General features: G+C 69.3%; 54 protein-coding genes (1 of these 54 only partly in view). 26 read left to right on the plus strand and 28 right to left on the minus strand.

Annotated elements, in window-relative coordinates; all coding sequences use genetic code 11:
- Positions 1–198 precede the first annotated feature (198 nt).
- The 7 genes from C882_RS23525 to hemA all read right to left on the minus strand — a co-directional run bounded on the left by C882_RS23525 (position 199) and on the right by hemA (position 8426).
- Positions 199–2961: a hybrid sensor histidine kinase/response regulator gene (locus tag C882_RS23525; RefSeq protein WP_009542092.1), complete on the minus strand. Its 2763-nt coding sequence runs from the start codon at positions 2959–2961 to the stop codon at positions 199–201.
- Positions 2958–4304, minus strand: a complete 1347-nt coding sequence (locus tag C882_RS17995) for an urea ABC transporter substrate-binding protein (RefSeq protein ID WP_009542093.1) — start codon at positions 4302–4304, stop codon at positions 2958–2960. Before C882_RS17995 ends, C882_RS23525 begins: the two co-directional genes overlap by 4 nt.
- A 72-nt stretch (positions 4305–4376) precedes the next feature.
- Positions 4377–4880 (minus strand): hemerythrin domain-containing protein, encoded by a 504-nt coding sequence (locus tag C882_RS18000; protein WP_009542094.1) that lies wholly within the window; start codon positions 4878–4880, stop codon positions 4377–4379.
- Between the two features lie 21 nt (positions 4881–4901).
- Entirely contained in the window at positions 4902–6221 is a 1320-nt protein-coding gene (locus C882_RS18005) for a hypothetical protein (RefSeq protein ID WP_152415396.1), read from the minus strand.
- Positions 6218–6802, minus strand: a complete 585-nt coding sequence (locus C882_RS18010; protein ID WP_009542096.1) for a DUF2249 domain-containing protein — start codon at positions 6800–6802, stop codon at positions 6218–6220. The genes C882_RS18005 and C882_RS18010 overlap by 4 nt, the downstream gene beginning before the upstream one ends.
- Complete coding sequence (locus C882_RS18015; protein WP_009542097.1) at positions 6789–7181, minus strand: YbaN family protein; 393 nt, start codon at positions 7179–7181, stop codon at positions 6789–6791. The genes C882_RS18010 and C882_RS18015 overlap by 14 nt, the downstream gene beginning before the upstream one ends.
- Positions 7182–7214: 33 nt before the next feature.
- Complete coding sequence (gene hemA, locus C882_RS18020) at positions 7215–8426, minus strand: 5-aminolevulinate synthase (RefSeq protein WP_009542098.1); 1212 nt, start codon at positions 8424–8426, stop codon at positions 7215–7217.
- Positions 8427–8635: 209 nt separating this feature from the next.
- On the opposite strand from hemA, the gene C882_RS18025 reads away from it, so the two are divergent.
- The 9 genes from C882_RS18025 (at position 8636) to C882_RS18065 (ending at position 18038) form a co-directional block, all read left to right on the plus strand.
- Entirely contained in the window at positions 8636–9511 is an 876-nt protein-coding gene (locus tag C882_RS18025) for a CbiX/SirB N-terminal domain-containing protein (protein WP_009542100.1), read from the plus strand.
- An 81-nt stretch (positions 9512–9592) separates the two neighbouring features.
- Positions 9593–10045 (plus strand): c-type cytochrome, encoded by a 453-nt coding sequence (locus C882_RS18030; protein ID WP_009542101.1) that lies wholly within the window; start codon positions 9593–9595, stop codon positions 10043–10045.
- Positions 10046–10056: 11 nt separating this feature from the next.
- Entirely contained in the window at positions 10057–11430 is a 1374-nt protein-coding gene (locus C882_RS18035) for a cbb3-type cytochrome c oxidase subunit I (RefSeq protein WP_009542102.1), read from the plus strand.
- Positions 11431–11456: 26 nt separating this feature from the next.
- Positions 11457–12131 (plus strand): DUF4142 domain-containing protein, encoded by a 675-nt coding sequence (locus C882_RS18040; protein WP_009542103.1) that lies wholly within the window; start codon positions 11457–11459, stop codon positions 12129–12131.
- Positions 12132–12480: 349 nt separating this feature from the next.
- On the plus strand, positions 12481–13305 hold the full coding sequence (locus tag C882_RS18045; protein ID WP_009542104.1) for a CbbQ/NirQ/NorQ/GpvN family protein: 825 nt from the start codon (positions 12481–12483) through the stop codon (positions 13303–13305).
- 86 nt (positions 13306–13391) lie between these two features.
- Positions 13392–15335, plus strand: coding sequence for a nitric oxide reductase activation protein NorD (locus C882_RS18050; protein WP_009542105.1), 1944 nt, complete (start codon positions 13392–13394; stop codon positions 15333–15335).
- 89 nt (positions 15336–15424) lie between these two features.
- Entirely contained in the window at positions 15425–15928 is a 504-nt protein-coding gene (locus C882_RS18055) for a cytochrome c oxidase subunit 3 family protein (RefSeq protein WP_009542106.1), read from the plus strand.
- Positions 15929–15945: 17 nt separating this feature from the next.
- Positions 15946–16254 carry a cytochrome C oxidase subunit IV family protein gene (locus C882_RS18060; RefSeq protein ID WP_009542107.1) on the plus strand — a complete coding sequence of 103 codons (309 nt, stop codon included), beginning with the start codon at positions 15946–15948 and terminating at the stop codon, positions 16252–16254.
- 98 nt (positions 16255–16352) lie between these two features.
- Positions 16353–18038: a sensor domain-containing diguanylate cyclase gene (locus C882_RS18065; protein WP_009542108.1), complete on the plus strand. Its 1686-nt coding sequence runs from the start codon at positions 16353–16355 to the stop codon at positions 18036–18038.
- Between the two features lie 75 nt (positions 18039–18113).
- On the opposite strand, the gene C882_RS18070 is transcribed toward C882_RS18065, so the two are convergent.
- The 15 genes from C882_RS18070 to C882_RS18140 all read right to left on the minus strand — a co-directional run bounded on the left by C882_RS18070 (position 18114) and on the right by C882_RS18140 (position 33030).
- Positions 18114–19679 (minus strand): nitrite reductase, encoded by a 1566-nt coding sequence (locus C882_RS18070; RefSeq protein WP_009542109.1) that lies wholly within the window; start codon positions 19677–19679, stop codon positions 18114–18116.
- Position 19680: 1 nt separating this feature from the next.
- The gene (gene nirJ, locus C882_RS18075) at positions 19681–20928 is read right to left on the minus strand and encodes a heme d1 biosynthesis radical SAM protein NirJ (RefSeq protein ID WP_009542110.1); all 1248 of its coding nucleotides are present in this window, start codon (positions 20926–20928) and stop codon (positions 19681–19683) included.
- 1 nt (position 20929) lies between these two features.
- Positions 20930–21445, minus strand: a complete 516-nt coding sequence (gene ahbB / locus C882_RS18080) for a siroheme decarboxylase subunit beta (protein ID WP_009542111.1) — start codon at positions 21443–21445, stop codon at positions 20930–20932.
- Positions 21442–21897, minus strand: coding sequence for an Lrp/AsnC family transcriptional regulator (locus C882_RS18085; protein WP_009542112.1), 456 nt, complete (start codon positions 21895–21897; stop codon positions 21442–21444). Before C882_RS18085 ends, ahbB (C882_RS18080) begins: the two co-directional genes overlap by 4 nt.
- Positions 21894–22409 carry a siroheme decarboxylase subunit beta gene (gene ahbB / locus C882_RS18090; protein WP_009542113.1) on the minus strand — a complete coding sequence of 172 codons (516 nt, stop codon included), beginning with the start codon at positions 22407–22409 and terminating at the stop codon, positions 21894–21896. Before ahbB (C882_RS18090) ends, C882_RS18085 begins: the two co-directional genes overlap by 4 nt.
- On the minus strand, positions 22406–22861 hold the full coding sequence (locus C882_RS18095) for an Lrp/AsnC family transcriptional regulator (protein WP_009542114.1): 456 nt from the start codon (positions 22859–22861) through the stop codon (positions 22406–22408). Before C882_RS18095 ends, ahbB (C882_RS18090) begins: the two co-directional genes overlap by 4 nt.
- Before the next feature lie 64 nt (positions 22862–22925).
- On the minus strand, positions 22926–24125 hold the full coding sequence (locus C882_RS18100; protein ID WP_009542115.1) for a cytochrome D1 domain-containing protein: 1200 nt from the start codon (positions 24123–24125) through the stop codon (positions 22926–22928).
- A 4-nt stretch (positions 24126–24129) separates the two neighbouring features.
- Complete coding sequence (locus C882_RS18105; RefSeq protein ID WP_236262714.1) at positions 24130–24363, minus strand: c-type cytochrome; 234 nt, start codon at positions 24361–24363, stop codon at positions 24130–24132.
- 94 nt (positions 24364–24457) lie between these two features.
- Positions 24458–25261 carry a uroporphyrinogen-III C-methyltransferase gene (gene cobA / locus C882_RS18110; RefSeq protein WP_009542117.1) on the minus strand — a complete coding sequence of 268 codons (804 nt, stop codon included), beginning with the start codon at positions 25259–25261 and terminating at the stop codon, positions 24458–24460.
- Positions 25262–25385: 124 nt separating this feature from the next.
- Positions 25386–27131 (minus strand): nitrite reductase, encoded by a 1746-nt coding sequence (locus C882_RS18115; protein ID WP_009542118.1) that lies wholly within the window; start codon positions 27129–27131, stop codon positions 25386–25388.
- A gap of 104 nt (positions 27132–27235) precedes the next feature.
- Positions 27236–27943: a Crp/Fnr family transcriptional regulator gene (locus tag C882_RS18120; RefSeq protein ID WP_009542119.1), complete on the minus strand. Its 708-nt coding sequence runs from the start codon at positions 27941–27943 to the stop codon at positions 27236–27238.
- Positions 27943–28656, minus strand: a complete 714-nt coding sequence (locus tag C882_RS18125) for a Crp/Fnr family transcriptional regulator (RefSeq protein ID WP_009542120.1) — start codon at positions 28654–28656, stop codon at positions 27943–27945. The genes C882_RS18120 and C882_RS18125 overlap by 1 nt, the downstream gene beginning before the upstream one ends.
- Before the next feature lie 307 nt (positions 28657–28963).
- The gene (locus tag C882_RS18130) at positions 28964–30373 is read right to left on the minus strand and encodes an amidase (protein WP_009542121.1); all 1410 of its coding nucleotides are present in this window, start codon (positions 30371–30373) and stop codon (positions 28964–28966) included.
- The gene (locus tag C882_RS18135; protein WP_009542122.1) at positions 30370–31218 is read right to left on the minus strand and encodes a 3-hydroxyacyl-CoA dehydrogenase family protein; all 849 of its coding nucleotides are present in this window, start codon (positions 31216–31218) and stop codon (positions 30370–30372) included. Before C882_RS18135 ends, C882_RS18130 begins: the two co-directional genes overlap by 4 nt.
- Before the next feature lie 18 nt (positions 31219–31236).
- Complete coding sequence (locus C882_RS18140) at positions 31237–33030, minus strand: acyl-CoA dehydrogenase (protein WP_043646310.1); 1794 nt, start codon at positions 33028–33030, stop codon at positions 31237–31239.
- 99 nt (positions 33031–33129) lie between these two features.
- On the opposite strand from C882_RS18140, the gene C882_RS18145 reads away from it, so the two are divergent.
- Positions 33130–33894, plus strand: coding sequence for an SDR family NAD(P)-dependent oxidoreductase (locus C882_RS18145; RefSeq protein ID WP_009542124.1), 765 nt, complete (start codon positions 33130–33132; stop codon positions 33892–33894).
- Positions 33895–33920: 26 nt separating this feature from the next.
- On the opposite strand, the gene C882_RS18150 is transcribed toward C882_RS18145, so the two are convergent.
- Positions 33921–34676 carry a FadR/GntR family transcriptional regulator gene (locus tag C882_RS18150; protein WP_009542125.1) on the minus strand — a complete coding sequence of 252 codons (756 nt, stop codon included), beginning with the start codon at positions 34674–34676 and terminating at the stop codon, positions 33921–33923.
- A 163-nt stretch (positions 34677–34839) separates the two neighbouring features.
- On the opposite strand from C882_RS18150, the gene C882_RS18155 reads away from it, so the two are divergent.
- On the plus strand, positions 34840–35319 hold the full coding sequence (locus C882_RS18155; protein ID WP_009542126.1) for a DoxX family protein: 480 nt from the start codon (positions 34840–34842) through the stop codon (positions 35317–35319).
- On the opposite strand, the gene C882_RS18160 is transcribed toward C882_RS18155, so the two are convergent.
- From C882_RS18160 to C882_RS18175, 4 genes are read right to left on the minus strand one after another with little or no spacing between them, the layout of a single operon-like run.
- Positions 35306–35755, minus strand: a complete 450-nt coding sequence (locus tag C882_RS18160) for a PaaI family thioesterase (protein WP_009542127.1) — start codon at positions 35753–35755, stop codon at positions 35306–35308. The two genes, C882_RS18155 and C882_RS18160, sit on opposite strands and share 14 nt — an antisense overlap.
- Positions 35752–36465, minus strand: coding sequence for an SDR family oxidoreductase (locus C882_RS18165; RefSeq protein ID WP_009542128.1), 714 nt, complete (start codon positions 36463–36465; stop codon positions 35752–35754). The genes C882_RS18160 and C882_RS18165 overlap by 4 nt, the downstream gene beginning before the upstream one ends.
- Positions 36462–37730 (minus strand): acyl-CoA dehydrogenase family protein, encoded by a 1269-nt coding sequence (locus C882_RS18170; RefSeq protein ID WP_009542129.1) that lies wholly within the window; start codon positions 37728–37730, stop codon positions 36462–36464. Before C882_RS18170 ends, C882_RS18165 begins: the two co-directional genes overlap by 4 nt.
- Before the next feature lie 35 nt (positions 37731–37765).
- The gene (locus C882_RS18175) at positions 37766–38815 is read right to left on the minus strand and encodes a phosphotransferase family protein (protein ID WP_009542130.1); all 1050 of its coding nucleotides are present in this window, start codon (positions 38813–38815) and stop codon (positions 37766–37768) included.
- 188 nt (positions 38816–39003) lie between these two features.
- On the opposite strand from C882_RS18175, the gene C882_RS18180 reads away from it, so the two are divergent.
- From C882_RS18180 to C882_RS18220, 9 genes are all read left to right on the plus strand, one after another.
- Positions 39004–40065 carry an NAD(P)H-quinone oxidoreductase gene (locus C882_RS18180; RefSeq protein WP_009542131.1) on the plus strand — a complete coding sequence of 354 codons (1062 nt, stop codon included), beginning with the start codon at positions 39004–39006 and terminating at the stop codon, positions 40063–40065.
- A 298-nt stretch (positions 40066–40363) separates the two neighbouring features.
- On the plus strand, positions 40364–41683 hold the full coding sequence (locus C882_RS18185) for an ABC transporter substrate-binding protein (protein WP_009542132.1): 1320 nt from the start codon (positions 40364–40366) through the stop codon (positions 41681–41683).
- 103 nt (positions 41684–41786) lie between these two features.
- Positions 41787–42683 carry a branched-chain amino acid ABC transporter permease gene (locus C882_RS18190; RefSeq protein WP_009542133.1) on the plus strand — a complete coding sequence of 299 codons (897 nt, stop codon included), beginning with the start codon at positions 41787–41789 and terminating at the stop codon, positions 42681–42683.
- Positions 42684–42686: 3 nt separating this feature from the next.
- Positions 42687–43751 (plus strand): branched-chain amino acid ABC transporter permease, encoded by a 1065-nt coding sequence (locus C882_RS18195; RefSeq protein WP_009542134.1) that lies wholly within the window; start codon positions 42687–42689, stop codon positions 43749–43751.
- Entirely contained in the window at positions 43748–44539 is a 792-nt protein-coding gene (locus C882_RS18200) for an ABC transporter ATP-binding protein (RefSeq protein ID WP_009542135.1), read from the plus strand. The genes C882_RS18195 and C882_RS18200 overlap by 4 nt, the downstream gene beginning before the upstream one ends.
- A 4-nt stretch (positions 44540–44543) precedes the next feature.
- A complete protein-coding gene (locus C882_RS18205) occupies positions 44544–45206 on the plus strand; it encodes an ABC transporter ATP-binding protein (RefSeq protein ID WP_009542136.1) in 663 nt (220 codons plus the stop codon).
- Positions 45206–46777, plus strand: a complete 1572-nt coding sequence (locus C882_RS18210) for a class I adenylate-forming enzyme family protein (protein ID WP_009542137.1) — start codon at positions 45206–45208, stop codon at positions 46775–46777. The genes C882_RS18205 and C882_RS18210 overlap by 1 nt, the downstream gene beginning before the upstream one ends.
- Entirely contained in the window at positions 46774–47514 is a 741-nt protein-coding gene (locus tag C882_RS18215) for a histidine phosphatase family protein (protein WP_009542138.1), read from the plus strand. The genes C882_RS18210 and C882_RS18215 overlap by 4 nt, the downstream gene beginning before the upstream one ends.
- 118 nt (positions 47515–47632) lie before the next feature.
- Entirely contained in the window at positions 47633–48589 is a 957-nt protein-coding gene (locus tag C882_RS18220; protein ID WP_009542139.1) for a cyclase family protein, read from the plus strand.
- A 271-nt stretch (positions 48590–48860) separates the two neighbouring features.
- Here the strand turns inward: C882_RS18220 and qhpG are convergent, their stop codons facing one another.
- Positions 48861–50138: a flavin-dependent monooxygenase QhpG gene (qhpG, locus tag C882_RS18225; protein ID WP_009542140.1), complete on the minus strand. Its 1278-nt coding sequence runs from the start codon at positions 50136–50138 to the stop codon at positions 48861–48863.
- Between the two features lie 220 nt (positions 50139–50358).
- Between qhpG and peaA the strand changes: the two genes are divergently transcribed.
- The 6 genes from peaA to C882_RS18255 all read left to right on the plus strand — a co-directional run.
- Entirely contained in the window at positions 50359–51921 is a 1563-nt protein-coding gene (peaA, locus tag C882_RS18230; RefSeq protein ID WP_043646415.1) for a quinohemoprotein amine dehydrogenase subunit alpha, read from the plus strand.
- Between the two features lie 29 nt (positions 51922–51950).
- Positions 51951–53384 carry a quinohemoprotein amine dehydrogenase maturation protein gene (gene peaB / locus C882_RS18235; RefSeq protein ID WP_009542142.1) on the plus strand — a complete coding sequence of 478 codons (1434 nt, stop codon included), beginning with the start codon at positions 51951–51953 and terminating at the stop codon, positions 53382–53384.
- Positions 53381–53707, plus strand: a complete 327-nt coding sequence (gene qhpC / locus C882_RS18240; RefSeq protein WP_009542143.1) for a quinohemoprotein amine dehydrogenase subunit gamma — start codon at positions 53381–53383, stop codon at positions 53705–53707. Before peaB ends, qhpC begins: the two co-directional genes overlap by 4 nt.
- Before the next feature lie 58 nt (positions 53708–53765).
- Positions 53766–54860, plus strand: coding sequence for a quinohemoprotein amine dehydrogenase subunit beta (gene peaD, locus C882_RS18245; protein ID WP_043646314.1), 1095 nt, complete (start codon positions 53766–53768; stop codon positions 54858–54860).
- Between the two features lie 59 nt (positions 54861–54919).
- Positions 54920–55576 (plus strand): subtilisin-like serine protease QhpE, encoded by a 657-nt coding sequence (qhpE, locus tag C882_RS18250; protein ID WP_043646417.1) that lies wholly within the window; start codon positions 54920–54922, stop codon positions 55574–55576.
- A gap of 193 nt (positions 55577–55769) precedes the next feature.
- Positions 55770–55829, plus strand: the 5' portion of a protein-coding gene (locus tag C882_RS18255; protein WP_009542146.1) for an ABC transporter ATP-binding protein. It continues 1692 nt past the right edge of the window; the window shows 60 of its 1752 coding nt (coding positions 1–60); it begins with the start codon at positions 55770–55772; its stop codon lies beyond the right edge, outside the window.

A 55829-nucleotide genomic window follows, 5' to 3' on the forward strand; every position in this document is an offset into this window, starting at 1 on the left:
GCGCCCCAGCGAAAGAGGCTGCCAGGAAATCGGTGGACGTCCATCGGAGGGAACGCGGCAGGGCGGTTGGTACCGTATGTGGATTCCTGCTTTCGCAGGAATGACGGGTAAACTCGTGTTCTGAAAAAAGAACCTATAGTACCCGTCACCCCTGCGAAATCAGGGGCCAACCCGCGAACGGCGAGCGTAAAGCCCCGCCTAAACCGCCCCCTCCTCCACCGCACCCGCGGTCCAGGCGTCCAGCGCCTGGATGCTGTCTTCCGTCAATGCCTCCAGGCCCACCAGCAGGGCGTCGAGGCGCTTCAGGTTGGCGTCGTGCGCCGCCCGCTCAAGCCCCTTCGCCACCGCGCGCAGGGCGGGAAGGCCGTACGAACCGGCCACCCCCGCCAGCCGGTGCGCCGCCGCGCCCGCCGCCGCGGCATCGCCGTCAGTGCGGGCTTCCAGAAGCCGCGCGGTATTACCGCGCAAGGATTCGTCCGCCATGGCGACCAGCCGCGCCACCTCCGCTTGCGGCAGGGCGGCCGCCAATTCGCGCAGGTATCCGGGGTCGAGCATGGCCGGCGCGGCCTCCTCGGCCGGAAACGGCGCCGGCGGCACCACCTCTGCCGGCGTGACGCCATCGAGCGCTGCCAGCGCCGCCCGCAACTCCGTCAGGCGGATGGGCTTCGCCACCGTGCCGCACATGCCGGCCTCGGCGCAGGCGGCGCGGTCCTCGGGCATGAGGTTGGCCGTCGCCGCCACCACGGGAACCTCCGCCATCGCGCGAATGCGGCGGGCGACCTCCGTCCCCGGCATGTCGGGCAGGCGCAGGTCGCACAGCACCACGTCGAAGGCCCCCGCCCCCGCCGCCGACAGCATCGCCAGCGCCGCACCGCCGGTAGGCGCCTCCGCCACCCGATGCCCGTCACGCTCCAGCAGCCCGCGCAGGACGCGGCGATTGACGGCTTCGTCCTCCACCACCAGCACGGACAACGGCGCGACCGGCGGCGCCTCGGCCTCCACTGCGGGGCGCGCGGGCGCGGCCACGGCTCGGGCGGGAAGGTCGACGGTGAAGCGCGCCCCCTGCCCCTCCGCACTGTCCACGCCGATGGTGCCGCCCATACCCTCCACCAGCCGTTGCGAGATGGCGAGACCCAGGCCCGCGCCGCCCTTGCTGCCGCCGTGCAACTGGCTGAAAGGCTGGAACAGGCGGGCGCGGCCGTCCTCGGGAATGCCGGGGCCGGTGTCGGAGACGGCGAAGCGCAGCCGCCCCGGCTCCGGCGCCGCCACCTCCAGCCGCACCGATCCCTCGGCGGTAAACTTGACCGCGTTGCCCAGCAGGTTCAGCAGCACCTGCCGCAGCCGGCGCGGGTCCCCCGCCACCGCCAGCGGCACGTCGTCCGCCACGTCAACCGAAAGCTCCACCCTTTTGGCCTCGGCCGAGGGGCGCAGCAGGCCCTCCAGCCCGTCCACCAGGGCGCGGACGTCGAAGGGCTCGTCGGTGAACGGCAGCTTGCCGGCCTCCACGCGCGTGATGTCGAGCACGTCGTTGACCAGTTCCGTCAGCGCCGCGCCGCTGGACTGGATGGTGTCGACGCAAGCCAGGGCCTCGGCATCGCCCTCCACGCGCGGGCGCAGAAGCTCCGCCATGCCCATCATGCCGTTCAAGGGCGTGCGCAACTCGTGGCTCATCATGGCCAGGAACTCGGTCTTGGCGCGGGTGGCGCTTTCGGCCTCGTCCTTGGCGCGCGTCAGTTCCGCCGTGCGCTCGTCCACCAGCCGCCGCAGGCCGGTCTGGTAGACGTGGATGCGCCGCGCCATGTCGTTGAAGGCGTGCGAGAGCGACGTCAGCTCCCAGGCGCCGGTGTGGGGCTCGACCTCCTCCACCACGCCCTGGGACAGCCGCCGCGTCGCCGTTTCCAGCTCGCGCACCGGCGCGGTGATGGCGCGCGCCATGAGGACGGAGACCGTGCCGATCAGCACCAGCACCACGGCCACCACCGTCAGGCCGGTCAGCCGCAGGCGGTCGATGGGGGCCATGCGCTCCGCCACGTCAGCCTTGACCACCAGACCCCAGCGGAAGGACGGCGCATACCGCCAGGCCGCCAAGACCGTCTCCCCCCGGTAGTCCACCGCCGAACCTACGCCCCGGTTGCCCGAGAGCGCCCGGCGAAAGGGCGCGCCGGCCGGGTCGTCCGGGTTCAGCCGGCGGGACCCGTCCAGCGCGTCGGGGAAGCGCACCGGGCCGTAGAGGTCGATGCCCTCCCCCGCCGGCGCCGGGGCGGCGACCAGCGTCTCGCCGGTCGCGCCGAGCGCGGAATAGTCGGAGACGATGCGGAAGACGTCGGCGGTGTCGATCTGCAACGCCACGACCCCGATCACCCGCCCGTCGCGCAGGACCGGCGCGGCGGTGAAGCTGGCGATATCCGAGGACGGCGGATACCATGTGAAGTCCGACACATGCGGCTCCAGCAGCGTCCGCGCCAGGTCGAAGACGTTGGCGAGCGTGGTGTCGCGATAGTCGCCGGTCACCAGGTTGGTGCCAAGGTCCGCTTCCCGGATCGCGGTGAACACCACGTCGCCCTCGCCGGTGATAAGGAACAGGTCGTAGGCGCTCAAGGATTCGCGCAGGTGGCGGAGCATGGGCTCGTAGTCCGCCGCCGCCGCGCGCCACTCCACACCCGAAAGCCCGCCGGCGCGGAAGCCCTGCGCGAAGGCGGTCATGGCGTCGGCGATGGCGGGCATGCTGGCGAGCGCGACAGCCTCGCGCATCCGATCGTTGGCGTAGGCCTCCAGCCGGCCCACCTTGCCGTCGGCGACGGCGGACAGGGACTGGCTGATCTCTGCCCGCAACTGCCGCTCGGCGGACATGAAGTAGCTCCAGCCGATCAGGATCAGCGGCATCAGGCCCAGCAGCACGAACATGGCGCCGATCTCGGCAGCCAGGGAAAAGCGCCAGCGGCCGCGCGGCAGCAGGCTCATGGCCGCGCCTCCCCGCCATCACGGAGCGCCGCCACGTCCGGCCCCGGCGCCGCCCACCGCCCGCCCCAGCCGTCGCGCAGGCTGTCGAGGAACGCGCCCCACTCGGGGCGGGAGCGCAAGCCGGGGAACGGGATGGGGCGGACCGGCCGGCCGCTCGACCACACGATGTCGAAGTCCCCGTCCGCCCGCGCCCTGCCGATCAGCACCGGCCGCCAGGTATGGCGCGTGATGGGGTCGAGGTAGATGATGCCGCTGGGTGCCTTCAACGACTGGCCCAGCAGCCGGGCGCGGTAGTCGTGCCAGGCCTCCGACCGCGCTTCCGTCACCGCCTGCGCCCACAGGTGGACGCCGAAGTACGCCGCCTCCATGGGCGCGGTGGTGGCCTGACCGGCGCCGTAGCGGGCCCGGAAGCCGGCCTTGAAGGCGGCGTTCTCGGGCGTGTCGACGGTGCGGAAGTAGTTGCGCGCGGCGTAGTCGCCTTCCACCAGCGCCGGGCCGATGGCGCGGACCTCGGTTTCCGCAAGGCTGAAGGACATGACGGGGATGGCCTCGGGCGTGACCCCGGCGGCGCGCAGGGCCTTGTAGAAGGCCAGGTTGCTGTCGCCGTTGATGGTATTGAAGATGACGTCCGGCTTCGCGGCCTTGATGGCCTCGATGACCGGACCGAAATCCGTCGCCCCCAACGGCCGGTAGGCCTCGCCCGCGATCTCTCCGTTCAGCGCCCCGACCTGGGCGCGGATGATGGCGTGGGCGGTACGCGGAAACACGTAGTCCGACCCCACCAGGAAGATGCGCCGGCCCAGGTTGTCCAGCGCCCATTTGGTGGCGGGGATGATCTGCTGGTTGGGTGCGGCACCCGTGTAGACGATGTTGGGCGACTGCTCCAGCCCCTCGTACTGGACGGGGTAGAACAGCACGTGGTCGAGGCGCTCGAACACCGGCTTGACGGTCTTGCGGCAGGCCGAGGTCCAGCAGCCGAAGATGGCCGAAACCTTCTTGTGGGAAATCAGCCGCTCCGCCTCGCGCGCGAAGGCGTCCCAATCGCTGGCGCCGTCCACCAGGATGGGCTCGATGGGCCGGCCGAGCACGCCGCCGGCCCTGTTGATCTCGGAGATGGCGAACAGCGTCGCCTCGGCCACCGGGCGCTCGCTGACCGCCATGGTGCCGGACAACGAATGCAGCACGCCGACGCGGATGGGCGTCTTGGCGCGCAGGCCCTCCAGCCCCAGGACCGCGGGCAGCGTCAGGGCGACGACGATGCCAACCAACGCCGCCAGCACCGCGCCCACATAATAGCGGTGGCGCGGTGCCAGGACCTTGCGGGCGTGCGACTCCCCGGTCATGCGGCAGGGCTCCCTGTTGTGGCGCCGCCACTCTAACAGGCAACTCGCGACCGTGCCGCAATATTGTGCAGATCACTCGGCGGTGAGGGCCGCGTGCCGGTCGGCCAGAGCCCCGTCTTCCTCGGCGTCGAGAACCTGGGAGAGCGCGGCCAGCAGTCCCATTTCCTCCTTCTGGATGTGGAAGGTCTCCCGGTCGATCAGGTCGCGGGCGTCGGCGCGGAAGGACTCCCACAGGTTCGCATCGAAGCCGCCCCCCGCAAGGGCGCGGCAGGCATCCCGCAGGCTTTCGGCCAGCGGGCGGATCTCGGCGTGTTCGCCGGTCAGCATGTCGACCATGAACCCCGCCCCCGCGTCGTGCAGGCGGGGGAACAGGTGTTCTTCCTCGAAGGCGAAATGGCGGGTGACGTCCTCGTCCAGCGCGCGGGCGATGCCCTCGAGCGTCGCGGTGGCGGCCTCGGGCGCAGGCGGGCGGCGGCTGGCGATCAGGGACTCCAGCGCATCCAGGTGCTCCATGGTTCGCATGTGCTCGGTGTGCAGGGCCTGCCCGATGCGGGTGGCGCCGAAGATGCTGTTCATGAGAGAGGCTCCGGAATGTGGTCAGGCGGCGGTCGCGGCGGTGCCGCCTGGGCGGGCCGGCTTGGGTTTCGGTCCGACCCGGCGGCGGTGGCGCAGGGCGCGCACCCCGACCGTCAGCGCATGGATGAGAAAGGCGATGGCGCCCGCCATGCCCACCACGCCGGCCATCCGCGTGAGCAGCGGGGCGTCCAGCGCGGCGGCCAGGGTCAGCAGGGCCACGGCGGCGGGATGCAGCACGGCCAGCACCTTTAGCGGCGCGTCCCACACCAGGGCGGTGGCCGAGGCCGGCCGGGCGCAGCGGCGGACCGTGTTCATGGATGCCAGGAACGGCAGGATGCGTTGAAGCATGCCGAGCAGGATGGTCAGCAGCCAGCCCGGCAGCAGCAGCACGCCGAACACCAGCGGCGGCATGATGCCCGCCAGCGCGCCCAGTCCCGCGGCGATGCTCAGCGGCAGCAGCAGCCATGAGACGCGGATCAGCACGAACGACGGTCCCAGGCGCTTGCGCATGCGGCGCGCATGGGCGCGGACCATGGTGTCCACGTGCAGCACGCTCGCCACCAGTCCGGCCACGCCGCCAAGCGCCGTCAGGAACACCGAGCCGCCCAGCAAACCGGCCGCCGCCGCAGCGACCGCGCAAACCGCCAGGACCAGCGCCGGACGGCCGGCACGGGGCTTCGGCGGCTCGGCAACCGCGAGCATGGGCACCAGGATGTGGCTGAACCCCACCACCAGAAGGCCCATGAAGCCGTAGCCGGCCAGCACCAGATGCGCTGCCGCCGCCGCGCCGTGGTCCGGCAGCCAGGCCAGGCGGTAGTCGGCGGCCAGCAGCACCGCCAGCGCCACCACGCCCGCCAGAGCCACGGCGGCCCCGAGGATGGCCGGCAGCGTGTCGGGCAGGCCGGCGGCGCGGCCCTTCCACAACAGCCGGCCGAGCAGCCCGGTAAACAGCAGCAGGCCAAGGCCGAGCGCCGTGGCTCCGGCGATCATGCCCGCGACGGAGATGGTCAGGAACGCCGCGACCAGCAGCGTGCCGCCGCCGCCGATGAGCACCAGCAGCGCCCACCCGGCCCACAGGGGCGGGGCCGTCTGCATGGTGGTGACCGGCAGGATCTGGAGCACCGCGCCCACCGCCGCCGCCGCCAGCACGCCCACCGTCAGCATATGGACGGCGGCGAGGCCGGGACCGGGACCGCCGATGACCGCCGCCCGCTCGGGCAGCCACGCCAGCAGCAGCCAGAACCCCAGGTGGGCCAGCGTCGCGAGCCCGAAGAAGGCGACCGGGACCGACGGATGCAGCAGACGCTGCTCCGCTCCGGCAAGCGGAACGGCGACCATCATGCGTCTCCCGGCATCAGGCGGAGGATCACGTGGCCCGGCGTCTCGTCGAGCAGGTCCCAGGTCCAGCCGCGCTCCTCCAGCTCGGGGATCAGGTGGACGGGGAATTGCGGCACGTGGACCATCAGCGGCTGGTCGTGGGCGCCGCCGTCGATGAACCGCAGGATCTCGATCATGGGCCCCGGCGCGCTCAGGCCGCGGGCGTCGAGGTGGAGGCCGTCGGCATCCATCCAGAACTTGCGCTTGGGCGGCTGGGCCGGCGCGGCCGGTTCGCTGGCGACGGACTCGCGGCAGCCGCCGACGCGCAGGAACGTCACACGGTAGCGCCCGTCGCCGACGGGGCGGGAGAAATTCTCAAACCCGTGGGTCGCCAGCAGGTCGCGCAGCGGCACGGGATCGAAGGGCGCCACCACCACCAGCCCCCGACCCGCCGGGACCGGCGTCGCGGCGGCCAGCACGGTTGACAGCGGATCGCCGCCCTGGGCGAGCAGGTCAGCGGCATCGACGGTGGCGACCGGGTCGGCCTCGACGTCGGCGACCCAGGACGGCGGGGTGGTAGCGGCGCTTGCGTCAACGGGAGTCATGGCGTGTTCGCTCTTGTTGTGGGACCCGGGCGGGACAGGACAGGATGAACAGGGCCCCCGCCGCCATCAGCCCGCCGGCGGCGGCAACGCCGGCCAGCGGCGCATCGGCGAAGGCGATCAGGTGGACCAGGGCGGCGGCCATCATCGCCAGCGCGATGACCTTGGCGTGCAGCGGAATGACGCGGTGCGCCCGCCAATCCCGCAGCACCGGCCCGAACCGCGGGTGCGCCTCCAGCCGTGCGGCGAGCGTCGGGCTGCCCTTGGCGAACGCCCCGGCGGCCAGAAGCACGAAGGGCGTCGTCGGCAGCACCGGCAGCACGACGCCCACGGCGCCGACGGCCATGCAGAGCACCCCGAGGCCGGTCCAGATGGCGCGCATGGCCGCTCCCTCCTCTTCCCTCGGCGCGGCCGGTCAGGCGGCGGCCTGAAGGTCCAGACGCCGCCACACGGCGGTCAGGGCCTCCACCAGCCGGCGCATCTGCAAGTCGTCGTGCACCGGGCTCGGCGTCAGGCGCAGGCGTTCGGTCCCGCGCGGCACGGTGGGATAGTTGATGGGCTGGATGTAGATGCCGAAGTCCTCCAGCAGCATGTCGGTGGCGCGCTTGCAGCGCTCGGCATCACCCACCAGCACGGGCACGATGTGGCTGGGGCTGCGCATCACCGGCAGGCGCCATTCCAGCAGCAGGTGCTTGAGCGTCGCCGCCCGCTCCTGATGGGTCTCGCGCAAGCTGGGGGTGGAGCGCACCACCTTGACGCTGGCGCAGGCCGCCGCCGCCACCGCCGGCGGCAGGGCGGAGGAAAAGATGAACCCCTGGCCGTAGGACCGGATGGTGTCGCAGATGTCCGCCCGTGCGGCCACATAGCCACCGATGACGCCGAAGGCCTTGGCGAGCGTGCCCTGGATGATGTCGACGCGGTCCATCACGCCGTCGCGTTCCGCCACGCCCGCGCCGGTGGCGCCGTAGAGGCCGACGCCGTGGACTTCGTCCAGGTACGTCAGGGCGTTGTAGCGCTCCGCCAGATCACAGATTTCGGCGATGGGGCCGAAGTCGCCGTCCATGGAATAGACGCTCTCGAAGACGATCAGCTTGGGCCGGTCGATGGGCTGGGCGGCCAGCAACTCTTCCAGGTGCGCCAGGTCGTTGTGGCGGAAGATGTGCTTCTCGGCGCGGGAATGGCGGATGCCCTCGATCATGCTGTTGTGGTTCAGGGCGTCCGACAGGATCACGCAGTCGGGCAGAAGGGTGCCGAGCGTGGACAGCGCCGTCTGGTTGGCGACGTAGCCGGAGGTGAACAGAAGCGCGGCCTCTTTCCCGTGCAGGCTGGCAAGCTCGCGCTCCAGGGCCACGTGATGGCGGTTGGTGCCCGAGATGTTGCGCGTGCCGCCCGCGCCGGCGCCGCATTCGTCGGCGGCGGCATGGAAGGCGGCCAGCACGTCGGCGTTCTGGCCCATGCCCAGGTAGTCGTTCGAACACCACACGGTGACCGGTGCGGTCTCGCCGTCGACATAGCGCGTGGCGGCGGGGAAGGCCCCGTTGCGGCGCGCCAGTTCGGCGAACACGCGATACCGGCCCTCCGACTTCAGGGCGTCGATGCGGCTTTGAAAGAAGGCGGCGTAGTCCATGGAGCGGTCTCCGAATGGTGCGGCTTGTCGATGCCTGAACCCTGCCGCAACGGGGGCGCCGGTCCCTTGAGGTTGGTCAAGACCGGACCGTGCAGCACCTTCCTCGTGCACGCCCCCTGCCTCGATTTGACCACCGTCAAGGGCAACTCGCCTTCCCCGGCGCATGGTCTGGACCATCAACGACCATGACGGGAGGGAGCCTGCCGCCCATGTCCATCATCCGACCCAGCCCACCCCGCGCCGCCGACGAGCGGCCGATCCTGGTGATCGTCGGCCACGGCTCCCCGCGTGATGCCGCCGCCGGCCTCGCCACCGTCGCCACGGCACTGACCGTCGCCCGCGGCGGACGTTACCGCGCCGTGCCGGCCCTGATGAAGGGCGAGCCCGCCCTGCCCCGCGTACTGCAAAGCCTGCCGCCGGGATCGCGGGCCTACGTACTGCCGCACTTCGGCGGCGCAGGCGTCTTCGCCACCCGGCACATTCCCGAGGTCGTCGCCGAGTCTTCCAGCCATCTGGCCGAGGCCCGCGTGCTGCCGGCCCTCGGGGAGTCGCCCCGCATCATAGAGCGCACCAACGCCCTGCTGCGGGAGGTCGGGCGCCAGGCAGACGCGCCGGCGGACCTGCTGGTGGTCGGCCACGGGTCCTCGGCCGGCGGCGACGCCGCGGCGGAAGCCCTGGCCTTCGGACTCGGCGGCGCGGACCACTGCGGCGCGGCCCATGCCGTGTTCCTGGAGCGGGCACCGCTGCTGACGGACGCGCTGAACCGACTGCCCCTCGGCCGCGAGGTGCTGGTGAGCGTGCTGCTGGCCGCGCGCGGACGCCATGCCTGCCTGGACGTGCCCGACGCGCTTGGCCTGCCGCGCAACAGTGCACTGTCGGGACCCGACGGCGAGGCCCTCGGACCCGTCGTCATGGGCGATCGGCGCCTGTGGCTGCACGCCCCGCTGACCGACGCCCGCCTGATGGCCGATGCCGCCACCGCCGCCGCCGACGCGGCCCTGGTCGAGAACGGCCCGGCACCGGTGTCCCACCCGGCCACTCGGGCTCTTGACCACAATCAAGGTGGCTTAGCCGCCACCGCATAAGGTTTGCGGACCGTCCCGCCGCCGCACCGGCGCGGGTCGCCCGGGACCCTGCCCCGTCCTCATCAACCTGGGGGATCACCAATGTCAGAACGCCTTACCAAATCGGCGGCCCGCAACATCTTCTACGGCGGCTCCGCCTTTTTCTTCCTGCTGTTCGTGGGGCTTACCGCGCACAGCCACTACTACGTCGTCACCGAAAGCTCGCCGTCGGAGACGGTCACCGAGAGCGTCGCCCGCGGCAAGCACGTGTGGGAGGAAAACTCCTGCATCAACTGCCACTCCATCATGGGCGAAGGTGCCTACTTCGCGCCGGAGCTGGCCAACGTCTGGACCCGCTATGGCGGCCGTGACGACGCCGAGGGCGCCCGCATGGCGATCATCGCCTGGATGCAGAGCCAGCCGAGCGGCATCGAGGGCCGCCGCCAGATGCCGAACTTCAACCTGAGCGATCAGGAACTGAACGACCTGGTGGACTTCCTGCGGTTCACCGACGGCATCGATGACCAGAACTGGCCGCCGAACGACGCCGGCTGAGGAGAGGGATCATGAAATACGCATCACAGAAGATCGCCTACTGGTACTTCGCCGCGGCCCTGCTGCTGTTCGTCGTGCAGGTCCTGGTGGGCGCCCTGGCCGGCACCGTCTACGTGCTCCCCAACTTCCTGGCGGAAATCACGCCGTTCAACATCCTGCGCATGATCCACACCAACGCCCTGATCGTGTGGCTGCTGCTGGGCTTCTTCGGCTGCGCCTACTACCTGATCCCGGAAGAGGCGGAGCGCGACATCATCAGTCCCAAGCTGGCCTACATCCAGCTCGGCATCCTGGTGTTCGGGGCGCTGGCCGCCGTGGTCGGCTACCTGTTCGGCATCCACCAGGGCCGCGAGTTCCTGGAACAGCCGACCTGGGTGAAGATGGGGATCGTCGTCGCCGCCCTGATCTTCCTCTACAACGTGTCCATGACCGTGCTGAAGGGCCGCAAGACCGCCGTCACCAACGTGCTGCTGCTTGGCCTGTGGGGTGTGGCGCTGTTCTTCCTGTTCGCCTTCTACAACCCCTCCAACCTGGCGCTGGACAAGATGTACTGGTGGTACGTCGTCCACATCTGGGTCGAGGGCGTGTGGGAACTGGTGATGGCCTCCATCCTCGCCTTCCTGGTCATCAAGCTGACCGGCGTCGACCGCGAGGTGGTGGAGAAGTGGCTGTACGCCATCGTCGGCCTGGCCCTGCTGTCCGGCCTGCTGGGCACCGGCCACCACTACTACTGGATCGGCACGCCGGGCTACTGGCAGTGGATCGGCTCCATCTTCTCCACCCTTGAGGTCGCGCCGTTCTTCGCCATGGTGCTGTTCGCCTTCATGATGGTGTGGAAGGGCCGCCGCGACCACCCGAACAAGGCCGCCCTGCTGTGGGCGCTGGGCACTCCGGTCATCGCCTTCTTCGGCGCCGGCGTGTGGGGCTTCATGCACACGCTCGCCCCCATCAACTACTACACCCACGGCACGCAGGTCACCGCCGCCCACGGGCACCTGGCCTTCTTCGGCGCCTACGTCATGCTGAACCTGGCCATGATCAGCTACGCCATGCCGCACTTGCGGAAAGTCGCGCCGTACAACCAGGTCCTGAACATGTGGACGTTCTGGATCATGACCTCGGCCATGTGCTTCATGACCTTCACCCTGACGTTCGCCGGCGTCGTGCAGACCCACCTGCAGCGCGTCATGGGCACCTACTACATGGAGGTCCAGGACCAGCTGGCGCTGTTCTACTGGATGCGTCTGGGCTCGGGCGTCTTCGTGGTGATCTCGGCGCTGATGTTCGTCTACGCCATCTTCGGCCCGGCCCGCGTGCAGGTGCCGCACCACATGCGGACCGCCACCGGCAAGCCCGCCGAAACCGCCACCACCCCGGCCGAATGATCTTCGGCGGCGAAAGGAGACGTCCCATGAAAAAGACCATCCTCACCGCCGCCCTGGGGCTGCTCGTCATCGGGCAGCCCGCCTGGGGCCAGGCGAACATCAAACCCGACACCGACCCCCGCATTCCGCAGGAAAGCACCGAGACCCTGCCCAGCGAGGACCGTGAGTTCCTGCGCACCGCAGTCGCCCTGAACAAGGTGGAGGACCGCCTGGGCGACCTGGCGGTGGAGCGGGCCGGCAACGCCGACCTGCAGGAACTGGCCGTCGACATCGCCTCGGAAATGATGCGCATCGACAGCCGCCTGCACCGGTTCGCCCGGGAAGCCGGCGTGGACGTGCAGGACCCCGACCTGACGGTGGACGACGCCGGCGGCTCCATCGGAGGCGCGGCGGCGGCCGTGACCTGGCCGGCCAACGTCGGCGGCGCCCAGACGAAGGCGGCGGTCGAGGACCTGTCGCAGCTTGAGGGCGAGGCCTTCGATGCCCGCTTCATCGAGGCGCAGCTGAACATCCACGACCGGCTGATCGACCTTTACCAGACGCAGGCGTCCAACAGCGCCGATCGCGAAATCGCCAGCTTCGCCATCAAGGCGCTGGTGACCATCCAGAGGAACGAGGCCGTCCTCAAGGCCCTGGCCCCGCGCTACGGCGTGGAGTTCGACGCCAACGGACAGCCTCCGCAGTACGGCCCGGCGGACTGACCCCGGACTGACGTCCGCCGTGCCCGAGACGCCGCCGATCCACCTCCCCGGGGATCGGCGGCGTTTTCTTTTTGTAGTTGAACCACCAAGACACCAAGACACCAAGGCTTTCCGGCTGCGCCGGAATGATGATGCGAGGGAGGCACGGGCTCCCTCGCGCTCCCTCGGTTACTGAAGGATCAAACCTGGGAAGCCAGGACCTCAAGAGCATGATGGCGCGCCTTCGCGCGCTGTCTTGGTGCCTTGGTGGTTTTCCTCACAAGCCCCGTTGACCAGGGTCAAGGCCCCCACCCGCCGCCAGGTCCATCCTCGGGCCATGATGACGGATACCAACGCCCCGAGGACTGCCATGCCCCACGACGTCGCCGCCCCCCGCGCGGGCGAGACCGCCGCCACGCCCGATGTGCCCTACTACCTGCCCACCGGCACGGAACGGGCGCTGTTCGAGACCGCGCACAAGAACCGCCTGCCGCTTCTGCTGAAAGGCCCGACCGGCTGCGGCAAGACGCGCTTCGTCGCCCACATGGCCGCCCGCCTGGGCCTGCCGCTGCACACCGTGTCCTGCCACGACGACCTGACCGCCGCCGACCTGACCGGCCGCTACCTGCTGAAGGGCGGCGAGACGGTATGGGTGGACGGCCCGCTGACCCGCGCGGTGCGCGAGGGCGGCATCTGCTACCTGGATGAAGTGGTGGAGGCCCGCAAGGACGTGACCGTCGTCCTCCACCCGCTCACCGACGACCGCCGCCTGCTGCCGCTGGAGCGGACCGGCGAGCTGCTGGAGGCGCCGGACAACTTCATGCTCGTGGTGTCGTACAACCCCGGCTACCAGAACGTGCTGAAAAGCCTCAAGCCCTCCACCCGCCAGCGCTTCCTGGCGCTGGACATGGGCTATCCGGCCCCCGAGCAGGAAACGCAGGTCGTCGTGTCGGAAACCGGCATCGAGACCGACCGCGCCCAGATGCTGGTGATGGTCGCCAACCGCATCCGCGGACTTCAGGGCGTCGACCTGGAGGAAGCCGTCTCCACGCGCCTGCTGGTGTACTGCGCCACCCTGCTGCAGGCCGGCCGGCCGCTGAACGAGGCCGTGCAGGCCGCCATCATCGAGCCGTTGAGCGATGAGGCGGACGTGAAACAGGGGCTGTTCGAGACCATCGACGCGCTGTTGGGGTGACACCAAAGCGGGGGCTTCCGCCCCCGGCCCCCGATTGGGAGGCGCAGCCTCCCAAACCCTCCAGTTTTTCAAAGTGGAAGGCCGACATGAGCCTCCTCGAGATTTTTGAACCGGAAGAATACGTTGGGCGCTTCTGGCACCGGCTGGTGGGCCAGGCGCAAACGTATCCCCGCCATCCCGATGGTGCCGTCAAGCTGGCCGACATACGACCCGTGCTGGGCGTCGTCTTCCGTGGCCTGGGCGGCGACCGCGCCGTGGAGCTGGCCGCCGCCGGACAGGAGGAAAGCGGCCACCGCCTCACGTTGCGCCAAAGGCTGGGCATGGCGGCGGAAAGCCTGCCCGCCGCCAGCCTGGGCGAGGCCGCCTTGCGCCTGCCCGAACGCCTCGACATCTTTCCAAGCGCCGAAGACAACCGCCGCCTCTACATCTGGCTGACGGCCTTCTTCGCCGCCGCGCCGGCCGTGCCCGCCGTCCAGGACACGGACCCTCTGCGCCGCGACCTCCGCGCCCTGCGCATCGCCCGCGCGGCCACCCATGCGGCGCTGGAGCAGTTTCCCGGCCTGCGCCGCCGCCACGCCGCCCTGGCCGAGGCTCTGCTCAGCATCCGCCCCAAGCGCCCCGCCGGCTCGCCCGAGGAAGCGCATGTGGAGGCCATCGTCCGCGCGCTGCTGGGTGACGACGCGCCACCGGCCAAGGCGTGGGAGATGTTCGACGCGGTGATCGGCGAGGACGCGGAGGCCGTCATGGCCTTCTCCGCCCCGCTGCGCTACGCGCCGTTCCTGCCGGTGCCGCTGTGGGGCGAGGTGCGCCCGCTGTCCACCGTGGCGCGGCCGGACGACGACGAGGAGGACAACGATCACGCCGCCAAGGAACCCCAGGACGAGCGCAAGAAGAAGGCCAGCCGCAAGTCCCTCGACCAGCCGGACCGCGACGACCCGCTCATCCTCAACCGCTTCGAGAAGATCCTGGCGCTGGCTGAGATGGTCAACGTCAACCGGGGCAAGGACGACGACGACGAGGAGAACGCCAAGAAGGCGGCCGAGGACCTGGACGAGATCGTCATCAGCCCCAACAAGAAGAAGACCGCCGCCCGCCTGCGCCTGGACCTGGACCTGCCGCCCGACGCGGCGACAGGAGAGGCCATCACGGGCAAGTTCACCTACCCGGAATGGGACTACCGCAAGGGCGTGATGCTGCCCAATCACTGCCGCGTGCTCACCGGCCCGGCGGCGACGGAAGGCGAGGACTGGGAGCCCGATGACACCGCCCGGCGCCTCATCCATCGGGTCCGCCGCCAGTTCGAGGCTCTGCGCCCCCGCATGGTCACCTTCCGCCGCCAGGCCGACGGCGACGACCTGGACCTGGAGGCCCTGGTGCGCTCGCGCGTGGACATGGTCGCCGACGGCACGCTGGATGATCGCGTCTACCAGAAGACACGGGCCGTGGCCCGCGACCTGTCGGTCGCCGTGCTGGTGGACGTGTCGCTGTCCACCGACGCCTGGATGGACGACCGCCGCGTGCTGGACGTGGAGAAGGAGGCGCTGTCCGTCTTCCTGTCGGGCATCAACGCCTGCGGGGACGAGAACGCCGTGTTCACCTTCACCAGCCGCAAGCGCGACAACGTGCGCGTCTCCACCGTCAAGGACTTCGACGAGCCCTTCGGCGACACCGTCCTGCGGCGCGTCGCCGCGCTCAAGCCCGGCTCCTACACCCGGATGGGGGCGGCCGTGCGGCATGTGGCGGCGCAGCTGGAGAAACGCCCGCACCGCCACCGCCTGCTGCTGGTGCTGACCGACGGCAAGCCCAACGACATGGACCACTACGAAGGCCGGTTCGGCATCGAGGACACCCGACGCGCGCTTGCCGACGCCCGCCGCAAGGGGCTGACGGTCTTCGGCGTCACCGTGGACCAGAAGGCGCAGGATTACTTTCCCGCGCTGTTCGGGCGCGGGCGCTACGCCATCGTCGGCCAGGTCGGGCGCCTGTCGCGCGCCCTGCCCCGCATCTACCATAACCTGTCGCAGCAATGAGCCGGCTTGAGGACATGCCAGGGACCCGGCCGCCCGAGGACGAGCCCGCCGATTGGGGACCCCTCTCGGACCTACCGGGCAACCCGTTCATGTGGATCCTGATCCTGTCGGAGCTGGCGGTGTTCGGCGCCTTCCTCATGGGTTTCGCCGGGGCCCGGCTGGCGGCGCCCGATCTGTTTGCCGAGGCCCAGGCCCAGTTGAGCCGGGTTTACGGCGGGCTCAACACGCTGGTGCTGGTCACCAGCGGATGGTTCGCCGCCCTCGCGGTGCGCAATCGCGCCGAGGGGGCGGTGCGCCGGGCGCGGATGTGGCTGGGGGCCGCGTCCGTGCTCGGCGCCGTGTTCCTGGCCGTGAAGGTACTGGAATACGGCGAGAAGATTTCCGCCGGCCTGGGGCTGGAAACCAACACGTTCTGGACGCTCTATTGGCTGATCACCGGCTTCCATGCCCTGCACGTGGTGGCGGGCATCGGGATTCTCGCGCTGGTGAGCTGGAAATCCAGCCTGGAGAACCTGGAGACGGGCACGGCCTTCTGGCACATGGTCGACCTGATCTGGGTGCTGATCTACCCCGTGCTCTACCTGATCCGCTGAGGCGGGAGGAGGACATCATGCAGACCGCCGCCCACGACTTCCCAAGCCGCCGCGCCCTGGCCCTGACCTGGGCGCTTCTCGCCGGCCTGACCGTCGGCAGCATGGCGACGGCCCTGGCGGACGGCGACGCGACCTCGACAGCCGCCCTGGCCGGCACGCAGGTGGCGCTGATCCTGGCGCTGACGGCCTTCAAGGCGCGTCAGATATTGCACGTCTACCTGAACCTGCGCACGTCCACCGGCGGGTGGCGCGTGCTGTTCACTGCCTTCGTCCTGGCGATCGTCGGCGTGGTGCTGGGCGGGCATCTGCTGATGGGTGTGGTGTAGCCTGCCGCGTCCCGCAACACGTCGCGCACCCTCTTGTGCCGCCGCCTGCCGATCCGCTACCTTTCTCATCCGAAGGGCGTAGGACTCAGGGAGATATCATGATCGGTCGGAACAACGGGCCCGGACGGCTGAGCCTGCGGACCCGTTTCGCCGCCGCAATCACCTTCCTGGTGGTCGGTGTGACTCTGCTTCTGGGGTGGATCGTCTCCGTCGAGGTCGGGCGACAGGTCCGTGGCGACATCGGCTACTCGCTGGCCGACGTGGCGCGGCAGATGGCCGACAAGCTGGACCGCAGCATGGCCGCCCGGGTGACCGAGGCGCAGCTGCTATCCAACATGCAGGTCCTGGCCCAGGCCGACGACCCCGACGCCATCCGCAGCCAGTTGGAAAACCTCCAGAAAAGCTATGACGTCGTGTCCTGGATCGGCTTCACGGACGCCCAGGGCACCGTCATGGCGGCCACAGGCGGCATCCTGGAGGGCGTCGACATCAGCCACCGCCCCGTCTTCATCGAGGGCCGCGAGGGCACCTGGGTCGGCGACGTGCACGAGGCGGTCATGCTGGCCAGCCTGCTGCCCAAGGAAGACGGCGAGCCCGTCAAGTTCGTGGATGTCGCCGTGCCCGTCCACGGCCCCGACGGCAGCCTGAGCGGTGTGCTGGCGGTGCACCTGAGCTGGGGCTGGGCCAAGATCATCAAGGACACCATCATCTCGCCGGCGGAAGTCCTGCGGGGCGTCGAAGTCTACGTGGTCGCCCGGGACGGCGTCGTGCTGCTGGGGCCGGACGGGACCATCGGGCAATCGCTGGCCACGCTGGACATGCCGCCGCCGGACGGCGTCCTTGATGCCAACTGGCACGTCCTGCAATGGCCCGACGGCGACGCCTATCTGACCGGCCGCGCGGCCTCCGACGGCGAGGGCGCCTTTCCGGGCCTGGGCTGGACGATCCTGGCCCGCCAGCCGGAAGCCGCCGCCTTTGCGCCGGTGCGGAGCCTGCAACTGGAGATCGCCGCCGTCGGTGCGGTGCTGGCGATCCTGTTCGCCGGCATCGGGTGGGGCGTGGCCGGCCGCCTGTCGGCGCCCCTGCTGCGCCTGGCCGCCGCCGCCGACCGCATCCGCCGCGACACGACGCACGAGTGCATCCCGTTGGAGACAGGCTCGCCGGAGCTGCTGAAGCTGTCGCGGTCTCTGCGCACCATGGTGGGGCGGCTGCTCGACCAGAGCGAGACGATCGGCCAGTTGACCGACGCCGTTCACACCGACCCGCTGACCGGCCTGAACAACCGGGCCTTCATGACCGAGCACATGGACCGCATCCTGGCCGACGCCGCCCGGGAGGACCGCGCGGTGGCGGTGCTGTTCCTCGATCTGGACGGATTCAAGCAGGTGAACGACACCCTGGGGCACGAGGCCGGCGACATTTTGCTGGTAGAGGTGGCCAACCGGCTGCGCGAGACCCTGCGCGGCGGCGACATCGCCGTGCGCCTGGGCGGGGACGAGTTCGTCCTGATCCTCAAGACCGACCCGGACAAGGTCGAATGGCTGGTGACGGCGGTGGGCAACCGGTTGATCCAGGCGGTGACGGAACCGGTCCGCCACCCCGAGTTCGGGACGGCCCGCGTCGGCTGCAGCATCGGCGCCGCCTTCTGGCCCACCCATGGCGCGACGACGACCGAGGTCATGGCGCAGGCCGACCAGGCGCTCTACGCCGCCAAGAACACCGGCAAGGGACGCATCGTCATTCACGACCCCGCCGCCGATGCCGAGCAGGCGGCCAGGGCCTGAGGCGGACTTCGCGAAGGCGGTGGTTCCGCACTTACCGGATCACCTGACCGCACACTCAACGCCACATGATCCCAATCAGTGGCTCGTCCCCTCCTCGTACCGGATCTTGTTCGCCACGTTGTACTTGCCGACCGGCCGGCGCATGGGGAGTTCCTTCACCAGCTCCAGCGTCGCCGCATCGTAGACCAGCAGGGCGCCGTCGTCCTCCATCACCGACAGCAGCACGTACCTGCCGTCGTCGGTGAATTCGGCGTGGGCGACGGTCTGGCCGGGCCTCGGGCGCAGGGTCTCCACGATCTCCAGGCTTTCCTTGTCGATGACGTGCACGGCGTCGCGGTTGGGGCCGAAGAAGACGTCGGCGAAGGCATGCGGGCTGTTGGCGTGGCTGCGCATGAAGAAGCCGGGGCCGAGGGTCTCCAGTTCCGTCACCACCTCCCACGTCTCCATGTCCAGCACCGTTATCTTGGCCTCCTTCAGGTTGGGGGAGGCCATGACGCGGCGGCCATGCCAGTCAAACGTAATGCCCGACCCCAGGTGCGGCATCCCCGACAGGGGAATGTCGGCGATCTTGCGCCCCACGATCAGGTTGACCACCTGTCCGTTGCGCCCGTTGCGGGCCGCGCCCATGAGGTTCTGGTAGTCCTGGCTGAAGAAGAAGTCGTCCAGGTAGTCGTCCAGCTTGATGCGGCGCGCCTGGAAGGCCTGATCCTTCACCCCCAGGGCCTCCACCATGCCGGGCTCATAGTTGTGGACCAAGCCGGGATAGTGCGGTTTCTTGGGCTTCACGTAAGGGATTTCCCAGACCTCCGGCAGGTCCTTCAAGGCGACGATGAAGCTGTCGCGCGGCGGCGCGGCATAGACGGCCGACACTCGGCTGGTCTCGCCGCGGTCGCCGACCACGGGAATCACGCGGTGCGGCGTCAGGTCGGCGGCGTCGAGGATCACCACGGTCCCCGGCAGCGTGTTCCCCACGGCCACCCATTTGCCGTCGCCCGAGACCGCGATGTTGCGCGTGTTGATGCCCGCCCGCACCTCCGCCACCATTTGCAGCGAGTACAGGTCGTACATGCTCACCCAGCCGTCGCGGCTGGCCATGTAGGCGAAGCGGCCGTCGGGGGAATACTTGATACCGCCGTGCAGGGCGAACCGGCTCTCGAAGCGGGCGAGACGCTCGAAGGTGTCGCCGTCCAGCACGCTGACATGATGGTCGCCACTTTCCACCACCGAGAACAGGTTCAGCGGATCGGCGTCGAACACCGGCGCCTCGGGCAGCGCGGCCAGGTCGGCGTGCCGGATGTGGCTGGCGGCGATTTCGGCCAACCCCCAGTCGGGCAGTGCTTCGGGCGGGGCGAAGATGTAGTCGGCCAGCGCCTGGGCATCCGCCTCTGAGAGCGTGTCCGAGAAGGCCGGCATCTGGCTGGCGGGGCGGCTGTGGAGGATGACATCCACGGCCTCGTCCCGCTTCAGGCGGCCCAGGTTCTGCGGCAGCAGCGCCGGGCCGATGGCGCCCAGGCGGTCCCCGCCGTGGCAGGCCGCGCAGTTCTCGGTGTAGAGCCGCGCCGCGTCGGGCTCGGCGGCCCGGGCGGCGACCGCCAGGGCCAGCACGGCGGCCGAGGCCGCCACCAGAAGACGAACGCCCATCTCAGCCTCCCACGGCCATGCGGCGACGGGTTTCTCCGAAGCCGGTCAGTGCGACACGCGGGGCGCCGCCGGTCACGCCGATCTCGTCGTCGTCCAGGTAGCAGCCGGGATCTTCCGCCCAGGCGTCGCCCGTCAGCTGCCAGGCGCGGGTGCGGGTGTTGCCGTTGCAGATGGCGCGGAAGGCGCAGTCCGCGCACCGCCCCTTCAACGGCCGGGGCGACGATTTCAGGCCGGCCATCAGCGGGTCCGACGTGTCCTCCCAGATCTCGGAGAACGGCCGCTCGCGCACGTTGCCAAGCGTATGGGTCCACCACATGGTGTCCGGGTGGACGTTGCCCAGGTTGTCGATGTTGGCGACGTTGACGCCCGAGGCGTTGCCGCCCCAGCGCTCCAGCATGGTCCGCAGCATGGGCACCTGATCGGGGAAGCGGCGCTCCGCCCATTTCAGCAGGTAGACGCCGTCGGCATCGTTGTTGCCGGTGACGTATTCGCGGGACCGGCCGGCGCGCACGTCGTCGACGCAGCGGTCGAACAGCAGGTCCATGGTGTCGCGGGTCAGCGCGTGATGGGCGTCGGAGCGGCGGTTGTGGTTGCCGCGCCCGGCGTAGTTCAGGTGCGTGACGTACAGCTTGTCGATGCCCTCAGCGTCCGCCAGGTCCAGAAGGCCCGGCAGGTCGGCGGCGGTATCCTGGGTCGGGCAGAAGCGCAGCCCCACCTTGATGCCGTGGTCACGGCACAGGCGCGCGCCGTTCAGGGCGGCGTCGAAGGCGCCCTGCTTGCGGCGGAAGCGGTCGTGGGTCTCGCGCAGGCCGTCCATGCTGATGCCGACGTAGTCGAAGCCCACCGTCTCCAGGTGATGCACGTTGTCCGCGTTGATGAGCGTGCCGTTGGTCGACAGGCCGACGTAGAAGCCCATCATCTTCGCCCGCGTCGCCACGCGCAGGATGTCCGGGCGCATGAGCGGCTCACCGCCCGAGAGGATCAGCACCGGGACGCCGAAGCCCTTCAGGTCGTCCATCACGCCGAACACCTCGTCGGTGGACAGCTCGCCCTTGAAATCGGTGTCGGCCGAGAGGCTGTAGCAGTGCTTGCAGGTCAGGTTGCAGCGGCGCACCAGATTCCAGATCACCACCGGGCCGCTCGGCATCCCCGATCCGGCGCCGGGCGCGACGGGGCGACGGGGGCGCGGCGGTTCCCGGTCCTCGGCGGCGGCGAGCACGGCGGTGATGTAGCGGGACAGTCGGAACATGTCAGCCTCCCTGACCGGCGGCGGGGGCACGCCCCAGGCGCAGGCCGGTCTTCTTGAGGATTTTCGTCGAATAGAGGATCTCGCCGGCGCGGCAGGCCTCGCCCAGAAGCGCGCGGATTTCGGCGGCCTGCGCTTCGGCTTCCGCACGGTCGTGGCCGTGCACCATGGCGAACAGGTTGTAGGGCCAGACCTCGGGGAACCGCGGCCGCAGGTAGCAATGGCTGACGAAGGGCAATGCGCCGACGGCCTCGCCCAGGGCCATGACACGGGCATCGTCCACGTCCCACACGGTCATGCCGTTGGCGCGGTAGCCCAGGCGGTAGTGGTTGGGAACGACGCCGATGCGGCGGATCACGCCCGCCGCCTGCATCCGGCTCATCCGAGCGCGCACGTCCTCCGCCGCAAGCCCCAGGTCGGCGGCAATGGCGCCATAGGGGTCGGGCACCAGCGGCAGGCCCGCCTGGGTCGCCTCGATCAGCGCGCGGTCGGTGGCGTCGAGAAGGCAGGGCGTGCTCATGCCGTCAACCTCAGGTCCAGGTGGAACTCATGCAGCTTGGGCATGGGCAGGACGGTCAGGCCCGTCAGCTCGGAAATCTCGGCGCAGACCTCGCGGCATCGGCGCGGACTGTCGGCGGCGACCACGAACCACATGTTCAGCGTGTGGTCGCGGGCGTAGTTGTGGGCGACCTCCGGCCAGGCGTTCACCTGCTCGGCCACCGCGTCGAAACGGTCGGCCGGGACGGTCATGGCGCAGAGCACGGCCTCTCCGCCCAAAGCTTCCGGCTTGAACAGAGGGCCGAAGCGGGTCAGCACGCCGCGCGCGCGAAGATCGGCGATGCGGTCGATGAGCTGTTGCTCCGTCAGCCCCAGCGGCGCGGCGGCCTCTGCGAAGGGGCGCTCGGAGACGGGAAACCCGCCCTGCAGCGCATTGATGACGGCGCGGTCGGTGGCGTCGAGGTGGTCGGTCATGCCTCCCCCCTCGCCCGGCCGTAGCGGCCGCCGGTCTGCTTGTAGCGGTGCGTGCTGAAGAGGATGTCGTGCGGCAGCCGGGCAAGGCCGAGGCGCGCCAGCATCTCGCGTACCTCCGCCGTCACCACGGCCCGGTCACGGCCGTGGACCATGGCGTAGAGGTTGTACGGCCATCGGCCGGGCGCGCGGACACGGCGATAGCACAGCGTCACCGCCTTCTCGCCGCCCAGCGTTCGGCCCACCTCCGCCACCCGCTCGTCGGGCACGTCCAGCACGACCATGGCGTTGGCGCGATAGCCGGCCTCGTGATGACGCACGATGGCGCCGAAGCGGCGGATGATGCCGGCCTCTGCCAGCGCGGACAGGCGGGAGAGCACCTCCGCCTCGCTCATGCCGACGCGGGCGCCGAGGTCCGCGTAGGGCCGGTGCGACAACGGCAGGCCGTCGCGCAGGGCGGCGACCAGGGCCATGTCGGCGTCGGGCAGCGGTGGAAATCGGTCGACGGCGGTCATCGCAGCGGGAACCCCAGATCCAGGTGGTAGGCCTCCACCATGGGAAGCCGCAACAGGGGCAGTCCGGTCTCCGCCTCCACCCGGTCCAGCACGGCGTCGCGGCCGGCGGTGTCGGGGGCGGTGACCACGAACCACAGGGTCCAGTGTGGATGGTCGCGCCGGTAGTTGTGATTGACTTCGGGAAAGGTCCCGACAAATTCCGCCGTCTTTTCCAGGGAATTTTCCGGCACCGCCAGAGCGGCCAGGCAGCTCGCCCCGACGGTGCCGGTGCGGTAGACCGCCCCGATCCGCGAGATCAGTTCATCATCCAGGGTCATCTCGCGGAACGCGGTGATCACCGCATCCTCTGCGACGCCCAGCCGGTCGGCGAGCGTCTTGTACGGGCGCGGGGTCAGCGGGAAGTCGCGCTGCGCGACCTCCAGCAGGCGGGCCTTGAGGTCGCTGGTGTCCATGATCGCCCCTTTTTTTTGCGCAAATGCGTCGTCGCGGGCCGCGCGGCCCGCTCGGGATTTGCGACTACAGCCCGATCCGATGCGCGCGGCTGGTGAAGAAGATGCCCGACGGCTTCTCCGCCGGCAGCACGGCCAGACGCTCGCGGGTGGCGGTGTCGTAGACGTGGACCTCGTCCTTGTCGCGCACGCTCAGCCACACGCGGTCGCCGCGCGGGGTGAACTCCATGTGCAGCACGCCCGGCCCCGGCTCCAGGGTGTCGACCACCTCCAGCGCCTGGGTGTCGATCACCTGGACGAACTCGTTGTCCGGCAGGGCGAAGTTGACCCACACATGCCGACCGCCCGGCCGCGCCATGACGAACACCGGCTGGCCGTGGACGGGAATTTCCGCCACCTGCTCCCACGTGTCCATGTCCACCACCAGCACGGAATGGCGGCCGATGGCGGGCAGCCAGGCATAGCCGCCGGCAACGGCCCAGCCTTCCAGGTGGGGCATCTTGTAGACCGGCAGGGCTTCCTCGCCCCGTCCGTAGCCCTCCAGCACCTGGCGCACCCCCTTGTCCGGGTTCCACAGGTCCAACATGGCGATGCCGTCCTCGCCGAACAGGCCGGCCAGATACCAGCGGCCGTCCTCGCTCACCAGCGCGTCATAGGGCTGGCGGCCGATGGCGGGATACTTGGTGATCTCGGGCGCCGTGCGGTCCTTGGAGAAATCGGCGATCCAGATTTCGTCGGTGTCATAAAGGCTGAAGACGAAGCGGTTGCCGGGCGCGTCCTCCAGCCCTACGACCTTGGATCGCTTACCCTCGCCGATGTCGGTGGCGGGGATGTCGGCGACCAGGTCCAGCGTCTCGGCGTCGAACACCTTCACGCCGCCGGGCTCGTAGTTCGCGACCGCCACCAGCGATCCGTCCTCGGAGATGGCGCCGCCGATGGAGTTGCCGGACTGCACCACCCGCGCATCAATGGTGCCCGTCAGCACGTCCACCTTGGTCAGTCCCCCGTCGCGGCCGAAGACGTAGGCATAGCGCTCGCTCGGCCCGAACACGACGGAGGCGTGCGACAGGTCGCCCAGGCCTTCGACGGTCGCGAGCCGCGCGCTCTCGAGGCGGTCGACCACGGCCACCTGGCCGGTGGCGCGTTCGATGACGACGCCCAAGTCGCCGGTTCCCCGCAGGCCTTCGCCGAAGCCGTCCGCGGCGGCGGCACCCGTCGCCAGCGCCACGGCGGCGACGGTGCCCAGCACAAAGCTACGTATACGCATGATATCAGTCTCCGTTTCGGAGCATCCGGACGATGGCGTCCACCTCGGCCTCGGTCAGCAGGGCCGACCACGGCGGCATGGGCGTGCCGGGCACGCCGTGCAGGATGGTGAGAGCCAGGTCCTCGTCGGAGCGGTCGGCGATCGCCTCGGGCGTCAGCGGGCTGCCAAGGCCGCCCTTTCGGGTCAGGCCGTGGCACGAGCCGCAGTCCTGCGTGAGAAACGCGCGCAATTCGGCCATGCGCTCCGGTGAAACATCGGCGTCGGATTGGGACGAAGACGCCGCAGCGGGCACCGCAATCGCCAGCACCACCAATGCCGCGGCCAGGGCCGCCTTACGCATGAGCCAGGGCGACGGCCGGCGGGGCGGCGTCAGGGGCGGCGGCCTCGGCCTCGGCGACCAGTTCCGGCGCGTCGGCCAGGGCGGCAACGCGGCCGATGATCAGCAGCGTCGGCGGCCGGAAGCGGGCCAGCGCCAGGCTTACGGCGGCCTCGCCCAGCGTCGTCAGCAGGCGGCGTTCGCGCGGGGTGGTGCCGTTCTGCACCGCCAGCACCGGCGTGTCGGATGGCAGGCCGTGGCCGATGAGGTGGGCGCTCAGGCGCGGCAGCGTGGCGAGGCCCATGTAGACCACCAGCGTGGTATCGGGGTCGGCGAGGCTTTTCCAGTTGAGGTCCAGCGGCGCATCGCCCTTGGCGTGGCCGGTGACGAAGCGCACGCCCGTCGCCAGTCCGCGGTGGGTCAGCGGCACGCCGGCGATGGCCCCGCAGGCGGCGGCGGAGGTGATGCCGGGCGTGACCCGGACCTCGACGCCGTGGCGCGCCAGGAACTCTGCTTCTTCGCCGCCGCGGCCGAAGACGAATGGATCGCCGCCCTTCAGCCGCACGACGGTGCCGTGGCGCCGCGCCAGTTCCAGCAGGATGGTGTTGATGCGGTCCTGCGAGCAGTGGTGACAGCCGCTCTCCTTGCCGACGAAGACCTGCTCCGCCCCGGCCGGAACCATCTCCATCACCGCGTCGGACACCAGCCGGTCATAGGCGACGGCGTCGGCGGTCTCGATCAGGCGGGCGGCCTTCAGCGTCAGCAGGTCCGGATCGCCCGGGCCGGCGCCCACCAGATGGACTGTCCCCAGCTTGCGCATGATTCTTCTCCCCGGTTGGCCGGGCATCGGGTGGCGAGCACTCGGCGCGGCCCTTGAATGGCTTGAAAGGAGCCCGTTGGAGGCGGCCGGAATAACCCCGGTCCGGCCGCCTCGCGGGTTGGGCTTAATACACGTCGTTCTGCGTGTTGTAGGTGTTGAACTTGCCGGTCGGCGTGATCAGGCGCGGGTCCTTGATGACCTTCTTCAGAGTGCGCGTCTTGTCGTCGACGACCACGATGGCCGACTTCTGTTCCTTGCCGTTCCAGACGGAGAACCAAACTTCGTCACCGGCCTTGTTGTACTCGGGCTGCACGACCCGCTTGGGACCTTCGCCCACATCGGCCCATTCGGCGATGGGCAGCACCTCGAACCCGGCGTCCAGGTTGTTGATGTCGAACACGGCGACGGACTGGTACATCTCCTCCATGGAGTTCAGCGGCGTGTCGACCCACAGGTTGGAGCTTTCGGGGTGGGTCTTGATGAACAGCGAGCCGCCGCCCTGGCCGTCGATGACGTCCACAACCTTGAAGGCTTTGTCCGGATGACCTTCCGGATCGGTGCCGATCATGGCGATGGTCGGATCGCCCAGGTGGCTGGTGGCCCACACCGGCCCGAACTCGGGATGCACGAAGTTGGCACCGCGGCCCGGGTGCGGCTTGATGCCGGTTTCGACGATGTTGACCAGCTTGCGCTCCTTGGTGTCGATGATCGCCACCTTGTCGCGGGCGTTGGCCGCCACCAGGAAGTAGCGCCCGGAACTGTCGAGGCCGCCGTCGTGCAGGAAGCGCTCGGCGTCGATCTCGGTGGTCTTCAGGGCGTCGAGGTTGGTGTAGTCGACCAGCAGGACCTTGCCGGTTTCCTTCACGTTGACGATGAATTCAGGGTTGTAGTGCGACGAGAGGATCGACGCGACGCGCGGTTCCGGGTGGAAGGTCTGCTCGTCGTAGAGCATGCCGCGGGTGGAGACGATCTTCTTGGGCTCCAGCGTCTGGCCGTCCATGATGACGTACTGCGGCGGCCAGTAGGCGCCGGCGATGGCCAGCTTGTCTTCCCAGCCCTTCATCTTGGACGTTTCGACCGAGCGGGCCTCCATGCCGATCTTCAGCGTGGCGACCTTGGTGGGCTCTTCCGGCCACAGGTCGATCATGTCAATCCGCGCGTCGCGGCCGATGACGAAAACGTAACGGCCCGACGCCGACATGCGCGAGATGTGCACGGCATAGCCGGTGGGGATGATCTTCTCGATCTCGTGCGTGTTGCCGTTGATCAAGGCGATCTCGCCGGCGTCACGCAGCGTGACGGAGAACAGGTTGTCCAGCGGCAGGTCGTTCTTCGGCTCGGTCACCCGGTTCTCGGGCTCGACGAAGACCTCCCAGGTCTCCTTCATCTTGTCCATGCCCCACTCCGGCGGCGCCGGCGGCTCGTGGAGCAGGTAGTTGGCCATGAGGTCCACTTCTTCCTGCGTCAGCTCGCCCGACGTGCCCCAGTTGGGCATGCCGGCAGGGCTGCCGTAGGTGATGAAGGCCTGCAGGTGCTCGAAGCCCAGTTCGTGGGTGCGCTCGGTTTCCAGGTTCGGCCCCGTGGCGCCCTTGCGCAGCACGCCATGGCAGCCGGCGCAGCGTTCGAAAAAGATCTTCTTGCCCGTGGCGAACTCTTCCGGGCTCAGCTCGGTCACCTCAAGCTGAGGCTGCTCGGGCTCGGTCGGGATGTTCTCCATCTGGGGTTCGTACTGCTGCGTCGTGCCGCCTTCCTTGGCGCGGTCGGGCACGTGCTCCTGCTTTTCGGCGGCCCAGGCGCCCGACGACAGCGCCATCAGCGCCACCGCCGCCACCGAACCGCTGAGGATACGGGTCATTGTTGGGTACGACATGGATGCCCCCTCCTAGGGATGCGGTCATTGACGGTCCCGACAATGATCCCCATCCGGAGGGGCGGCCTTGACCCTGGTCAAAAAAGCAGACAACACCGGTAGGGCTATGCCGTACCACCAAAGGTCGCGCAGAAGCCGCGCAGCAGGCTTTCGTCCTTCACCAGCACGTCGTCGCCCTCGCACACCACGCCCGCCTCATCCAGGCGGCGCAGGGCGCGGGACAGGCTTTCCGGCTCGATCCCGATGCGGCTGGCGATCAGCTGCTTGCGCACCGGCAGCTTACCGTGGCCGGGCCAGGTGTTGGACTCGATCAGGCTGAGCAGGTACGAGGCCAGACGCTCTGCCGGGCTGTGGGCCTTCAGGCGGCGGATTTCGTGCATCAGGAACACCTGACGGGCCAAAAGGCTGTCGAGCATGCGGAAGCCCAAGGCCTGGTTGCCGCGCAGCACCTTCAGAAAGGCGCTTCCGTCGAAGCGCGCCAGCACGGCGCCCGCCTGCACCTCGGCGTTTACGGGGAACCGCCCGGCGCCGAACAGGGCGGCTTCCGCGAAGCTCTCGCCCGGGCCGACGATGGTCACCAGGCTCTGGTCGCCGTCCTCGTTCAGCGCGAACAGGTGGACGTGGCCGTCGGCCACCGCATAGAAGGCATCGGCGGGATCGCCGGCGGAAAACAGCAGCGCGGCGTGGTCGTACCGGCGCATGGAGCCCGTGGCGGCGACGGCCGCAAGCTCCGACTCGTCCAGCCGGGCGAACAGGGGCGCCTCGCGCAGGGCCGTCAGGTCCGTCGGGCTCAGGGGTCGGATGTCGGGCATCAGGCGCTCTCCTCCTCGTCCTCGGGCCAGAACCCGGCGTACTCGGCCAGCGCCTCCATGTCGTCGACGCAAATCAGGTCGCGCCCGCAGGAAGACACGCCCACAGGCCCCAGCTTCGCCAGCGACCGCGACAGGGTTTCCGGCGTCATGCCCAGCTTTTCAGCCACCACCCGCTTGCTGTAGGGCAGCGGGATGCGGGCCGCGCCCTCCTCCTCGGGCGCAAGCTGCACCAGGAACATGGCCAGCCGCTCGGCGGTGGATTTCATCTTGAGTTCCGTCACCTGCGACAAAAGCCCGCGCAGCCCGCCCGACAGCGACCCCATGAGCGACAGCACGACGTCGTAATTGCGCGCCAGCGCCGCGTTCAGGGCGTCGCCGGGCACCACCAGCGCCGTCACCGAGTCCAGCGCCACCGCCGACACCGGATATTCGCCGACGCCGGTGGCCGAGGCTTCACCGATCACCGCGCCGGGGCCGACTATGTCGATGGCCTGTTCGTCCTTGCGCGAGCGGCCGGGAATGAAGGTCTTCACATAGCCTTCGCGCACCACGAACAGCGCATCCGCCCGCGCGCCCTGGGCGCACAACGCGTCACCCGTCTCCAGGTGCCGGACCTCCGCCATCCGCGCCAGGGTCTCGCGCTCGGCCGGCGGCAGGCGGATGAACAGGCGGCTTTGGGCGAGAAGCTCGGCGCTGGCGGCGGTGTTGGGCATGATGGTCTCCGGGCGTGGAACAAGACGAAGGTGCCACCTTCGGCACGCAAGGCCAAGGGTCGAGACGGATACGCCAGTCCTCTCGGCCTATCCGCGCAAGGGCGGAGCATGAAAAAAACGCGCCGGAAAGCGGAGCGGACTTATCCGGAATCAAGGCGCCGGGGCCGGGCCGGCGGCAGAGTGTCCCTGTCATCGGATGAAGCACGACCTCTCCGACCGATGGCTTCCCCACACACCGCCATGCGCGGATGCCTTCGCGGTCCGACCCTTCCCCGGGTTCGGGCCGCTTCTTTTTTCGGGCCCAGTATCAGGCGCCCCGCGGTGCCTCGGGAAACGCCGGCGGACAAGCGGCCTCGTAAGCGGCGCAGAGTTGCAGCACCGTGGCGTCGTCGAACCGGGCGCCCACCACGTGCAGCCCCACCGGCATCCCGTCGTCTCCGAAGCCGCAGGGGACCGAGGCCGCGGGCTGCTGCGTCAGGTTGAAGGGGTAGGTGAAGGGCGTCCAGTCCTGCCACTGCGTCATGGTGCTGTCCGGCGGCACGTTGGCGCCCAGCGGAAAGGCCGTCAGCGGCATGGTCGGCGTCACCAGCAGGTCCCAGTCGCGATGGAAGGCGGCCATGCGCTCGGCCAGGGCGGCGCGGGCCTCCATGGCGGCCAGATATTCCACGGCGGAGATTTCCGCACCCATCTCCGCGATCTCCTGCAAGCCGGGGTCGACCTGCGCCCGCTTGTCCGGCGACAGTTTGCCCAGCGCCCGGGCGGCGCCGGCGAACCACAGGGTATTGAAGGCCTCCACCGGATCATCGAAGCCGGGGTCCACCTCCTCCACATCCGCGCCCAGATCGCGCAGCACCGCCACGGCGGCGTCCACGGCGCGCGCGACGTCGGAATGTACGTGCACGTATCCGAGCGTCCGGCTGTAGGCGACGCGCAGGCCCTGGATGCCGCGCGAAAGGCCCTGCGTCCAGTCGTGCTCGAAGGGAGCGCCGGCAAGGCTGTCGCGGTCGTCGGGGCGGCCCACGATGGTGAGCATCCGCGCCACGTCCTCCACGGTCCGCGCCATGGGCCCGAGGTGCGAGAGCGTTCCCATGGCGCTCGCCGGCCACTGGGGCACGAAGCCGAAGGTGGGCTTGATGCCGGCCGTGCCCGTGAATGCGCAGGGAATGCGAATGGACCCGCCGGCGTCGGACCCCTGGTGCAGCACACCCATATTGAGCGCCGCCGCGGCCGCCGCTCCGCCGCTGGAGCCGCCGGGCGTGCGCGCGGTGTCCCACGGGTTGCGCGTGTGGCCGGTCAGCGGGCAGTCGGTCACGCCCTTCCAGCCGAATTCGGGCGTGGTGGTCTTGCCCAGCAGCACCGCGCCGGCCTCCCGCAGCCGCGCGGCGTAGGGCGAGTCGTCCTCCCACGGGCCGGCGGGATCGACGGTGCGGGAGCCCTTCAGGGTCGGCATCCCGCGCGCCAGCGCCATGTCCTTGATGGTGGCCGGCACGCCATCCAGCGCACCCACCGGGCCGCCGCCCATCCAGCGGGCCTCCGACTCCCGCGCCGCCGCCAGCGCGCCCTTTTCGTCCACATGGCAGAAGGCGTTGACGGCAGGATCGAACCGCTCGATCCGCTCCAGCGCCGCCTTGGTTGCCTCCACCGGAGACGCCTCGCGCCGGCGGTAGAGGCGCAAAAGCTGCCCGGCGGTCAGGGTGCCGAGGTCGGTGCCGCTCATGCCCGCCACCCCTTGCCGGCGCGGCGGCCATCGTGGCCGGCGGCGACCTTCTGGCGCAGCAGCGGGCGCGGCATAAAGCGGGGGCCGTAGGCGTCCTTGAGAATATCCTGCACGTCCTCGCACAGGCTGTTGCTGACCAGGTCCATCAGCTCGAACGGGCCGACGGGATGGCCGAGGCCCAGCTTGCAGGCGGTGTCCACTTCCTCGGGCGTGCAGACCTCTTCCTCCACCAGCCGCACGGCCTCGATCATGAAGGCGTGGAGGACGCGGTTGACGGCAAAGCCCGCCACGTCCTTCACGCGGATGGGCGTCTTGCCGGCCTCGCGGCACAGGTCCATCACCGTCTCCACCGTTTCCGGCGCCGTCTCGAAGGCGGGAATGACCTCCACCAGCTTCATGCGGTGGACCGGCGAGAAGAAATGCGTACCCAGGAACCGCGACCGGCGCCCCTCCCCCACCGCGCTCGCCAGGGTGGAGATGGGGATGGTCGAGGTGTTGGAGGCAAACAGGCAGGCGTCCGGGGCGATCCCGTCCAGCGCCGAGAAGGTGTCCTTCTTCACGGCCTCGTCCTCGAACACGGCCTCGACGATGAACCTGCGGTCGTCGTAGGACCCCAAGCCCTCGACAACACGCAAATTGTCGAGCGTCGTGCGATGCTGGGCCTCCGAGAACACGCCGCGCGCCACCGCCTTCGCCAGCGTCGAGTCCAGGCGCTCCATGACCGCGTCGCGGACCTCCGCCTTGGCGTCGGTAAGGATGGTGGGGTGGCCGGCCATGGCGAAGGTCAGGGCAATCTCGGCACCCATCATGCCGGCACCAACGACGCCCACGGGAATACGGTCCATCTTTCTCTGCTCCCCTGTTCAGAAGTGATCTTCGGCCATGGCGAACCAGGTGTCGTCCACGGCGGCCAAGCGGTCGAGTTGCGGGCCGGTCTTGGGCAGCTCCCACCGGAAGAAGTACCGGCACGCCGCCAGCTTGCCGGCATAGAAGGCGCGGTCGGCCTCGTGCGGGTCGGCGGCCAGAGCATCACATGCCACCACCGCCTGTTTCAGCCACAGCCAGGCGACGACCACATGCCCCAGCATCTCAAGGTACACCGAGGCATTGCCGAGGACCGTCTCGGTCATGTTGGCGCGCAGCGCGGCGGTCGTCAGCCGCGCGCGTTCCACGGTGTCCGCCAGGGCATCGGAGAACTCCACCAGCCCCGGATGGGCGCGGGCGGCGTCGGCGGTTTCCACCATCAGCGCGCAGAGCCGCTCGAACGCCGCGCCGTCGTCCATGCGCACCTTGCGGCCCAGCAGGTCGAGCGCCTGGATGCCGTGGGTGCCCTCGTGGATGGGGTTCAGGCGGTTGTCGCGATAAATCTGCTCCACCGGGTATTCGCGGGTGTAGCCGTATCCGCCGTGCACCTGGATCGCCAGGCTGTTGGCCTCCAGCCCCCACTGGCTGGGCCAGCTTTTGGCGACGGGCGTGAGCAGTTCCAGCAGCTGGTGCGCGCCCGAGCGGGCCTCTTCCGTCTCGCCGGTGCGCCACTCGTCCACCAGCCGGGCGGCGAACAGCGTCAGGGCCAGCGCACCCTCGGCATAGGCTTTCTGCGCCACGAGCATCCGGCGGACGTCCGGGTGCTTGATGATGGGCACCGGCGGCGCGGTCGGGTCCTTGGCCGCCGCCGGTCTGCCCTGCACCCGCTCCCGCGCATAGGCCAAGCTGTGGAGGTAGCCCGTGCAGGCCAGCGCCGCCGCCCCGTTGCCGACGATGACGCGGGCCTCGTTCATCATCTGGAACATGTAGGACAGGCCCTTATGCGGCTCCCCGATCAGCCAGCCGACCGCACCCTCGCGCTCGCCGAAGTTCAGCATGGTCGAGGTGGTGCCGCGATAGCCCATCTTGTGGATCAGGCCGGCCAGCGACACGTCGTTGCGCTCGCCCAAGGACCCGTCATCGTTCACCAGTACCTTGGGCACCAGGAACAGGCTGATGCCCTTCACCCCCGGCGGCGCGTCCTTGATGCGCGCCAGCACCAGATGGACGATGTTGGAGGTAATCGCCTGCTCTCCGCCGGAAATATAAATTTTATTGCCGGTGATGCGGTAGCTGCCGTCGGCTTGCGGCGCGGCGGTGGTGCGGATGTCGGACAGCGAGCTGCCGGCCTGGGGCTCGGTCAGGCACATGGTGCCGAAGAACTCGCCCGACAGCATGCGCGGCAGAAACCGCTCCTTCTGCTCGCCGCTGCCGAAGGTCTCCAGCATGTTGGCCGCCGACTGGGTCAGGAAGGCATAGGCCATGGTGGAGATGTTGGCGGCGCTGAACACGGCGTTGATGGCCATGTTGACCGTGAACGGCATCTGAATCCCGCCCCACCGTTCATCCCCCAGCGCCGCCATGAACCCGGCCTCGGAGAACCGGCGCAAGGACTCGCCGGTCTCCGGGATTTGCGTCACGCGGCCGTTCTCGAAGCGGGGTTCGTTTTCGTCGGCCTTGCGGTTGTTGGGGGCAAAATCGGTTTCCGCCATTGCCTCGGCGGTATCGAGCATGGCGGCGATGGTGTCGCGTCCGTGGTCTTCGTGGCGCACGCGGGAGGATAAGGCGTCCACGTCCAAAAGCTCGTAAAGCAGAAAATCCAGGTCACGCCGGTTCATTATTCTGCTTTCCATGAATTTCAGCCTCCCGTGACTTTTTTACAGTTGATTTACATTTCAACAAGGCCGTATCGTTTCGGGACAACAACCAACCAGCCGGAGGAGGCGTCCCGCATGTTCGACATTCGCGACAAGGTGTTCCTGATCACGGGCTCCAGCCGGGGCATCGGCCGCGCCATCGCCGAGCGGGCGGCGGAGGCCGGGGCGCGCGTCGTGATCTCCAGCCGAAAGCAGGATGCCTGCGATGCGGTGGCCGAAGGCATCCGCGCCAACGGCGGCCAGGCCATCTCCCAGGCCGCCAACGTGGGGCGGAAGGAGGACCTTCAGGCGCTGGTGGACCGCACGGTGGCCGAATGGGGCGGCGTCGACGCGCTGGTGTGCAACGCCGCCGTCAACCCGCACTACGGCCCGCTTGAGACCATACAGGACGGCGCCTGGGACAAGATCATGAACGCCAACGTGCGGTCGAACCTGTGGCTCGCGAACATGGTGATGCCCGGCATGGCGGAGCGCGGCGGCGGGTCGGTCATCATCCTGTCCAGCGTCGCGGGCTTGCGGGGGTGCGAGGGCATCGGCGCCTACGGCATCTCCAAGGCCGCCGATATCGGGCTGACCAAGACGCTCGCCGTGCAGTGGGGACCGCGCAACCTGCGCGTCAACGCCATCTGCCCCGGCGTCATCAAGACCGATTTCGCCCAGGCGCTGTGGGACAACCCCGAGATCGCCGAGCCCAGCATCCGCGCCACCGCGCTCAAGCGCCTGGGAGAGCCCGACGACATCGCGGGCGTGGCGCTGTTCCTGGCCTCTCCGGCCGCGCGATACGTCACCGGCGCCTCCATCGTGGCGGACGGCGGGATGACAGTGACCATTCCCATGTGAGAATGCCGGCTGCATGGGCGCCCCGCTCAGACGGCCAGAAGGGACAGGCGGTCGACGGCGGCGTCCATGTCCAGCCCCCGCACCGCATAGCCGCGCTTAAAGTCGACGATGTGGCGCGTCATCCAGTCCCGCGCGGTTTTCTCATCCCGCGCGCGCAGGGCGTCGAGCAGGATTTCATGGGCCTTGATGAGGCGGCCTTGCGCGATGCGCCCGGTCTCGGACTTCGTGAACAGCACGCGGATGGCGGGGTAGAACAGCAGCGACATGGGCTCCCGGCACAGCAGCAGGGCCTTGTTGCCGGCGGCCTCGGCGACGAGGGCGTGGAACTCCACGTCCAGCGGCACCACCGGGTCCCCGGCCGCCACGGCCTGCCGTGTGGCCTCCACGTTCTCTTCCAGGCGGGTGAGCGCGGCGTCGGAGATGCGCGCGGCGGCCAGGGCGGCGGCGGCGGGCTCCAGCGCCATGGCGACCTCCCACAGCTCGCGGAACGTCACCCGCTGCATGACCATGGCGCGAGAGACGCGCGGGGCCAGTTCCCGCGTGTGCGGCAAGGAGACATGCAGCCGCCGCCCGGCCTCCCGCCGCACGAGCCCCGATTGCTCCAGCAGGCGGATGCCTTCCCGCACCGTGGAGCGGTTGACGCCGAACTGGCGCGCCATCGCGGTTTCGGTGGGCAGGCGGTCGCCCGCATTCAGGCGGCCCTCGACGATTTCCGTCTCTATGGCCTGGAAAACCAGCTGGTAGGCGGGCGGCACGTCCAGCCGCTCGAACGTCTGCGTCATCCCGTGTCCTCCCGGCTGTCGGCGCCTTGCGCGGGTCTCTTGCCCGTTTGTCCGACAATCAGAGCGTACAACAGGGCCGAAAGGGCCGGCAAGGCCTATCGGTGCACTGGGACATGCCGGGAGACGTAGACCAAGGGGCGGGCGCGAACGGCAATGGGGCGGAATGGTCTTTTTCCTGATGATCCTGGCGGGGACGGCGGCGGCGACGGTGCTGGGTGTTCTCCGGGTGCCGACCATGGGCGACTGGCGCGGCCGGATGCGCTGGGGCCTCGCGGGCGCACTGGCTTTTGCGGGCGTCGACCACCTGATGACGCCCGACCGCTACACCCGCATGATCGAGCCGTTCCTGCCCTTCCCCGAGGCCATCGTGCTGGTGACCGGCCTTCTGGAGATCGCCGGCGCCCTCGGCCTGCTGATCCCGCGCACGCGGCGGTTGGCGGCGGTGCTGCTGGCGGTCTACTTCGTCGCCGTGCTGCCGGCCAACGTCAGCAACATCGTCAACGGCATCCGGTTCGAGGGCCTGCCGACGGGCGACTGGTATTACTGGCTGAGGCTGGTGTTCCAGGTGCCCATTATCGCCTGGACGCTGTACGTCGGCGGCATCTGGCCCCGGCGGGAGGCGTCGCGCGTCAGCCGGGCTTGAGGACATCCGGCGAAGGCACGATGGCCTTGGTGATGCTCGCCCGGCCCACCAGCCGGTCGCTGACGCGGGCCTCGGCCTCCACGAAGGCGATGCCGCGCCCGCGTTTCACGAGCCGGCCGGTGATGGTCACGGTATCGCCGGTGCGCACCGCCCCGATGTTGCGGGCGTGAACGTCGGCCGTCACCGCCCATTCGTCGGGCGCAAGCTCGGGCAGCAGGGCGGCCAGCGCCGGGAACTCATACAGCCCCGTCAGCACGCCCCCGTGCAACCCGCCGAAGGGCATGACGGCCTCCCCCTCCGCCTTGATGGTCACCGACACCGAGCCGTCCGCCGCCCGCTCCGGCGCGGTCATGCCGGCCCAGCGGTGGAAGCCCATGCCGTGCAGCAGGCGGAGCGTCTCCGCCAGCGCCGCCGGATCATCGCCCCGCCGGCTCATGGCATGAAGGAGCCGCCGTTGACCGGCAGCGTGGCGCCGGTCATGTAGGCCGCTTCATCGGAACACAGGAACCGCACCACGCCGGTCACGTCGTCCATGCCGCCCAGCCGCTTCATGGGATTGGCCCGGACGAGGCGGCTTTTCTGCTCGTCCGTGAACGTGTCGCCCATGCTGCCCTCCAGCACCGAGGGCGCGACCGCGTTCACCCGCACACCATGGCGGGCACCTTCCATGGCGTAGGTCTTGGTGAGCTGGTGGACACCGGCCTTGGACGCGCCATAGGCCGGATGCAGGCCGGGATAGCCCACCTGCCCCGACAGCGAGCCCACGTTGACGATCACCCCGCCCTTGCCGCCGGAAATCATGGTCTCCAGCGCCGCCGAGCAGCCGTGCCAGGTGCCCGTCAGGTTGACGGCGATGAGGCGGTGCCAGTCGTCTTCCCCGGCCTCGCGCGTCGGCACGGTGCGGACCAGCCCGGCGGCGTTGATCCAGACCGCCAGCCCGCCGGCCTCCGTCGCCGCCTGCTCGGCCAGGGCGAAGACGGCGCTCCGGTCGGTGACGTCCACCTCCACCGCCGCGACACCGCCCACCGCGCACCGGCGCACATCGGCGCCGAAGACGCGGCGGCCGTCGGCGGCGAAGGCGCGGCAGAGGGCGGAGCCCATGTCTCCGGCCGCACCCGTGACCACCACCGCGCCCGGCGCGGTCATCGGCCGCCGCCCGACTTCAGGACGTCGGGCGGGGTCAGGTAGGGGATGGTGCGGCCCATGTGCTCTTTCGCCTGCTTGATCTCGCGGCGGGCGATGGTGCGCAGGTGCACCTCGTCCGGACCGTCGACGATGCGCAGCGCCCGGCCCCAGGTCCACAGGAAGGACAGCGGCGTGTCCGGCGTCAGGCCGGCGGCGCCGAAGGTCTGGATGGCGCGCTCCAGGATCGTCGTCTGAAGGCGCGGCACGATGACCTTGATCATCGCCACCTCGTTCCGCGCGGCCTTGGTGCCGTGCTGGTCGATCATCCAGGCGGCCTTGAGCACCAGCAGGCGCGCCTGTTCGATGTCGCAGCGGGCGAGCGCGATCCATTCCTGGATGGTGCCCTGCTCCGACAGCGTCTTGCCGAAGGTCTTTCGCTCCAGCGCGCGCTCGCACATCATTTCCAGCGCCAGCTCGCACTGTCCGATTGAGCGCATGCAGTGGTGGATGCGCCCCGGCCCGAGCCGCGCCTGCGCCAGCTTGAAGCCCTCGCCTTCATTGCCGAGCAGGTTGGACGCCGGCACGCGCACGTCGCGGAACACCACCTCGCAATGCCCCTCCGGCGCCATGTGGTGCATGATCGGCACGTTGCGGACGATATCGACGCCCGGCGCGTCCATGGGAATCAGGATCATGGAGTGGCGGGCGTGCGGCTCGCCGTCCGGGTCCGTGATGCCCATGAGGATGCAGACCTTGCAGCGCGGATCGGCGGCGTTGGTGGTGAACCACTTGCGGCCCGTGATGACGTACTCGTCGCCGTCGCGCCGGATGCGGGTCTGCAGGTTGGTGGGGTCGGACGAGGCCACGTCCGGCTCCGTCATGGCGAAGCAGCTTCGGATGTCGCCGTTGAGCAGCGGTTTCAGCCACTGGTCGTACTGCTGGGGCGTGGCGAACATGTGCAGCAGCTCCATGTTGCCGGTGTCCGGGGCGTTGCAGTTGAACACCTCCGACGCCCAATACAGCCGCCCCATGATCTCCGCCAGCGGGGCGTATTCCAGGTTGGTCAGCCGCGTGCCCGGCTCGTCGTCGCGCAGCGCGGGCAGGAACAGGTTCCACAGGCCTTCTTCCTTCGCTAGGGCCTTCAGGTCCTCCATGAAGGGCGGCGGGAAATGGCCGTTTTCCGCGTAGTGCAGCCACTCGCCGTTGCGCGGGACGATGTGGGTGTCCATGAAATCCTGGACCCGCCGCTGAAGCTCCTGGGCCTTGTCGGAGAATTGGAAATGCACGGTCTTGAACTCCCGAGGGAATGAGATGCGGCGGGTCAGCCGCGGGTTTCGATGATGTGGACGGCGCGCTGGGCGAAGGCGCGGGCGCGTCCGCCCACCTCCAGCGCATCGGCGCTTGCCGCGTTGCCGCGCCGGGCGCGGGCAGCCACACCTTCCAGGATCATGGCGAAGCGGAACAGGGCGAAGACCTCGTGGAAAGGCATCATGCTGTTGGGCAGGCCGCGTTTCTCGAAGTAGCGCGCCACATGTTCCTCCGCCGTCGGCAGGCCGAGCGCCGGCAGGTCGAGCCCCGCCAGCCCGCCGTATTCATCGGGCGTCATGCGCCAGAACATGAGCGTGTAACCAAGGTCCGCCAGCGGATGGCCGAGGGTGGACAGTTCCCAGTCCAGCACGGCGACGACGCGCGGCTCCGTCGGGTGGAACATCAGGTTGCCGATGCGGTAGTCGCCATGGCAGAGGCCCGTCATGCCGTCGTCCTCGGGCATGTTGGCGGGCAGCCATTCGATCAGGCGTTCGGCCTCGGGCATGTTGCTGCCGGCTTCCTCTTGATCCGCGCGGTACTGGCGGGTCCAGCGGCGGATCTGGCGCTCGAAGTAGTTGCCGGGGCGGCCGTAGTCCGACAGGCCGACGGCGTCCACGTCCACGTCGTGCAGGGCCGCCAGGGTATCGGTCATGGAGGCATAGCAGGCGCGGCGGTGGTCGGGGTCCATGCCCGGCAGGGCGCTGTCGTGGAAGACGCGGCCGGGCACCCGCTCCATCACATAGAACGGCGTGCCCGTGACGCTGGCGTCGTCGCAGTAGAGCAGCATCTCCGGCACCGGCACCGGCGTGTCGGCCAGCGCCTTCATCACCCGGTATTCCCGGTCCACCGCGTGGGCGGATGGCAGAAGCTTGCCCGGCGGCTGCTTGCGCAACACCAGGTCGCGGTTGGCGAAACGCAGGAAGAACGTCGGGTTGGACTGCCCGCCGGCGATCATCTCCACGCCCATGGGCCCGTCGCCCAGGCCGGGGATCGAGTCGCGCAAGGCCGCCTCCACCGATGCGGGGTCGAGCCCGCGCAGGTCCTCCGCCGTCTGGCTGGACATCGTGCCTCCCAGGTCGTGCCGGGGTGCCTGCCCCGGGCGTTTATCCGTTTGTCGGACAAACGATGGCGCAAAGCTCCTCCCTCTGTCAATCTTGTGCGGTTCATCCGGTGGAGGTGATGCCCGCGCCGTGGACTCGGGCACGCGCCGCCGCCACCATTCAAGCGAAGTTGAACAGGAGCCCGCAGCCCATGTCCGACGCCCCCGCCATTCCGTCGTCCATGACCTACATCCGCCTCACCGAATACGGCCCGGCCGAGAACCTGGTGCCGGCGGAAGGCCCGGTGCCCAGCCCGGCGCCGGGGCAGGTGCTCATCAAGGTGGCGGCAGCGGGCGTGAACCGGCCCGACGTGCTCCAGCGCCAGGGCAATTATCCGCCGCCTGCCGGCGCCTCCGACGTGCTGGGGCTGGAGGTCGCGGGCACGGTGGTGAAGCTCGGCGACGGGGTGGAGCGGTTCAAGGTGGGCGACTCGGTCTGCGCCCTGGTGGTCTCCGACGGCTATTCGCAGTACGTGGTCGCACCCGAGCCGCAGGTGCTGCCCGTGCCTACCGGGCTGTCGCTGCAACAGGCGGCCGCGCTGCCGGAAACCTACTTCACGGTCTGGAGCAACATCTTCGACCGCGGCCGGCTGAAAGAGGGCGAGACCATTCTCATCCACGGCGGGTCCAGCGGTATCGGCACCACGGCCGTCCAGCTCGCCAAGGCCTTCGGGGCCACGGTCATCGTCACCGCCGGCACCGATGACAAGTGCGCCGCCTGCAAGGACCTGGGGGCCGACCACGCCATCAACTACCAGTCCGACGCCTTCGAGGACAAGGTGTCGAAGTACACCGAGGGGCGCGGCGCCGACGTGATCCTGGACATGGTCGGCGGCGCCTATGTGCCCCGCAACCTCTCGGCGCTGGCCGATGACGGGCGGCTGGTGCAGATCGCGTTCCTCGATTCGGCGGACATTTCGGGCAACTTCCTGCAGCTCATGACCCGCCGCCTGACCTGGACCGGCTCGACGCTTCGTCCCCGCACGGTGGACGACAAGGGGCGCATCGCCAAAGCCCTGGAGGCCAACGTCTGGCCCCTTCTGTCCAAGGGCACGGTGCGCCCCATCATCCATGCGACGTATCCGCTTGAGGAGGCGGCAAAGGCCCACAAGCTGATGGAGAGCAGCAGCCATATCGGCAAGATCATGCTTGAGGTGACGCACCCCGAGCCCGGGCCCGACGAAGAGGGTGACGCCGCGTCCGCCGAGGGCTGAGGACGGAAAAAGGAACCGAGCGTTCCGCTGGGGTAACGGCTTGACGGCCGTCGACACTCCTGCCTACCATTCGATTGTCGGACAAACGGATGAATGGTTTGTCAGAGGCAAGCGGACCGCACCAGAACGGCCGCGCCTCTCATCAAAAAAAAGCCAAGGTCGAGGACCGGCGCCCCGAAGGATCGGAAGAAGGCGGAGCAACCGCCTCTCCTCCTTCGGCGGGCCGCAATAACAAGACAGGCGGCGCATCGGCCGCCCGGCGTCCAAGCAAGAAAGACCACAGGGAGGCTTTTCCACCATGAACACGTTCAAACGGGAGACGTCCGTCCGCGCGGTACTCGCCGCCGGGGCCGCCGCCGCCGTCATGGCGGTGGGTGCCACCGGCGCGCTGGCCCAGTCGGAGGACACCTACAAGATCGGCGTCGTGACCTTCCTTTCCGGTCAGGCCGCCGAAAGCTTCGGCGTGCCCGCCTGGAACGGCGGCAAGGTGCTGATCGAGAAGCTGAACGCCGGCGAAGGCCCGGCGCCCTACGACAAGAAGGGCTTCGGCGGCCTGACCATCGAGCCCGTCGTCATCGACGAGGCCGGGGGCGCGACCAAGCAGGTGCAGGAGTTCCGCAACCTAGTCCAGCGCGAGAATGTCGACGCCGTCGTCGGCTACGTCTCGTCGGGCGACTGCCTCGCCATCGCGCCGGTGGCCGACGAGCTGAAGGCGCTGACGGTGCTGTACGACTGCGGCACGCCGCGCGTGTTCGAGGACGGCGAATACGAATACGCCTTCCGCACCGCCGCCCACGCCACCATGGATAACGTCGCCCTGGCCCGATACATGAAGGAAAAGGGCATGGACGTCGAGACCATCGGCGGCATCAACCAGGACTACGCCTGGGGCCACGACAGCTGGCGCGACTTTACCGCCAGCATGAAGCAGCTTTACCCCGAGTCCGAGGTGGTGGCGGAACTGTTCCCGGCCTTCGGCGCCGGCCAGTACGGCACGGAAATCTCGGCCATCATGCGCGAGAACCCCGACGTCATCCACAGCTCCAACTGGGGCGGCGACCTGCAGGCGCTGATCCTTCAGGCCATGCCGCGCGGCATGTTCCAGCGCAGCCAGGTGGCCCTGTCGGCCGGCGACCACGTCATGCCGCCGCTGGGCGAGAACATGCCGCAGGACGTGGTGATCGGCGCGCGCGGCGCCTACGGCTACATGGCGCCCGACACGCCGCTGAACCAGTGGTGGCAGAAGATCTACATGGACGAATACGACGTCATCCCCGTCCAGGCTCCCTACCGCATGGCGCAGGCGATCCTGGGCCTTAAGCTGGCGGTGGAAAAGGCCATGGAGGAGAATGGCGGCCAGAAGCCCACCAAGGAACAGGTGGCCGCGGCGCTGAAGGGGTCGTCGTGGGAAAGCCCGGCCGGACAGATCGAGATGGCGCTGGGCAACGGCCATCAGGCCATCCAGCCGACCGCCATCGGCCGCACCATGAAGAACGACGAGGGCAAGGTCGTCATCGGCGACATCGTGCGCTTCAACGCCCGCTGCGTGAACCCGCCCGAGGGCAAGAAGAGCATCGAATGGATCGAAAGCGGCTTCGAGGGCGCCCAGTGCGACTGACGCACCGCGCCTGACGCCTTCTTCGTGACCGAGCCCCGCCCGGCCGGTGCCGCCACCGGTCCGAGCGGGGCTCCCCTACCCCCGCACAAGGGGAGTTCCGTTCATGGATTACCTGCTGACCATTCTGGTCGACGGCGTCGTCTACGCGTCCTGGCTGTTCATCGTGGCGCTGGGGCTGACGCTGGTGTTCGGCGTGCTGCGTATCCTGAATATCGCGCACGGCAGCTTTTATGCGCTGGGCGCCTATGCCGCCGCCTCGGCCGTGGCCCTGTCCAACGGCCTGGGCCTGCCGCCAGCCTTGAGCCTGCTCGCCATGCTCATCGCCTCCATCGCCGTCGCCATCGCCGTGGCACCCTTCCTGGAGCGCGTGGTGCTCCGGCTGTTCTACGGCCGCGACGAGGTGCTGATCCTGCTGGTGACCTATGCCGTCTTCCTCATGCTGGAGGACATCACCAAGCTGATCTGGGGTGTGACGCCCTACTACGTGTTCGAACCGCGCGGCCTGTTCGGCAATGTGGAGGTCGGCAGCCTGTTCTACGTCGGCTACGACCTCATGCTGATCGTGCTTGCCGTCGTCTGCGGGCTGGCGGTGTGGTTCGGGCTGAACCGGACCATCATCGGCAAGGTGGTGCTGGCCGTCATCCATAACCGCGAGATCAGCGCCGCCATGGGCGTGAACGTCGCCCGCGTCTACGTGCTGGCGTTCTTCATCGGCGTGCTTCTGGCGGCTTTGGCCGGCGCCTACACCGCACCGCTGATATCGGTCCAGCCGGGCATTTCCGTCAGCGTCATCATCCTCAGCTTCGCAGTGGTCATCATCGGCGGCCTGGGGAGCATTCCGGGGGCCGCCATCGGCGCGCTGATCGTCGGCATCGCCCGTGCGGCGGCGGTCTACGAGCTGCCGGAGGCGGAAATCTTCATCGTCTACCTGGTCATGGCGACCGTGCTGGTCTTCCGGCCGGAGGGCCTGTTCCAACGCGCGCAAGTCCGGAAGATCTGACCCATGCATGGCAAGACCCTGAAAACCCTTCTCGGCGGCGCGGTCCTCATGGCGGTGCTGCTGCTCGCCGGCTTCGCCGCCCCGCAATGGCTTCTGTTCACCGCCACCAAGGCCATTGGATACGGCATCGTCGCGCTTGGCATCGTGGTGCTGATGCGCGGCGGCGTGGTCTCCTTCGGCCAGGGGATGGTGTACTGCGCCGGGGCCTACGCCGCCGGGCTGATCGCCGCCAACTGGGGCCTGACGGACGCGCTGGTGCTGCTGACCATCGGCGGCGTGACGGGCATCGTCATCGGCGCCGTCGTCGGGCCGCTGATCGCGCGTTACCGGGGCATCTTCTTCGCCATGCTGACGGTGGCGCTGTCCATGGTGCTGTACGGCGTGCTGGTGAAGATGAACCAGATCGGCGGGTCGGACGGCTTCAACGTGCCCGAGCCCACCTTCTTCGGCTGGCCCCCCGACCGCGACAGCGCCGACCTGGCGCTCTACTGCACCGCCATCGTGGTGGCCGGGGTGACCGCCATGCTCTGCCGCGTCTACTTCGACAGCATGGCCGGCCTGATGAGCCGGGCCGTGCGCGAGAACGAGTTGCGGGTGGAGTACCTGGGCACCTCCGTCCACCGGACCATGGTGCTGAACTTCGTCGTCGCGGCCGGCTTCGGCGGCGTGGGCGGGGCGCTCAACGGCATGGCGCTGGGCCACGTGGACCCGCTGTTCAGCTTCTGGACCACATCGGGCGAGTTCGTCTTCGTCGCCATCCTGGCCGGGCCTTACAGCGTGGCGGCGGTGTTCGTGGCGTCGATCATCCTGGAGCTGGTGCGCAGCTTCTCCAACCTCTACTTCCCCGAAACCTGGCAGCTGGTGCTGGGGGCCTTCCTGCTGGCGGTGATCCTGTTCCTGCCGGAAGGCATCGGGTCGCTCTGGGCCAAGGGGCGGATCATCGCCCCGCGCACGCCTCGCGACGACGTCACCCGCAGCCGCGCCGCCGAGGACCGCTCCACCGGCGGATCGCGCGTCGCCACCGCCACCCGCGCCGCCCGTCCCACCGCCAAGGAGCCGCAGGCATGAACGCATCCCCCGCCCGCGCCCCGCGTTCCGCCCCCTCGCCGGCCGTTCCGGTGCTGGAGGCGCGCAACCTGAACAAGAGCTTCGGGGCGGTTTCCGCCGCTGCCGACATCTCCATCGAGTTCGCCACCGGGTCGAAGGTCTCCCTGATCGGGGCGAACGGGGCCGGCAAGACCACCTTCGTCAACATGGTGACGGGTTACCTCAAGCCCGACAGCGGCGCGATTCTGCTGGACGGCGTGGACGTGACCAAGAAGAAGCCGCGCGCCATGACCCACCTGGGGGTCTGCCGCAGCTTCCAGATCCCGCAGTTGTGCGAGCCCATGACGAGCGTGGAGAACATGCTGGTCTCCTTTGGTGCCTCGGGCCGGCGGTTCAGCCTGTTCCGCCCCTGCGGGTCCGAGGGCAGCGAGGACGAGGCGCGCGCCATGCTCGACCGCTTCGGGCTGACGCAATACGCCGACCGCGTGGTGGCGGAGCTTCCCGGCGGCGTGCGGAAGCTGCTGGACATCGCCATGGCCATGGTCCGCAAGCCCAAGGTGCTGCTGCTGGACGAACCGACCAGCGGCGTCTCGGCGGAGGAGAAGTTTCCGCTGATGGATACCGTCATGGCGGCGCTCGCGCACGAGGACGTGACCGTGCTGTTCGTGGAGCACGACCTGGACATCGTCACCCGCTACTCCGACCGCATCGTCGCCTTCTACGCCGGCAAGATTATCGCCGACGACCGGCCGGACGAAGTGCTGTCGGACGACGCCGTGCAGAAGTACGTCACCGGAGGCGCGAGGTAGGCCCATGCTGCTGCAACTGAACGACGTGGAAGTCATGATCGGCAGCGTGCAGGCGCTGCGCGGCTTCTCCATGACCGTCGATGCCTCGGAAATGACCGCGCTGGCCGGGCGCAACGGGGCGGGCAAGACCACCGTCATGCGCTCCATCATGGGGCTGGTGAAGACCACCGGCGGCTCCCTCTCCTTCGACGGTGAGGACCTGGCGAAGGTGCCCGTCCACCACCGCGCGCGGCTCGGCATCGGCTACATGCCCGAGGACCGCGCGCTGGTGCCGGAACTGACGGTGGCGGAAAACATTCTGCTGCCAAGCTGGGTCACGCCCACCATCGACGGCCCGAAACGCCTGAAACAGGTGTGGGAGATCATGCCGGAACTCTACGGCATGAAGGACCGCCGTGCCCTCCAGTTGTCCGGCGGGCAGCAGAAGATGGTGGCACTCGGCCGGGCGCTGACGGTGGGCACGCGGCTCCTGCTGCTGGACGAGCCCTTCGAGGGCGTGGCGCCGGCGCTGGCGCAGCGGCTGGCGGACGTGATCGCCGAGCTTCGGAAGGAAAAGCTGGCCGTGATCCTCAGCCAGTCGGAACTGAACCACGCCTTCAGCCTGTTCGACAGCGAATGGATCATCGAGCGCGGCAGCAACGCCGCCAGTCGCGAGGCCGCAGAGTAATGTCAGCCACCTTCCCGCCCATGCCGCCCATGCGGGCCGAGGCGCATTTCGGGGATCGGGTGGTGGCCTGCTTCACCGACCGCCCGCCCCACACCGACGCCATGATCCGCGCCGCCGTGGCGGCCAACACGCATGGGGATGCGGTGGTGGATGGCGATGTGCGGCTTTCCTACCGCGACCTGGACAGCCACGTCTCTGCTGTCGCCCGCGCGCTGCTGGCGCGGGGGCTGGAGGCGGGGGCGCGGGTCGGGCTGCTGATCGGCAACCGCTGGGAATGGGTGGTGGCGGTGCTTGGCACCCTCCGCGCCGGGCTGGTGGCCGTGCCGCTGTCGACACGCGCGCAAGGGGCGGAACTGGCCTACATCCTGGAAGACTGCGGTGCCGCCTTGGTGGTGGCGGAGCCCTCGCTGGCCGACCGTCTGCCGGAGGGGCTTGACCTCATCGCCCTCGACAGTCCGTTCGAATCCCTGCTGGCGGACTACGCCGATGGCCTGGTGCCCGATCCGGCGCCGGCGGAAGAAGACCTGGCCGTCATCCTCTACACCTCCGGCACCACGGGGCACCCCAAGGGTGCGATGCTCACGCATCTCAACATCGTGCATTCCTGCCTGCATTTTTCGCTTTGTTTCTCCATGACGGCCGCCGACCGCTCGGTGGTCGCAGTTCCCGTCAGCCACGTAACGGGCCTGATAGCCTGCGTGCTGGCCCCCATGAGCGTCGGCGGGGCGGTGCTCATGCTGAAAGCGTTCAAGGCCGACGCCTTCCTGGCGCTGGCGGAAGGTGAACGCATGACCTACACGGTCATGGTGCCGGCCATGTACAACCTCTGCCTCCTGCGCAGCGACTTTGCCCGCCACGACCTTTCGGCCTGGCGCATCGGCGCCTACGGCGGCGCGCCCATGCCGGAAGCGACCATCCGCAAGCTCGCCGACGCCCTGCCGAACCTGGAGCTTGCCAACGCCTATGGCGCCACCGAGACCACCTCCCCCACCACGCTCATGCCGCCGGGCGGCACGGCGACCCATTCAAGCAGCGTCGGCCGCGTCGTCCCCTGCGGCGAGGTGCGCGTGATGGACGATGCCGGACGCGAAGTGCCGCCGGGCGAGCCGGGCGAAGTCTGGATCGCCGGGCCGATGGTGATGCCGGGCTACTGGAACAAGCCCGACGCAACGGCGGAAAACTTCCAGGCCGGGTTCTGGAAGTCGGGCGATATCGGGTCGTTGGACGCAGACGGGTTCCTGCGCGTCTTCGACCGCAAGAAGGACATGATAAACCGGGGCGGCTACAAGGTGTTCTCGGCGGAGGTGGAGAACGTGCTGGCCCATCATCCCGCTGTGGCGGAGGTTGCCGTCGTTCCCCATCCCGACCCGGTGCTGGGGGAGAAGGTCCACGCCTTCGTTCACGCCAAGGACGACATCAGCGAAGACGCCATCCGCACCTTCTGCGCCGAGCGCCTGTCGGACTACAAGGTGCCCGATTTCGTGACCTTCAGCCGCGAGCCCCTGCCCCGCAACAGCAACGGCAAGCTCATCAAGCGGCAGCTTCGTGACGGCATCGAGGCCGGCTCATGAGCCTGGAGGAAACGCCGGAACAGCCCGTCGCCGGGCGGCGGCGGCTCATCTTCATGCGTCACGGAGAGGTGCTGTACCTGGGCGAGGACGGCCGTCCGGTCCACCCCAAGCACGTCCAGTTGACGCCGCGCGGACTGGCGCAGGCGGAAGCCGCGCGGGAGCTTCTGGCAGGGGCACCGCCCGACCTCGTGCTCGCCTCGCCCAAGGAACGCAGCCGCCGCACCGCCGAGATCGCCGGCGGCGGACGGCCGGTGCGGGAGGAGCCGGCGCTGACGGAAATCCGCTCCGGCAACGCGCTGCGCCTGCCGCCTGCGCGCTTCGACGCCGAGTTCACGTACGGGTTCGAAACGGCGGCCGAGCCGGGCGCGCTGTTCTGCGGCGGCGAGCCCTTCGCGACCTTCGCCGACCGGGCGATGGGCGTCGTCCACCGCCTGCTGAGGGAGCCCGGATGGTCGACGGCCCTGATCGTCAGCCACGAGGGCGTCAACCGCGTGATGCTGTCCTGGGCCGTGGGCGCGGGGCTGAGCGCCTGCGGGGTGTTCGACCAGGACATGGGGTGCCTGAACATCATCGACGTGGACACGGATAAAGCCGGAACCGTGATCCGCACCACCCTGAAGGCCGTCAACGTCACCCCCTGCGACCCGGCGAAGACCGGCCGCCGCCTGACCTCCATGGAGCGCCTGGGCGCCGACCTGCGGCCCTTTTGCGCCACCACCGACGACAGCGGCACCTGACCGGAGGGCGCATTCTGCTCCTTCCTCAGGCGTGTACGCCCCCTCCTTGACCGGCCGCTCGCCCGAGCCGCACGCTCGGTTTTGCAATCATAAAAACGAGCAAGGGAGGTTTCGTCCGATGCGTACTGCTCCCCTTCGCGCCGCCGCCCTGGCGGCTTCGCTGACGCTGTTGCTGGGCTCCGCCGCCATGGCCCAGGATGACCGCGCGACCTTCGACAGCCCCTACGGCCCCGACGACCGCATCGGCGCCGCCAACAACATGACGCCCGACACCGTCAAGGCCGCCGCCGGGCTGGTGACCGAAGGCAAGGTTTACCCGCTGGGCATGGTGGTGGACCGCGAGACACCGGCCTTCCCGCCCCGGTCGGTGAGCGTCACCGTGCTGACGCCCAACCAGGGCATGGGGAAGACCTTCGGGCCGAACCGGGGCAGCTACAACGACGACATCTTCCACGGCTGGCTGGGCGTCGGCACCCAGATCGACGGCCTGGGGCACCTGGGCCGCGACCACGTCTACTACAACAACCGCAAGGCCGAGGACCTGGTGAACGTCACCGGCCTCACCGACCTGGGCATCGAGCAGATCCCGCCTATCGCCACGCGCGGGGTGCTGGTGAACATGGCCGCACACGAGGGCGTGGAACAACTGGAGGGCGGCCACGCCATCTCCGCCCAAGCGCTGCAAGCGGCTTTAAAGGCGCAGGGCACCTCCGTCGGCAAGGGCGACGTGGTGATCGTGCACACCGGCTGGATGGGCCTGATCGGCGAGGACAACGAGACCTGGGGCAGCACGGAACCGGGCCTGGACGTGGACGCCGCCGAATGGCTGGCCGAACAGGGCGTGGTGGCCGTCGGCGCCGACAACTGGGGGCTGGAGGCCGTGCCCTCGGCCGACGGCGAGAGCTTCTTTCCCGTGCATGTGACGCTGTTGGCGGAGAACGGCGTCTACATCCTGGAAAACATCGTCACCCGCGAGCTGGTGGCCGACGGCGTGAACGAGTTCCTCTTCGTCCTCGGCCCCGCGCGGGTGAAGGGCGCGGTGCAGATGATCATCAACCCGGTCGCGATTCGGTAGGGCGACACTTGACGGCATCGAGAGGCCGCCCGACAAGGCCAAGTTCGACCGGTTGCCACCAGAGGTGTCCAAGGGCGGCCAACGGAGTTGTGTGGGCCCTTGCTTTCGCAGAGGCGACGGGATGATTTTAAGTATTGGTCCAGCAGGAATAACTACCCGTCATTCTTGCGAAAGCAGGAATCCACATACGGTGCCACCCATCCTGCAGCACTTCGTGGGCGCCGCGCCGAAGGCGTCCGCGGAGCACGCACAGCGGCACCGATGACTGCAATCATCGCTTCGTCTCAGTCAACCCCCGCGCCGTCAGCCACCCGACGACGGCGCGGGCCTTGGCCTCGCCGTGTTCGGCGGCGAGGTCGGCCGGGCCGTGCTCCCGAAGCCGCCGCCACGCCTCGACCACCGGCACGCCGGCGACGAAGGCGACGCCCGCCGGCTCCTGCGCGGTGACCACCACCTCGCGCTCCTCCAGCAGCCCGTCGACCACGACGATGGCCGTTTTCACGCCCGGTTCGGCAGCCTCGTGCACCGGCGCGTCATCGGGAAAGGACAGGCGCCGCGCCCAGAACGGTTGATCCTGGAAACGGGTCTCCTGACGCAGGAAATCGCGGCCGAGGCGCGCCTGCCGGAGGTAGGTTTCGCGGATGCGCTCGCCGATGTAGCGGGTCGCCAGGGCCTCGCTCTCCGGCCCCGGTCGTTCCGTCATGGTGCGCCATGCTGCCACCGCCGCCAGCGCGCCGGAGACCGCCCAGAACATGCCGTGGCCCGACAGCGGGTCCATGCCCGCCGCCGCGTCGCCCGCCGGCAGAATGCGCGGATCAATGGCGTCCGTCGGCACCACCGGCGCACATTCGCGGATGGAGAGGCCCTCCGGCTCCCCCGCCAGTTCTGGCGCGACCGCCGCCAGCGCCGCCCGCAGACGCTCGGCCGGCGGGGCGTCGTCGGCGCGGGCGTCGAGCGTCGCCTGTGCCCACACCCGCCCGTCGCCCGGCCGCGCGATCCACACCCAGCCATCGGCGAAGGGCGTGACGGCAGCGCCGGGCTCGGCCTCGCCGGAAAGCCAGCCGCCGACGGCCAGCGTCGCCGGGCCGCGCATCACCGGACGGTTGGCGTGGGCTGCCCGCCCGCGTGCGTCGATCACCCGCCGGGCCAGAACCTCCCGCCCGTCCGACAGACGCACCCGCACTGTGCCCTCTTCCGCCTGGAGCGTCGCCGTCGCCTGAACGTGCTCCGCACCGGCCGCAACGGCGGCGGACCGGAGCGCGCGGTCCATGCTCGCGCGCTCCACCAGGTGTTCGCCGTTGTGCGCCGTTTTCTCGCCCGCCCACGAGGCCCGGCGCGGAACCAGCGGCGCGACGTCGGGGAGGCGGTCGGCGAGCCCTTCCGCCCGCAGCCATGCCATCAGCCGCTCGCCGATACCCTCCAGCCGGGCGGGCGTGCGATCCGGGTCCACCAGCAAAACCGTCGCCCCCTGCCCCGCCAGCGCCCGCGCCGCCACCGCACCCGCCGGGCCGCCGCCGATCACCGCTACGTCCACCGTTTGCTCGTGCATGACTCCTCCCTTCCGTTCCGCCATGACAGCGCACGCGAGGGCGAGCGTCCAGGGCCTTGCCGAAGACGCTTAGCAGCAGCGTCATCTTTGTCCGGATCTGTCAAGAAGTGCCCCCGAAAGCGCGATAGCCTCATCAGTGGTCGGAGGACGACCAATGCCCACAAAAGAGGCATGGCTACTGACCAGGGAACGGATTGGCTTCAACGACATGGGGGACACCATGCGATTGACCGTGCTTTCCGGGGCGCTTCTTGTCGGCGCCCTGGCGTTGGTGCCGTCGGCCCAGGCCGCAGACGGCCCGGCGCTTCTGGAGGCCAAGTGCGCCTCCTGCCACGCCGAAAACGGCGACGGCACCTACACCCGCATCGACGCTGGACGCCGCACGCCCGAGGGCTGGCTGATGACGCTGGTGCGCATGGAGCGCAACCACGACGTCAAGCTGACGGCCGAGGAACGCCGCACCCTCGTCCGCCACCTCGCCGACACGCGGGGCCTGAGCGTCGCCGAGACCGAGGGCTCGCGCTACATCCTGGAGAAGAACCCCATCGCCTGGGACGAAGGCCCGACCCAGGAAATGACCGAGATGTGCAGCCGCTGCCACTCCTGGGCCCGCGTCGCGCTCCAGCGCCGCACCAAGGAGGACTGGGCCAAGCTGATGCACTTCCACCTGGGCCAGTTCCCCACCGCCGAATACCAGGCGCTGGCGCGTGACCGCGCATGGTGGGACATCGCCCAGAACCAGATGGTGGACGAACTGGCCGAACGCTTCCCGCTGGGCAAGGCGCCCGAGGCGTCCACCGCCGACCTGTCCGGAACCTGGTCGGTGGCCGGCGTGCAGCGCGGCCAGGGGCCCTATCACGGCACCATGACCGTCTCGCCCAAGGACGGCGGGATGCTGGACGTGATGGTCGACCTGACCTACGAGAACGGAACGGAAGTCACCCAGGCCGGCACGGGCATGCTCTACGGCGCCGGCGAGTGGCGCGCGAGCCTGACCGGCGCGGGCACGCAGCTTCGCCAGGTCATGGCCCTGTCCGAGGATGGCGAGACGCTGACCGGCCGCTGGTTCGACGCCGATCAGGACGTCATCGGCGGCGCCATGACGGCCGTGAAGACCGACGCCGACCCGCGCGTCATCGCCGTGGCTCCGTCGCACCTGCGCCAGGGTGCCACCACCCGCGTCACCGTCGCCGGCGTCGGGTTGAACGGCGATCCCGATTTCGGCGAGGGCGTCACCGCCACCGTCGTCGAGCGCACGCCGGAAATGATGGTGCTGGACGTCGCCGCCGACAGCGCGGCCCAGGCCGGCCCGCGCGATGTCTCCATCGGCGGGCAGTCCATGGACGACGCCTTCGTCGTTTATGACGGCATCGACCGCCTGACCGTGGAGCCTGCCGTCACTTTCGCCCGCGTCGGCGGCAACGGCGGTCCGATCCCCAAGGTGCCCGCGCAGTTCGAGGCCATCGGCTGGATGAATGGGCCGGACGGGCAGCCGAACACGGAAGACGACATCCGCATCGGCGCCATGCCGGCGGAATGGAAGACGGACAACTTCGACGCCACCGCCGCGGCGCTGGACGACGCCAAGTACGCCGGCCAGATCGGCGACGGCGGCCTGTTCGTTCCCGGTCCCGCCGGTCCCAACCCGGCGCGGGTGAAGGGCACCAACAACGTCGGCAACCTGTCGGTCATCGCGTCGGTCTTCGACGGCGGCCGCGAGGTCGAGGCGACGGGACAGCTTTACGTCACCGTCCAGCGCTTCGTCGACCCGCCCATCCGCTGACCCGAACCCGATGGAAAGGAGGATCACCCATGGGCATGCTGACCCTGGTGCCTCATAACGTCCACGACGTGTCGGTCGACGGTCACCGGATGCTGGTCCACGTCCCGACCACCAGCCTGTTCGAGATGGACGACGTCAGCGCGTCCGTGCTGGAGCTGTTCCGCCAGCAGGGCATGGCGTCGGCCGAGACCATGCGGACCGCCTTCGGCGACCGCTTCACGCCCGAGGACCTGGCCGACTGCGTGGACGGCTTCAAGCGGCTCGACATCCTGCGGGATGCCGGGGCGCCGGACACGCCGATCACGGTGACGGAGGTGGAGGACATTCCGCTGTCCACCATCATCCTGAACGTCAACACCGGCTGCAACCTGTCGTGCACCTACTGCTACAAGGAAGACCTGACCTCGCCGGCCAAGGGCGAGCGCATGGACTTCGACACCGCCAAGGACTCCTTTGAACTGCTGCTGCGGCAGGCCAAGGACCGCGACCGCGTCAACGTGGTGTTCTTCGGCGGCGAGCCCCTGTCCAACCTGCCCCTCATCAGGCAGGTGGTGGAGTACGCAGAACCCCGCGCGGCCGAGGTCGGCAAGACGGTGGACTTCTCGCTGACCACCAACGCCACGCTGCTGACGGAGGCCACCGTCGACTGGCTGGACGCGCACAAGTTCGCGCTGACGGTCAGCATGGACGGGCCGAAGGCGCTGCACGACGTCAACCGCCGCACCGTCGGCGGCAAGGGCACCTATGACCTTGTCGCCAAGAAGGTGCGGATGCTGCTGTCGCGCTACCGCAGCCGTCCGGTGGGCGCGCGGGTGACGCTGACCAAGGGCGTCACCGACGTCATCGGCATCCACGATCACCTCAAGTACGACCTGGGCTTCTTCGAGGTCGGCTTCGGCCCGGCCACGTCCGGCCCGCTGTCCACCTTCAACCTGGGCGACGCCGAGCTTCAGGCGGTGTTCGATGCCATGAAGACCCTGGGCGAGCGATACGTGCAGGGTGCGCTGGAGGGCCGCAACATCGGCTTTTCCAACATGCACCAGTTGCTCACCGACATCGCGGCCGGCACGCGGAAGACCGTGCCCTGCGGCGCGGGGCTCGGGATGCTGGCCGTCGACAAGGGCGGCGACCTGCACCTCTGCCACCGCTTCGTCGGATCGGACCAGCCGACCTACGGCAACGTGCGGCAGGGCATCGACGTGAAAAGCCTCGGCGCCTTCATCGAGGAGGCGCAGGACCGCAGCAACTACGACTGCCGCACCTGCCGCATTCGCTCGGTCTGCGCCGGCGGCTGCTACCACGAGAGCTATGCCCGGTCGGGCGATCCGCACGCGCCCGTGCTGCACTACTGCGACCTGATGCGCGATTGGGTGGACTTCGGCATTGCGGCCTACGTCCGCATCATGCAGGGCAACCCGTCGTTCATCCGCACCCACGTCGAGCCCCGGAGGCTGCCGCAATGAAGCACCTGAAACCCGCCAACGCCAAGGCCCAGCAGTTCACCGAGGCCGCCAAGGACGGCCGCGAGGAGGAGGTCGTCGCCATGACCTCGCTGGTGGGCTGCACCACGTCGTTCGACCCCGGATGGGAGGTCGACGCCTTCGGCGGCGTCGCCGCCCTCTGCCAGCCCATGGAGGCCGACCTGTACGGCTGCGCCGATCCCTGCTGGTGGCCGGCCCAGGTGGCCGACACGCTGAACACCTATCCCGACTGGAACGCCGATGCACCGGCGGCCCAGACCGACTGGCGCAAGCTCAACCAGGTCTTCCCCGAAGACAAGGGCTGAGGCCCGACGCTTGCAGCCAATCGACGTGGTGAACGCAGTGCATTGGAGTGAACGAACCATGCGAACCCTGACACGCTCGGCCATTGCGGCCGCCGTAGCGGCGGGTTTGGGCCTTTCGGCCGTGCCCGCGCTGGCGAAGGACTACATCCTGACCGCCGTCAAGCCCAACAAGCTGCTGGTGGTCGACCCCGACGCCATGGCCATCGACAAGATCATCGAGATCGAGAACGGCGGCCCGGCGCCCCTGACCCTCATTCCCACCGAGGACGGCACGCGCGCCTATGCGCTGGTCAACCGCTGGGAAAGCATCGTCGCCGTCGACCTGGAGACGGGCGAGGAGACCATGCGCATCGACCTGTCCGACAAGGACACGCGCGTGAAGGCCATGTTCGGCGTCGACCTGTCGCCGGACGAGAGCACGCTGGCGGTCTATGAATCGCCCGTGGAGATCCTGGCCGGCGAGATGCAGGTGCAGCCCACCCGCATTTCCTTCTACGACGCCGAGACGGGCGAGCTGAAGGGCCGGACCGAGGCGCCGCGCCAGATCACGCTGCTGATGTACAACGCCGACGGCTCCAAGCTCTATGGCCTGGGCCGGGCGGTGCACATCTTCGACGGCCAGACCGGCGAGAAGATCGGCGAGCACGCGACCCAGACCTGGGAGCGCGCCAACTACAGCCAGCCCGACATCCTGGACGTCTGGAGCCAGTGGGAGACGGCCAACGTGCTGTCGACGCCCTACTATGCGGCACGCACCGACATGGACCCCATGAACCCCGAAGCCTACTGGACCGGCATCCTGACGCTGGACCTGGAAACCGGCGAGTTCCGCATGAAGGACGTGGAGAACACCGACATCTTCTACTTCTCCACGGCTGTCAGCCCGACGGACAAGGACATCGTCTACGGCGCCTACACGCAGCTGTCCAAGTTCGACGTCGGCGAGGGCAAGCCGCTGAAGCGGGTGGAGCTGCCGCACAGCTACTACTCCATCAACGTCTCCAGCGACGGCAGCAAGGTGTTCGTCGGCGGCGCCATGGGCGACATCGCGGTCTATGACGCCGAGACGCTGGACATGATCGGCCAGATCCCCATGCCGGGCGGCGCGAACATGAGCCTTGCCACCATGCGCGTCTTCCAGCGCGACGAGTGAGGCAGGGAGCGTGGCCGGCGGTGGTTCGCTTCGGGCCGCCGCCGGCCGCGAGCCGGATCATGAACGACTTTTGCATCGGCATCATCGACAGCGGCGGCCCCTCCCTGCAGGGCGGCCGCCGCTTCGTGCTGACGGACGGGGGCGTGGCGACGGCCGCCCCCCTGCCCGACCGCCTGCGCCACGGATCGGCGGTGGAGGCGGTCATGCGCCGTGCATTAACGGGGGTGACGGTGCGCCACGCCCAGGTGTTCGGCGAGCGCCCGGTGACCAGCGCCGCCCAGGTGGCGGCGGCGGTGCGCTGGCTGGCGCTGGAGGAGCGCGTGCCCCTGATCTGCCTGAGCCTCGGCCTGCCGACCGACCGGCCCGTGCTGCGCGAGGCTTGTGCGGATGCGGTCGCGGCCGGCGCGGTGCTGGTGGCGGCGGCCCCGGCGCAAGGGGCGGCCTGTTACCCGGCTGCCTATGCTGGCGTGATCGCGGCGACGGGGGATGCGCGGTGCGCCTTTGATGAAATATCCGCCCTGCCCCACGCGCTGGGCGCCTGGTGTTCCTCGCCGGAGCATGGGGACGGCGGCGGCATGGGCGGAGCGAGCATCGGGTGCGCGCGCCTGGCCGCTCATGCAGCGCGCATGATTACAAAGGGCGTGCCGGACGTCCGCGCGGCACTGGAGGCGGCGGCGGTGTATCACGGGCGGGAGCATCGGGGAGTGACGCCATGATGTTTCACACGCAAGCGGCAGGATGGCCGACGCCGGAGGTGGACCCCTGCTTTCGCAGGAATGACGGGTATTGTCTGGTCGCTCCCCAGCCGCTTAAACAACCGTCATTCCTGCGAAAGCAGGAATCCATGTCCGCTGCCAGCCGACGTGCACATCGGCCCCAGCCGGCGCCACGGGCGGAGGTCCCCGCCCGATGACCACCCTCCGCGCCCGCCTCGCCGGCCTGTTCGCCCGCACCCTGTTCGGCCCCGCC

The sequence above is a fragment of the Caenispirillum salinarum AK4 genome (assembly GCF_000315795.1).
GTDB lineage: Bacteria > Pseudomonadota > Alphaproteobacteria > Rhodospirillales > Rhodospirillaceae > Caenispirillum > Caenispirillum salinarum.

Coding starts and splice junctions, on each gene's coding strand:
- C882_RS18215 (WP_009542138.1), top strand. CDS start 46,774: ATGAGCCTGGAGGAAACGCCGGAACAGCCCGTCGCCGGGCGGCGGCGG.
- hemA (WP_009542098.1), bottom strand. CDS start 8,426: ATGGACTACGCCGCCTTCTTTCAAAGCCGCATCGACGCCCTGAAGTCG.
- C882_RS18025 (WP_009542100.1), top strand. CDS start 8,636: ATGTCCATCATCCGACCCAGCCCACCCCGCGCCGCCGACGAGCGGCCG.
- C882_RS18015 (WP_009542097.1), bottom strand. CDS start 7,181: ATGCGCGCCATCTGGACCGGCCTCGGGGTGCTCTGCATGGCCGTCGGC.
- C882_RS18190 (WP_009542133.1), top strand. CDS start 41,787: ATGGATTACCTGCTGACCATTCTGGTCGACGGCGTCGTCTACGCGTCC.
- C882_RS18030 (WP_009542101.1), top strand. CDS start 9,593: ATGTCAGAACGCCTTACCAAATCGGCGGCCCGCAACATCTTCTACGGC.
- C882_RS18035 (WP_009542102.1), top strand. CDS start 10,057: ATGAAATACGCATCACAGAAGATCGCCTACTGGTACTTCGCCGCGGCC.
- C882_RS18165 (WP_009542128.1), bottom strand. CDS start 36,465: ATGACCGCGCCGGGCGCGGTGGTGGTCACGGGTGCGGCCGGAGACATG.
- C882_RS18095 (WP_009542114.1), bottom strand. CDS start 22,861: ATGGACACCAGCGACCTCAAGGCCCGCCTGCTGGAGGTCGCGCAGCGC.
- C882_RS18065 (WP_009542108.1), top strand. CDS start 16,353: ATGATCGGTCGGAACAACGGGCCCGGACGGCTGAGCCTGCGGACCCGT.
- qhpE (WP_043646417.1), top strand. CDS start 54,920: ATGAACGACTTTTGCATCGGCATCATCGACAGCGGCGGCCCCTCCCTG.
- C882_RS18155 (WP_009542126.1), top strand. CDS start 34,840: ATGGTCTTTTTCCTGATGATCCTGGCGGGGACGGCGGCGGCGACGGTG.
- C882_RS18115 (WP_009542118.1), bottom strand. CDS start 27,131: ATGTCGTACCCAACAATGACCCGTATCCTCAGCGGTTCGGTGGCGGCG.
- C882_RS18120 (WP_009542119.1), bottom strand. CDS start 27,943: ATGCCCGACATCCGACCCCTGAGCCCGACGGACCTGACGGCCCTGCGC.
- C882_RS18160 (WP_009542127.1), bottom strand. CDS start 35,755: ATGAGCCGGCGGGGCGATGATCCGGCGGCGCTGGCGGAGACGCTCCGC.
- ahbB (WP_009542111.1), bottom strand. CDS start 21,445: ATGAGCACGCCCTGCCTTCTCGACGCCACCGACCGCGCGCTGATCGAG.
- qhpC (WP_009542143.1), top strand. CDS start 53,381: ATGAAGCACCTGAAACCCGCCAACGCCAAGGCCCAGCAGTTCACCGAG.
- C882_RS18145 (WP_009542124.1), top strand. CDS start 33,130: ATGTTCGACATTCGCGACAAGGTGTTCCTGATCACGGGCTCCAGCCGG.
- C882_RS18005 (WP_152415396.1), bottom strand. CDS start 6,221: ATGATGGTCGCCGTTCCGCTTGCCGGAGCGGAGCAGCGTCTGCTGCAT.
- C882_RS18085 (WP_009542112.1), bottom strand. CDS start 21,897: ATGACCGACCACCTCGACGCCACCGACCGCGCCGTCATCAATGCGCTG.
- C882_RS18220 (WP_009542139.1), top strand. CDS start 47,633: ATGCGTACTGCTCCCCTTCGCGCCGCCGCCCTGGCGGCTTCGCTGACG.
- C882_RS18045 (WP_009542104.1), top strand. CDS start 12,481: ATGCCCCACGACGTCGCCGCCCCCCGCGCGGGCGAGACCGCCGCCACG.
- C882_RS18010 (WP_009542096.1), bottom strand. CDS start 6,802: ATGACTCCCGTTGACGCAAGCGCCGCTACCACCCCGCCGTCCTGGGTC.
- C882_RS18150 (WP_009542125.1), bottom strand. CDS start 34,676: ATGACGCAGACGTTCGAGCGGCTGGACGTGCCGCCCGCCTACCAGCTG.
- C882_RS18205 (WP_009542136.1), top strand. CDS start 44,544: ATGCTGCTGCAACTGAACGACGTGGAAGTCATGATCGGCAGCGTGCAG.
- C882_RS18130 (WP_009542121.1), bottom strand. CDS start 30,373: ATGAGCGGCACCGACCTCGGCACCCTGACCGCCGGGCAGCTTTTGCGC.
- C882_RS18060 (WP_009542107.1), top strand. CDS start 15,946: ATGCAGACCGCCGCCCACGACTTCCCAAGCCGCCGCGCCCTGGCCCTG.
- C882_RS18100 (WP_009542115.1), bottom strand. CDS start 24,125: ATGCGTATACGTAGCTTTGTGCTGGGCACCGTCGCCGCCGTGGCGCTG.
- C882_RS18210 (WP_009542137.1), top strand. CDS start 45,206: ATGTCAGCCACCTTCCCGCCCATGCCGCCCATGCGGGCCGAGGCGCAT.
- C882_RS18000 (WP_009542094.1), bottom strand. CDS start 4,880: ATGAACAGCATCTTCGGCGCCACCCGCATCGGGCAGGCCCTGCACACC.
- peaD (WP_043646314.1), top strand. CDS start 53,766: ATGCGAACCCTGACACGCTCGGCCATTGCGGCCGCCGTAGCGGCGGGT.
- C882_RS18105 (WP_236262714.1), bottom strand. CDS start 24,363: ATGGCCGAATTGCGCGCGTTTCTCACGCAGGACTGCGGCTCGTGCCAC.
- C882_RS23525 (WP_009542092.1), bottom strand. CDS start 2,961: ATGAGCCTGCTGCCGCGCGGCCGCTGGCGCTTTTCCCTGGCTGCCGAG.
- C882_RS18040 (WP_009542103.1), top strand. CDS start 11,457: ATGAAAAAGACCATCCTCACCGCCGCCCTGGGGCTGCTCGTCATCGGG.
- qhpG (WP_009542140.1), bottom strand. CDS start 50,138: ATGCACGAGCAAACGGTGGACGTAGCGGTGATCGGCGGCGGCCCGGCG.
- C882_RS18175 (WP_009542130.1), bottom strand. CDS start 38,815: ATGTCCAGCCAGACGGCGGAGGACCTGCGCGGGCTCGACCCCGCATCG.
- peaB (WP_009542142.1), top strand. CDS start 51,951: ATGGGCATGCTGACCCTGGTGCCTCATAACGTCCACGACGTGTCGGTC.
- nirJ (WP_009542110.1), bottom strand. CDS start 20,928: ATGTTCCGACTGTCCCGCTACATCACCGCCGTGCTCGCCGCCGCCGAG.
- C882_RS18070 (WP_009542109.1), bottom strand. CDS start 19,679: ATGGGCGTTCGTCTTCTGGTGGCGGCCTCGGCCGCCGTGCTGGCCCTG.
- C882_RS18185 (WP_009542132.1), top strand. CDS start 40,364: ATGAACACGTTCAAACGGGAGACGTCCGTCCGCGCGGTACTCGCCGCC.
- C882_RS18200 (WP_009542135.1), top strand. CDS start 43,748: ATGAACGCATCCCCCGCCCGCGCCCCGCGTTCCGCCCCCTCGCCGGCC.
- C882_RS18050 (WP_009542105.1), top strand. CDS start 13,392: ATGAGCCTCCTCGAGATTTTTGAACCGGAAGAATACGTTGGGCGCTTC.
- C882_RS17995 (WP_009542093.1), bottom strand. CDS start 4,304: ATGACCGGGGAGTCGCACGCCCGCAAGGTCCTGGCACCGCGCCACCGC.
- C882_RS18140 (WP_043646310.1), bottom strand. CDS start 33,030: ATGGAAAGCAGAATAATGAACCGGCGTGACCTGGATTTTCTGCTTTAC.
- C882_RS18180 (WP_009542131.1), top strand. CDS start 39,004: ATGTCCGACGCCCCCGCCATTCCGTCGTCCATGACCTACATCCGCCTC.
- C882_RS18125 (WP_009542120.1), bottom strand. CDS start 28,656: ATGCCCAACACCGCCGCCAGCGCCGAGCTTCTCGCCCAAAGCCGCCTG.
- C882_RS18055 (WP_009542106.1), top strand. CDS start 15,425: ATGTGGATCCTGATCCTGTCGGAGCTGGCGGTGTTCGGCGCCTTCCTC.
- cobA (WP_009542117.1), bottom strand. CDS start 25,261: ATGCGCAAGCTGGGGACAGTCCATCTGGTGGGCGCCGGCCCGGGCGAT.
- C882_RS18135 (WP_009542122.1), bottom strand. CDS start 31,218: ATGGACCGTATTCCCGTGGGCGTCGTTGGTGCCGGCATGATGGGTGCC.
- peaA (WP_043646415.1), top strand. CDS start 50,359: ATGCGATTGACCGTGCTTTCCGGGGCGCTTCTTGTCGGCGCCCTGGCG.
- C882_RS18195 (WP_009542134.1), top strand. CDS start 42,687: ATGCATGGCAAGACCCTGAAAACCCTTCTCGGCGGCGCGGTCCTCATG.
- ahbB (WP_009542113.1), bottom strand. CDS start 22,409: ATGACCGCCGTCGACCGATTTCCACCGCTGCCCGACGCCGACATGGCC.